Source organism: Streptomyces sp. NBC_00984 (genome assembly GCF_045162475.1).
Classification (GTDB): Bacteria; Actinomycetota; Actinomycetes; order Streptomycetales; family Streptomycetaceae; genus Streptomyces.
Map to the genome: position 1 here is coordinate 1,775,928 of NZ_CP108734.1, position 56,071 is coordinate 1,831,998.

54 protein-coding genes and 1 pseudogene (2 of these 55 only partly in view) are annotated in these 56,071 nt (G+C 71.5%); 21 read left to right on the plus strand and 34 right to left on the minus strand.

From position 1 onward, the window contains the following. The 4 genes from OG520_RS07665 to OG520_RS07680 form a co-directional block, all read right to left on the minus strand. On the minus strand, positions 1 to 810 hold the 5' portion of the coding sequence (locus tag OG520_RS07665; RefSeq protein ID WP_399333053.1) for an ABC transporter permease. The gene continues 243 nt to the left of window position 1, outside the view; only the first 810 of its 1,053 coding nucleotides appear in the window; the start codon lies at positions 808 to 810; the stop codon falls past the left edge of the window. After that, positions 807 to 1,790 (minus strand): sugar ABC transporter substrate-binding protein, encoded by a 984-nt coding sequence (locus OG520_RS07670; protein ID WP_399333055.1) that lies wholly within the window; start codon positions 1,788 to 1,790, stop codon positions 807 to 809. Before OG520_RS07670 ends, OG520_RS07665 begins: the two co-directional genes overlap by 4 nt. A 194-nt stretch (positions 1,791 to 1,984) precedes the next feature. Next, the gene (locus OG520_RS07675; RefSeq protein WP_406012661.1) at positions 1,985 to 2,989 is read right to left on the minus strand and encodes a sugar ABC transporter substrate-binding protein; all 1,005 of its coding nucleotides are present in this window, start codon (positions 2,987 to 2,989) and stop codon (positions 1,985 to 1,987) included. 93 nt (positions 2,990 to 3,082) lie between these two features. Beyond that, a complete protein-coding gene (locus tag OG520_RS07680; protein ID WP_406012662.1) occupies positions 3,083 to 3,841 on the minus strand; it encodes a GntR family transcriptional regulator in 759 nt (252 codons plus the stop codon). Positions 3,842 to 3,979: 138 nt separating this feature from the next. Between OG520_RS07680 and OG520_RS07685 the strand changes: the two genes are divergently transcribed. Then, positions 3,980 to 4,999 carry a Gfo/Idh/MocA family oxidoreductase gene (locus OG520_RS07685; protein ID WP_406012663.1) on the plus strand — a complete coding sequence of 340 codons (1,020 nt, stop codon included), beginning with the start codon at positions 3,980 to 3,982 and terminating at the stop codon, positions 4,997 to 4,999. A gap of 6 nt (positions 5,000 to 5,005) precedes the next feature. Here OG520_RS07685 and OG520_RS07690 read toward each other — a convergent pair whose 3' ends face one another. The 5 genes and pseudogenes from OG520_RS07690 to OG520_RS07710 form a co-directional block, all read right to left on the minus strand. Continuing rightward, positions 5,006 to 5,431: a PaaI family thioesterase gene (locus OG520_RS07690; protein ID WP_266428834.1), complete on the minus strand. Its 426-nt coding sequence runs from the start codon at positions 5,429 to 5,431 to the stop codon at positions 5,006 to 5,008. 16 nt (positions 5,432 to 5,447) lie between these two features. Next, complete coding sequence (locus tag OG520_RS07695; protein ID WP_406012664.1) at positions 5,448 to 6,644, minus strand: cytochrome P450; 1,197 nt, start codon at positions 6,642 to 6,644, stop codon at positions 5,448 to 5,450. Between the two features lie 63 nt (positions 6,645 to 6,707). Beyond that, the gene (locus OG520_RS07700) at positions 6,708 to 7,433 is read right to left on the minus strand and encodes a response regulator (protein ID WP_406012665.1); all 726 of its coding nucleotides are present in this window, start codon (positions 7,431 to 7,433) and stop codon (positions 6,708 to 6,710) included. 69 nt (positions 7,434 to 7,502) lie between these two features. Further along, positions 7,503 to 8,720: a sensor histidine kinase gene (locus OG520_RS07705; protein WP_406012666.1), complete on the minus strand. Its 1,218-nt coding sequence runs from the start codon at positions 8,718 to 8,720 to the stop codon at positions 7,503 to 7,505. A gap of 105 nt (positions 8,721 to 8,825) precedes the next feature. Continuing rightward, positions 8,826 to 9,262 (minus strand): annotated as a pseudogene (locus OG520_RS07710) (EamA family transporter); the annotation flags it as partial. Positions 9,263 to 9,490: 228 nt separating this feature from the next. Here OG520_RS07710 and OG520_RS07715 point away from each other — a divergent pair. Further along, on the plus strand, positions 9,491 to 10,243 hold the full coding sequence (locus tag OG520_RS07715) for an SDR family NAD(P)-dependent oxidoreductase (RefSeq protein ID WP_399336174.1): 753 nt from the start codon (positions 9,491 to 9,493) through the stop codon (positions 10,241 to 10,243). A gap of 33 nt (positions 10,244 to 10,276) precedes the next feature. Here the strand turns inward: OG520_RS07715 and OG520_RS07720 are convergent, their stop codons facing one another. From OG520_RS07720 to allB, 3 genes are all read right to left on the minus strand, one after another. Beyond that, on the minus strand, positions 10,277 to 10,606 hold the full coding sequence (locus tag OG520_RS07720) for a putative quinol monooxygenase (protein ID WP_072486142.1): 330 nt from the start codon (positions 10,604 to 10,606) through the stop codon (positions 10,277 to 10,279). Positions 10,607 to 10,698: 92 nt separating this feature from the next. Continuing rightward, positions 10,699 to 11,814, minus strand: coding sequence for an allantoicase (gene alc / locus OG520_RS07725; protein ID WP_406012667.1), 1,116 nt, complete (start codon positions 11,812 to 11,814; stop codon positions 10,699 to 10,701). 2 nt (positions 11,815 to 11,816) lie between these two features. Then, entirely contained in the window at positions 11,817 to 13,160 is a 1,344-nt protein-coding gene (gene allB, locus OG520_RS07730) for an allantoinase AllB (RefSeq protein WP_406012668.1), read from the minus strand. Positions 13,161 to 13,522: 362 nt separating this feature from the next. Here allB and OG520_RS07735 point away from each other — a divergent pair, with 362 nt between their 5' ends. Beyond that, on the plus strand, positions 13,523 to 14,323 hold the full coding sequence (locus OG520_RS07735) for an IclR family transcriptional regulator (RefSeq protein ID WP_266428814.1): 801 nt from the start codon (positions 13,523 to 13,525) through the stop codon (positions 14,321 to 14,323). A 53-nt stretch (positions 14,324 to 14,376) separates the two neighbouring features. Here OG520_RS07735 and OG520_RS07740 read toward each other — a convergent pair whose 3' ends face one another. Together OG520_RS07740 and OG520_RS07745 are read right to left on the minus strand one after the other, a co-directional pair. Next, positions 14,377 to 15,057, minus strand: a complete 681-nt coding sequence (locus OG520_RS07740; protein ID WP_399336165.1) for an ABC transporter ATP-binding protein — start codon at positions 15,055 to 15,057, stop codon at positions 14,377 to 14,379. After that, positions 15,054 to 16,148: an ABC transporter permease gene (locus OG520_RS07745; RefSeq protein ID WP_399336163.1), complete on the minus strand. Its 1,095-nt coding sequence runs from the start codon at positions 16,146 to 16,148 to the stop codon at positions 15,054 to 15,056. The genes OG520_RS07740 and OG520_RS07745 overlap by 4 nt, the downstream gene beginning before the upstream one ends. Before the next feature lie 110 nt (positions 16,149 to 16,258). Between OG520_RS07745 and OG520_RS07750 the strand changes: the two genes are divergently transcribed. Further along, positions 16,259 to 17,470, plus strand: coding sequence for a sensor histidine kinase (locus OG520_RS07750; RefSeq protein WP_406012669.1), 1,212 nt, complete (start codon positions 16,259 to 16,261; stop codon positions 17,468 to 17,470). Then, positions 17,467 to 18,111, plus strand: coding sequence for a response regulator (locus tag OG520_RS07755; protein WP_399336159.1), 645 nt, complete (start codon positions 17,467 to 17,469; stop codon positions 18,109 to 18,111). Before OG520_RS07750 ends, OG520_RS07755 begins: the two co-directional genes overlap by 4 nt. A gap of 77 nt (positions 18,112 to 18,188) precedes the next feature. On the opposite strand, the gene OG520_RS07760 is transcribed toward OG520_RS07755, so the two are convergent. Continuing rightward, entirely contained in the window at positions 18,189 to 18,491 is a 303-nt protein-coding gene (locus OG520_RS07760) for a DUF5955 family protein (RefSeq protein WP_266428800.1), read from the minus strand. Between the two features lie 257 nt (positions 18,492 to 18,748). Between OG520_RS07760 and OG520_RS07765 the strand changes: the two genes are divergently transcribed. Then, positions 18,749 to 19,354 (plus strand): NTP transferase domain-containing protein, encoded by a 606-nt coding sequence (locus OG520_RS07765; protein WP_399336157.1) that lies wholly within the window; start codon positions 18,749 to 18,751, stop codon positions 19,352 to 19,354. Positions 19,355 to 19,588: 234 nt separating this feature from the next. Then, complete coding sequence (gene aceB / locus OG520_RS07770; RefSeq protein ID WP_406012670.1) at positions 19,589 to 21,208, plus strand: malate synthase A; 1,620 nt, start codon at positions 19,589 to 19,591, stop codon at positions 21,206 to 21,208. Here aceB and OG520_RS07775 read toward each other — a convergent pair. The 3 genes from OG520_RS07775 to OG520_RS07785 form a co-directional block, all read right to left on the minus strand. Then, positions 21,163 to 21,330, minus strand: a complete 168-nt coding sequence (locus tag OG520_RS07775) for a hypothetical protein (RefSeq protein WP_406012671.1) — start codon at positions 21,328 to 21,330, stop codon at positions 21,163 to 21,165. The two genes, aceB and OG520_RS07775, sit on opposite strands and share 46 nt — an antisense overlap. A 194-nt stretch (positions 21,331 to 21,524) precedes the next feature. Then, positions 21,525 to 23,813 (minus strand): glycosyl hydrolase family 18 protein, encoded by a 2,289-nt coding sequence (locus OG520_RS07780; RefSeq protein WP_406012672.1) that lies wholly within the window; start codon positions 23,811 to 23,813, stop codon positions 21,525 to 21,527. Between the two features lie 194 nt (positions 23,814 to 24,007). Next, a complete protein-coding gene (locus OG520_RS07785) occupies positions 24,008 to 24,985 on the minus strand; it encodes a fibronectin type III domain-containing protein (protein WP_406012673.1) in 978 nt (325 codons plus the stop codon). Positions 24,986 to 25,170: 185 nt separating this feature from the next. Between OG520_RS07785 and OG520_RS07790 the strand changes: the two genes are divergently transcribed. Beyond that, positions 25,171 to 26,232 carry an amidohydrolase family protein gene (locus OG520_RS07790; RefSeq protein WP_399336149.1) on the plus strand — a complete coding sequence of 354 codons (1,062 nt, stop codon included), beginning with the start codon at positions 25,171 to 25,173 and terminating at the stop codon, positions 26,230 to 26,232. A gap of 36 nt (positions 26,233 to 26,268) precedes the next feature. Beyond that, positions 26,269 to 26,874 carry a TIGR03086 family metal-binding protein gene (locus tag OG520_RS07795; RefSeq protein WP_406012674.1) on the plus strand — a complete coding sequence of 202 codons (606 nt, stop codon included), beginning with the start codon at positions 26,269 to 26,271 and terminating at the stop codon, positions 26,872 to 26,874. A 55-nt stretch (positions 26,875 to 26,929) separates the two neighbouring features. Here the strand turns inward: OG520_RS07795 and OG520_RS07800 are convergent, their stop codons facing one another. Both OG520_RS07800 and OG520_RS07805 read right to left on the minus strand, forming a co-directional pair. Continuing rightward, the gene (locus OG520_RS07800) at positions 26,930 to 29,059 is read right to left on the minus strand and encodes a hypothetical protein (protein WP_406012675.1); all 2,130 of its coding nucleotides are present in this window, start codon (positions 29,057 to 29,059) and stop codon (positions 26,930 to 26,932) included. 146 nt (positions 29,060 to 29,205) lie between these two features. Next, the gene (locus tag OG520_RS07805; protein WP_406012676.1) at positions 29,206 to 29,889 is read right to left on the minus strand and encodes an alpha/beta fold hydrolase; all 684 of its coding nucleotides are present in this window, start codon (positions 29,887 to 29,889) and stop codon (positions 29,206 to 29,208) included. Positions 29,890 to 30,204: 315 nt separating this feature from the next. On the opposite strand from OG520_RS07805, the gene OG520_RS07810 reads away from it, so the two are divergent. Further along, positions 30,205 to 30,513: an SH3 domain-containing protein gene (locus tag OG520_RS07810; protein ID WP_266428771.1), complete on the plus strand. Its 309-nt coding sequence runs from the start codon at positions 30,205 to 30,207 to the stop codon at positions 30,511 to 30,513. A gap of 172 nt (positions 30,514 to 30,685) precedes the next feature. Continuing rightward, positions 30,686 to 31,564, plus strand: a complete 879-nt coding sequence (locus OG520_RS07815) for a chitosanase (RefSeq protein WP_406012677.1) — start codon at positions 30,686 to 30,688, stop codon at positions 31,562 to 31,564. Between the two features lie 97 nt (positions 31,565 to 31,661). Here OG520_RS07815 and OG520_RS07820 read toward each other — a convergent pair whose 3' ends face one another. The 9 genes from OG520_RS07820 to OG520_RS07860 all read right to left on the minus strand — a co-directional run bounded on the left by OG520_RS07820 (position 31,662) and on the right by OG520_RS07860 (position 40,249). Further along, positions 31,662 to 33,131: a nucleobase:cation symporter-2 family protein gene (locus OG520_RS07820; protein WP_406012678.1), complete on the minus strand. Its 1,470-nt coding sequence runs from the start codon at positions 33,129 to 33,131 to the stop codon at positions 31,662 to 31,664. A gap of 245 nt (positions 33,132 to 33,376) precedes the next feature. Next, complete coding sequence (locus OG520_RS07825; RefSeq protein ID WP_406012679.1) at positions 33,377 to 34,768, minus strand: 8-oxoguanine deaminase; 1,392 nt, start codon at positions 34,766 to 34,768, stop codon at positions 33,377 to 33,379. Between the two features lie 45 nt (positions 34,769 to 34,813). After that, positions 34,814 to 36,211 (minus strand): nucleobase:cation symporter-2 family protein, encoded by a 1,398-nt coding sequence (locus tag OG520_RS07830; protein ID WP_406012680.1) that lies wholly within the window; start codon positions 36,209 to 36,211, stop codon positions 34,814 to 34,816. 67 nt (positions 36,212 to 36,278) lie between these two features. Beyond that, the gene (gene pucL, locus OG520_RS07835) at positions 36,279 to 37,226 is read right to left on the minus strand and encodes a factor-independent urate hydroxylase (protein WP_406012681.1); all 948 of its coding nucleotides are present in this window, start codon (positions 37,224 to 37,226) and stop codon (positions 36,279 to 36,281) included. A 5-nt stretch (positions 37,227 to 37,231) separates the two neighbouring features. After that, on the minus strand, positions 37,232 to 37,624 hold the full coding sequence (gene uraH / locus OG520_RS07840) for a hydroxyisourate hydrolase (RefSeq protein WP_399336132.1): 393 nt from the start codon (positions 37,622 to 37,624) through the stop codon (positions 37,232 to 37,234). Between the two features lie 5 nt (positions 37,625 to 37,629). Beyond that, the gene (gene uraD, locus OG520_RS07845; protein ID WP_266428754.1) at positions 37,630 to 38,139 is read right to left on the minus strand and encodes a 2-oxo-4-hydroxy-4-carboxy-5-ureidoimidazoline decarboxylase; all 510 of its coding nucleotides are present in this window, start codon (positions 38,137 to 38,139) and stop codon (positions 37,630 to 37,632) included. Between the two features lie 191 nt (positions 38,140 to 38,330). Next, entirely contained in the window at positions 38,331 to 38,708 is a 378-nt protein-coding gene (locus tag OG520_RS07850) for a helix-turn-helix domain-containing protein (RefSeq protein WP_406012682.1), read from the minus strand. Then, entirely contained in the window at positions 38,705 to 38,956 is a 252-nt protein-coding gene (locus tag OG520_RS07855) for a thiamine-binding protein (RefSeq protein WP_406012683.1), read from the minus strand. The genes OG520_RS07850 and OG520_RS07855 overlap by 4 nt, the downstream gene beginning before the upstream one ends. Positions 38,957 to 39,055: 99 nt before the next feature. After that, positions 39,056 to 40,249 (minus strand): lactonase family protein, encoded by a 1,194-nt coding sequence (locus OG520_RS07860; RefSeq protein ID WP_406012684.1) that lies wholly within the window; start codon positions 40,247 to 40,249, stop codon positions 39,056 to 39,058. 224 nt (positions 40,250 to 40,473) lie between these two features. Here OG520_RS07860 and OG520_RS07865 point away from each other — a divergent pair, with 224 nt between their 5' ends. The 3 genes from OG520_RS07865 to OG520_RS07875 all read left to right on the plus strand — a co-directional run bounded on the left by OG520_RS07865 (position 40,474) and on the right by OG520_RS07875 (position 43,924). After that, positions 40,474 to 41,313, plus strand: coding sequence for a TIM barrel protein (locus tag OG520_RS07865; protein ID WP_406012685.1), 840 nt, complete (start codon positions 40,474 to 40,476; stop codon positions 41,311 to 41,313). Positions 41,314 to 41,360: 47 nt separating this feature from the next. Next, positions 41,361 to 42,260 (plus strand): 2-hydroxy-3-oxopropionate reductase, encoded by a 900-nt coding sequence (locus OG520_RS07870; RefSeq protein WP_406012686.1) that lies wholly within the window; start codon positions 41,361 to 41,363, stop codon positions 42,258 to 42,260. A 206-nt stretch (positions 42,261 to 42,466) separates the two neighbouring features. Beyond that, positions 42,467 to 43,924 carry a catalase gene (locus OG520_RS07875; protein ID WP_406012687.1) on the plus strand — a complete coding sequence of 486 codons (1,458 nt, stop codon included), beginning with the start codon at positions 42,467 to 42,469 and terminating at the stop codon, positions 43,922 to 43,924. A gap of 440 nt (positions 43,925 to 44,364) precedes the next feature. Here the strand turns inward: OG520_RS07875 and gcl are convergent, their stop codons facing one another. Continuing rightward, positions 44,365 to 46,140 (minus strand): glyoxylate carboligase, encoded by a 1,776-nt coding sequence (gene gcl, locus OG520_RS07880; protein ID WP_406012688.1) that lies wholly within the window; start codon positions 46,138 to 46,140, stop codon positions 44,365 to 44,367. Between the two features lie 257 nt (positions 46,141 to 46,397). Here gcl and OG520_RS07885 point away from each other — a divergent pair, with 257 nt between their 5' ends. The 3 genes from OG520_RS07885 (at position 46,398) to OG520_RS07895 (ending at position 48,173) form a co-directional block, all read left to right on the plus strand. Beyond that, on the plus strand, positions 46,398 to 47,126 hold the full coding sequence (locus OG520_RS07885; RefSeq protein ID WP_406016439.1) for a hypothetical protein: 729 nt from the start codon (positions 46,398 to 46,400) through the stop codon (positions 47,124 to 47,126). A gap of 193 nt (positions 47,127 to 47,319) precedes the next feature. Beyond that, a complete protein-coding gene (locus OG520_RS07890; protein ID WP_399329173.1) occupies positions 47,320 to 47,874 on the plus strand; it encodes a GNAT family N-acetyltransferase in 555 nt (184 codons plus the stop codon). Positions 47,875 to 47,951: 77 nt separating this feature from the next. Then, positions 47,952 to 48,173 (plus strand): hypothetical protein, encoded by a 222-nt coding sequence (locus tag OG520_RS07895; protein ID WP_266428732.1) that lies wholly within the window; start codon positions 47,952 to 47,954, stop codon positions 48,171 to 48,173. Between the two features lie 22 nt (positions 48,174 to 48,195). Here the strand turns inward: OG520_RS07895 and OG520_RS07900 are convergent, their stop codons facing one another. Continuing rightward, the gene (locus OG520_RS07900) at positions 48,196 to 49,803 is read right to left on the minus strand and encodes an AMP-binding protein (RefSeq protein WP_406012689.1); all 1,608 of its coding nucleotides are present in this window, start codon (positions 49,801 to 49,803) and stop codon (positions 48,196 to 48,198) included. Next, positions 49,800 to 51,476 carry an AMP-binding protein gene (locus OG520_RS07905; protein WP_399329170.1) on the minus strand — a complete coding sequence of 559 codons (1,677 nt, stop codon included), beginning with the start codon at positions 51,474 to 51,476 and terminating at the stop codon, positions 49,800 to 49,802. The genes OG520_RS07900 and OG520_RS07905 overlap by 4 nt, the downstream gene beginning before the upstream one ends. A 132-nt stretch (positions 51,477 to 51,608) precedes the next feature. Between OG520_RS07905 and OG520_RS07910 the strand changes: the two genes are divergently transcribed. Next, complete coding sequence (locus tag OG520_RS07910) at positions 51,609 to 52,451, plus strand: response regulator transcription factor (RefSeq protein ID WP_266428724.1); 843 nt, start codon at positions 51,609 to 51,611, stop codon at positions 52,449 to 52,451. A gap of 67 nt (positions 52,452 to 52,518) precedes the next feature. On the opposite strand, the gene OG520_RS07915 is transcribed toward OG520_RS07910, so the two are convergent. Further along, positions 52,519 to 53,673 (minus strand): winged helix DNA-binding domain-containing protein, encoded by a 1,155-nt coding sequence (locus tag OG520_RS07915; protein WP_406012690.1) that lies wholly within the window; start codon positions 53,671 to 53,673, stop codon positions 52,519 to 52,521. 130 nt (positions 53,674 to 53,803) lie between these two features. Here OG520_RS07915 and OG520_RS07920 point away from each other — a divergent pair, with 130 nt between their 5' ends. Together OG520_RS07920 and OG520_RS07925 are read left to right on the plus strand one after the other, a co-directional pair. After that, positions 53,804 to 54,679 (plus strand): DMT family transporter, encoded by an 876-nt coding sequence (locus OG520_RS07920; RefSeq protein WP_399329167.1) that lies wholly within the window; start codon positions 53,804 to 53,806, stop codon positions 54,677 to 54,679. A gap of 135 nt (positions 54,680 to 54,814) precedes the next feature. Next, entirely contained in the window at positions 54,815 to 55,240 is a 426-nt protein-coding gene (locus tag OG520_RS07925) for a cold shock domain-containing protein (protein ID WP_356481241.1), read from the plus strand. Positions 55,241 to 55,274: 34 nt separating this feature from the next. Here the strand turns inward: OG520_RS07925 and OG520_RS07930 are convergent, their stop codons facing one another. Then, positions 55,275 to 55,505 (minus strand): DUF6296 family protein, encoded by a 231-nt coding sequence (locus OG520_RS07930; RefSeq protein ID WP_266428713.1) that lies wholly within the window; start codon positions 55,503 to 55,505, stop codon positions 55,275 to 55,277. Positions 55,506 to 55,749: 244 nt separating this feature from the next. Here OG520_RS07930 and OG520_RS07935 point away from each other — a divergent pair, with 244 nt between their 5' ends. Beyond that, on the plus strand, positions 55,750 to 56,071 hold the 5' portion of the coding sequence (locus OG520_RS07935) for a DUF5709 domain-containing protein (protein WP_406012691.1). The gene runs 131 nt beyond the window's last position; 322 of the gene's 453 nt are visible here — the first part of the coding sequence; it begins with the start codon at positions 55,750 to 55,752; its stop codon lies off the right edge, out of view.

Sequence of the window (56,071 nt, forward strand, 5' to 3'; positions counted from 1 at the left end):
GCCGGACTGCACCACGTCGAACGAGAACAGCAGATGCTGGCCGGAGACCCAGGCGGCGAAGGCGACCCCGAGGTAGAGCCCGATCTTGGTACGGATCACCGGGACACCGACCGCGCGGGCCGCGTCGGCCTCGCCGCCGACCGCGAAGATCCAGTTGCCGAAGCGGGTGCGGAGCAGGATCCAGGTGGCGATCGCGACGAGTACGGCCCACCACAGGATGGTGACCTTGAACTCGACGCCGCCGATGGTCCACTGCGAGGCGAAGACCTTGCGGGCCGAGTCGAAGCCCTCCATGTCGCCGATGGCCTTGGTGGACACGGTGCCGCTGATCAGCTTGGTGAAGCCCAGATTGAGGCCGGTCAGCATCAGGAACGTACCGAGCGTGATGATGAAGCTCGGCAGTTTGGTCCGGGTCAGCATGAAGCCGTTGAACGCCCCGATGGCCAGGGTGACCAGCAGCGACACGAAGACGCCGACCCAGACGTTGGCCGTCATCTGATAGCTGAACATCGACGAGACCAGCGCGGAGCTGGTGACCAGCACACCGGCGGAGAGGTCGAACTCGCCGCCGATCATCAGCAGCGCCACCGGCGCGGCCATGATCCCGATCGTCGAGGCCGCGTACAGCACCGTGCCGAGGCTGGAGGCGCGCAGGAAGCTGTCGGCGACGATCGAGAAGAAGATGAAGACGGCCGCGGCGCCGACCACCGAGCCGAGCTCGGGGCGGCCGAGCAGTCTGCGCAGCGGCGAGGTGCGCATCAGCCGCTCGTCGGCCCCGGTGGGGGCGGACGGTCCGGCGACCGTGCTCATCGGGTCCCCCGCTTCGTGTACTGGGCGAGTTCGGCGGCGTCCTTCGAGGTGATGATCTGCGGTCCGGTGAGGACCGGGCGTCCGCCACCGAGCACATTGCCGTTGAAGCGGTAGAGCCAGAGCAGGTCGACCGCCTCGTACCCCTGGAGGTACGGCTGCTGGTCGACCGCGAAGCCGAGGGTCTTGTCCTGGAGGGCCGTGGCGACCTTGGCGTTCAGGTCGAAGGTGTCGATCTCGGCCTTGCTGCCCGCGGTCTTCTTCGCCTTGACGGCGGCGTCCGCGAACGGCGCGCCCAGGGTGACGACCGCGTCGATGTTCTTGTCGGCCTGGAGCTTCGCCTCGATGGACGCCTGGACGTCGGGCATGTTGGTGCCTTCGACGTACAGGTTCTGCATCTGCCCGTCGAACGTCTTCTTCGCTCCGGCGCAGCGCTGCTCGTGGCCGACGTTGCCCTGCTCGTGCAGGATGCACAGGGCCTTCTTGCGGCCCCGCGCGTTGAGCTCGTCGCCCACGGCCTCACCCGCGATCGACTCGTCCTGGCCGATATGCGTGAGCGCGCCGAACTGCTTGGACTCCGCGGAGCCCGAATTCACCGTGATCACCGGGATACCGGCCTTGGTGGCCTTGGCGACGACGTCCTTCATCGCGTCGGGCTTGGCGAGCGTGACGATCAGCCCGTCGACCTTCTGGTCGATGGCGGCCTGGACGAGCTGGGCCTGCTGCTGCGCCTCGTCGTTGTGCGAGTACAGGAACTTGATGTTGTCCTTGCCGGCCGCCTGCTCGGCGCCCCGCTGGACGATGTCCCAGAAGGTGTCGCCGTCGCCCGAGTGGGTGACCATGGCGAAGGTCCAGCGGGGCGTGTTCACCGCGGACCGGCCCTCGGCGGCGGCCTGGGCCGCGCGCTCCTCCGCCCGCTTGCCACCGGTGCTGCTGCATCCCACGAGGGAAGCCCCGAGCACCGCCGCAAGCACGGCGCCCATCGCACGTACCCCTGTCCGAACCCTTGCCACGACGCCGTGCCCTTCTTGTGCTGCTCGCTGTGCTGCCTGGAGGGGCCGGGGATGATGCACACCCGGCCCGGCTGGCCAAGTATCCCCGAGCGGTCGACGGCATCGCCCGGCAGGGGCGGGACGCGTGTGTCGGCACCGGGTGCGCGCGGCGGTGTGCGGGAGGTTCACCGGGTACCGCGCGCGGTGTACTTCTCCAGCTGCGGCACGTCGTCGGCGGTGACGATCGCCGGGCCGGTGAGCACCGGCTTCCCGCCGCCGACGACGTTGCCGTTGGTCCTGTTCAGCCAGAGCTCGTCGACGGCGAGGTAGCCCTGGAGGTAGGGCTGCTGGTCGACGGCGAAGCCGACCTCGTGCGCCTTCAGCCTCTTGACGACCTCGGCGTTCAGATCGAAGGTGTCGACCTCCGCCGTGCTGCCGGAGCCCTCCTTGGCCTTGACGGAAACGGCGGCGAAGGGGGCGCCGAGGGTGACGATCGCGTCGATGTCCTTGCCGGCCTGGAGCTTCGCCTCGATCGAGGAGGTGGAGGCCGGCATGTTGGTGCCCTCGACATTGAGGTTCTCGACCGTCCCGCCGAAGGTCTTCCGCACCCCGGCGCAGCGCTCCTCCAGCGACACATTGCCCTGCTCGTGGATGACGCAGACGGCCTTCTTGCGGCCCCGCGCGTTCAGCTCCTCGCCGACGGCCTCGCCCGCGACCTGCTCGTCCTGCCCGATGTGCCCGAGCGCGCCGATCTCCTTGGAGAACTGCGCGCCCGAGTTGATGGTCACCACGGGTATGCCGGACTTCACGGCCTTGGCGACGACGTCCTTGACCGCCTCCGGTTTCGCGAGGGTGACGACGATGCCGTCGACCTTCTGGTCGATGGCGGCCTGGACGAGCTGGGCCTGTTCCTTGCCCTCCTTGTTCGCCGAGTACAGGAACTCGACGTTGTCCTTGGCCGCCGCCTGTTTCGCGCCGCTCTGCACGATGTCCCAGAAGGTGTCGCCCTCCCCCGAGTGCGTGACCATCGCGATCTTCATCCGGGCAGTGGTGGCGGGCGCGCCCGCGCCGCCGCTTCCTCCCGCGGGCTTCTCCTCGGCGCTCCTGCCGCCGGAGCCGCTGCAGCCGGCGACGACGATACCGAGGGCCGCGACGGTGATCAGGGTTGCTGCCTTGCGAGAGGTACGCATGGTGGGTCCGCCTTCTCTCCCGGCCGCCCGAGTGCGGCTGGAGGAGTTCTAGCGGTGGGCGTACGAGACGTCAACGGGGCCGTGCGGCCGTCGTCACCGTACGAGCAGCTGGAAGTCGAAGGTGTAGCGCGAGGCCCGGTAGATGTGGGAGCCGAACTCGACGGCCCGTCCGGTGTCGTCGAAGGTGGTGCGCTCCATCGTCAGCAGGGCGGCCCCCTCCGGCTCGGCGAGCCCGGCCGCCTCGTCGGCAGTGGCGAGCCGGGCGCCGACGGTCTGGCGGGCGCTGTGCAGGGTGAGGCCCGCGCCGCGCATCATCCGGTACAGGCCGGTGGTCTCCAGCCGTCCGGTGTCCAGGTCGACGATCCCGGGCGGCAGGTGGTTGCGCAGGAGTGCCAGCGGCTCGCCGTGGGCGTACCGGAGCCGTTCGACGAGGTGTACGTCGGTGCCTTCGGCGACCGCCAGGGCGTCGGCCACCTCGGGGCCGGCGGGCTCGACGGTGTTGCGCAGGACGCGGGTCGTGGGGTGCCCGCCCGCGGCCTCCAGGTCGTCGTAGAGGCTGCTCAGTTCGAGCGGGCGCCGGACCCTGCTGTGCACGACCTGGGTGCCGACGCCGCGACGGCGGACCATCAGACCCTTGTCGACCAGCGACTGGATGGCCTGGCGGACCGTGGGCCGGGACAGGCCGAGCCGGGCCGCGAGCTCGATCTCGTTGCCGAGGAGGCTGCCGGGGGCGAGCCGGCCCTGCTCGATGGCCGCTTCCAGCTGCTGGGCCAGCTGGAAGTACAGGGGGATCGGGCTGGTGCGGTCCACGCCGAGTTCGAGTGCGTCGGGGTCGGTGGTGGGTTTGGGCACGCGTGGAGGGTATCCCTCACGTCAGAACCTCCGGTAGTCCGGTCGTCCTGTTGTCCGGACAGCATGACCAACGAACAAGCCGCACCTTGTCAGGACATATGGTTGACAGCGCAGCCGGCGGGCGGGCACGTTGGGTCCATGCGTATCGGACTCATCGGCACCGGCCGGATCGGTTCCTTCCACGCGGGCGTGCTGGCCCGCCATCCCGAGGTGGACGCCCTGGTGGTGACGGACACCGACGGGGCGCGGGCCACCGAGGTCGCGCGGCGCACCGGCGCGACGGCCGTCCCGGGCGCCGCCGAGGTGTTCGGCGCGGGTGTGGACGCCGTGGTGATCGCCTCGGCCACCTCGGCGCACGCGGAGCTGATCGGCCGGGCGGCACGGGTGGGGCTCCCGGCGTTCTGCGAGAAGCCGATCGCCCTGGACCTGCCGGGGACCCTGGGCGCGCTGCGCGAGGTCGACCGGGCCGGGAGCGTGCTCCAACTGGGCTTCATGCGCAGGTTCGACGCGGGCTTCCGGGCGGCCCGCACCGCCGTGCGGGCCGGTGCGCTGGGCAGGCTGCACACCGTGCGGGCGGTGACGATGGACCCCGCCCCGCCGCCCGCCGCGTATCTGCCGCTCTCCGGGGGGCTGTACCGGGACTGCCTGGTCCATGACTTCGACATGCTGCGGTGGGTGACGGGCCGTGAGGTGACGGAGGTGTACGCCGCCGGATCGGATGCCGGGCCCGGGATGTTCCGGGCGGCGGGCGATGTCGACACGGCGGCGGTCCTGCTGACCCTCGACGACGGCACCCTGGCCACGGCGGCGGCCACCCGCTGCAACGGCGCCGGTTACGACGTACGGATGGAGCTGGCGGGCGATCTGGACCAGATCACGGTCGGCCTGGACGGCCGGACACCGGTCACCTCGGCCGAACCCGAGGGCCCTTCGGCTCCCGCCAGCCCCTGGCCCGGTTTCCTGGAGCGGTTCGCTCCGGCGTACGAGGCCGAACTGGACGCGTTCGTACGGGTGGTGCGGGGCGAGCTGCCCAATCCGTGCGACGGCCGGGAGGCGTGGTTCGCGCTGCTGATCGCGGAGGCGTGCGAGGTGTCGCGCCGGGAGCGGCGCCCCGTGACGATCGCGGAGATCACCGACGGCGCGACACCGCGGTCCTAGGGCGGCTCAGGAGGACTGCGGGGCGGCCGACAGCACGGTCCCCTGCGCGACCGCGCAGAGCGTCCGCTCGCCGTCCTCCTCCGCGGCGAACAGCTCGCAGCGGACCACCGCCTGGCGGCGGCCGGTGTGCGCGACCTCTGCGTGGGCGACGAGAGTGCTCCCGGTGGCGGGCCGGACGTACTGGATGGAGAAACCACCGGTCAGTACGGCCGGGCCGAGCGTCGTACCGGCGGCGAAGGTGATCGCGTTGTCGGCGGCGTAGGCCAGCACCCCGCCGTGCAGAAAGCCGTTCTGCTGCTGGAGTTCCTGGCGGATGTCCACTTCGAGGGTGGCCGCGCCGTCCCCGAAAGCGGTGATCCGTGCCCCCACGAGTCCGCTGAACGGCTGGCTGTCGAGCACCTTCCGCGCCATCCGCAGGTCAAGTCCGGTCATGACAGAGCTCCTTGTCTCACCAGCGGACGGGCAGCCCGCGCACCCCGCGGATCAGCATCCCGGGAATCCAGTCCAGCTCCCCGCCCTCCGCGTCCGATGCGAGGGAGGGGCACCGCTCCAGCAGCGTACGGATCGCGATCCGGCCCTCCATGCGGGCCAGCGGCGCACCCACGCAGAAGTGGACGCCGTGCCCGAAGGCCAGGTGTCCCTGGGCGTCGCGGCGGATGTCGAAGGTGTCCGGTTCCGGGTAGCGGCCGCGGTCCCGGTCGGCGCCCGCCAGGGACACCAGGACCGGGGCGCCCGCCGGAACGACCCGCCGCCCGATCTCGACCTGCTCGCGGGGGTAGCGGAAGGTGGCGGTCTCCACCGGCCCGTCGTAGCGCAGCATCTCCTCGACCGCGCCGCCGATCAGCTCCGGGTCGTCCCTCAGGGCCGCCAGTTGGCGGGGGTGGTCGAGCAGTGCCCGTACCCCGTTGGCGATCAGATTGACCGTGGTCTCGTGGCCGGCCACCAGCAGCAGGAAGGCCATGCCCACGAGTTCGTCGGGCGACAGACCGTCGCCCTCCTCGTCGCGCGTCCTGACCAGGGCGCTCATCAGGTCGTCGCCGGGCGAGCACCGCTTGTCCTCGATGAGTTCGCGGAGGTACTCGTTCATGGCGCGCACCGCCTCGAACTCCTGCTCCGGCGAGGCGGGGGTGACGACGCCGTTCGACAGCCGGCGGAAGGCGTCGCGATCCAGGTCCGGCACACCGATCAGCTCGCAGATGACGGTCATCGGGAGCGGGAAGGCCAGCGCGTCGACGAGATCGGCGCGTCCGGCGGGCACCATCGCGTCGAGGAGCTCGTCGGCGATCTGCTGGACGCGCGGGCGCAGGGCCTCGACCCGGCGGGCGGTGAACTCCCGGGCGACGAGCTTGCGCAGCCGGGTGTGGTGGGGCGCGTCCAGCTCCAGCATGTTGAGGAAGATGGGGTCGCTCTCGGCGGGTGCGCCGGGCAGGCCCCGCCAGTCCTTGGCGAACCGCTGGTCGGCGAGGACCGCGCGGGCCTCCTCGTATCCCACCACCAGCCAGACGCGCTCGAACTCGTCGGTGCGGACGGTGTGCACCGGGCCCGCGGCCCGCAGCTTCTCGTAGTACGGATACGGGTTCGCGGTGAAGTCCGCGAACCCGCGCAGATCGACATCGACCTCGGCACGGCCACTGGCATCGGACATGGGATCGCCCCTCCCGGTCTGACGGCTCCTTCGGCCCGGTCGCTTCGGACCGGCCGGTTCACCCTACGTCGCCGGCTCCGCGCCGTCGTCGTCGAGCAGACCCGCGTCGTGCACCAACAGCGCGATCTGGACACGGTTGTTGAAGCCGAACTTGGCCAGGATCCGGGACACCTGCGTCTTCACGGTCGCCACACTGAGGTAGAGCGTCGCGGCGATCTCGGCGTTGGAACGGCCGCGCGCGACGGCGATCGCGACCTCGCGTTCCCGCTCGGCGAGTGCGGCGATCCGCTGCCGTGCCCGGTCGGCACGGTCCATCCGGTAGTCGCGGGGACCGGTTCCGGCGGCGCGGGCCATGAGCCGGCGCGTCACCGCGGGCGACAGCACCGGGTCCCCGGCCGCCACCCGTCGTACCGAGTCGACGATCTGTGCCGGCGGGGTGTCCTTCAGGACGAATCCGGCCGCCCCGGCACGGATGGCCCGCAGCACCTGTTCGTCGGCGTGGAACGTCGTCAGGACGACGACCTCCGGAGCGTCGGGGCGGGAGCGCAGGGACTCGGTCGCGGTCAGCCCGTCCATGCCGGGCATCCGGATGTCCATCAGCACCACGTCGGGGCGCAGCCGGTCGACGAGCTCCGCGACCTCGGTGCCGTCCGTCCCCTCCCCCACGATGTCGATGTCGTCGGCGCCGCCGAGCATGAGGGCGAGGCCGGCCCGTACGAGCGGGTCGTCGTCGACGATGAGCAGCCGGACGGGCCGTGCCGCGGGATCCATCGGGGCGGAGGTGGTCATGACGACAACCGTAGCCAGGCCCGGACACCGGACGCGCCGGGGACCGTCGGTCCGGGGCGGGTGCGACGGTCAGGCCGGCCACGGCAGCGAGGCCCGGACGCGGAAGCCGCCGTCCGGTTCCGGCCCGTGGTCGAGGCTGCCCCCGGCCAGGGTGGCGCGTTCCGTGAGGCCGATGAGCCCCTGGCCGGAACCGGGGACCTGCTCGAAGGGTTCGGTGGGCGCCGGATTGCGCACCTCGACGGTGAGCCCCTCGCCCGGGGCGCCGGTGACCATGACGGTGACCTCGGCGCCGGGCGCGTGCTTGCGGGCGTTGGTCAGGCCCTCCTGGGCGATGCGGTAGACGGTGCGGCCGGTGGCGGCGGGGGCCGCGGCGGGGTCGCCGACCCGGCTGTCGAGGGTGACCTTCATGCCGGCCAGCCGGGACTCGGCGATCAGCGAGTCCAGGGTGGCGAGGGTGGGCTGCGGCCGGTCGCCGTCGCTCTCGCCGGGGCTGCGCAGGACTCCGATGATCTCGCGGAGGTCCTGCAGCGCCTCGTGCGCGCTGTCCCGGATGACCCCGGCCGCGCGGGCCACCTCGGCCGTCGGTGCGTCGGGGCGGAATTCGAGGGCACCGGCGTGGACGCTGAGCAGCGTCAGCCGGTGGGCGAGGACGTCGTGCATCTCGCGGGCGATGGCCTCGCGGGCCAGCCGCTGCGCCTGTTCGGCCCGGAGTTCCGCCTCGGTCTCGGCCCGGTGGGCCCGCTCGCGCAGGGTGACGACGAGCTGGCGCCTGGACCGTACGACCATGCCCCAGCTGATCACCAGCAGGGGCAGCAGCACTCCGACGACCGTGGCCCCGGTGAACGAGGTATCCGGGTCGGGGCGCAGATACGACTGTACGGGGGCGAGGGCCAGGGCGAGCGCCCCGACGGCCGCGACGGGCCGGAACGGGCGGTGCACGGCCACGCCGAACAGCGCGACGAGCATGGCCCCCGCCGAGACCGGCTCGACCGTTGCGACCAGAACCAGGGCCACCGCGACACCGACCGGCCACCGCCGCCGCACCCACAGGGCACAGCAGGCCAGGGCACCGATCACGATGTCGGCGAACAGGACACCGTCAGGGGTGGTGGGGTCCGCTTCGATCGCCGCCGCCGCGAGCATGCCGACCACGGCCGCGCAGAGGAAGGCGGTCAGGTCGACGGCCCAGTCCCGCACGGTGCGTCGCGAGCGGCCGCGCCGGTCGTCGGGCAGCTCGGGGTCGGCCATTGCCGAGGGCAGCAGCCAGCGGTACTCCGTACGCGTCATGCCACAAAACTACCCAGGCCGGACGGATGCCCCCGGCCGCACGGACACGTCGAGCGACCAAAGTCGCGGAACACGAGACTTTCGGACGGCGGGCCGGCGGCCGGCTCAGGAGGCGGCCGGGGTCACTGCCCGGCGGCCCCAGACTGTGCCGGCCAGGACGAGCACCGCGCCCACCGCGCCGAGGACACCGAGCCGTTCACCGTCGATCGCGATGCCCGCGGCGGCGGCCCGGAGCGGCTCCGTGCCGAGCAGCAGGCCGACCCGGGACGGTGAGGTGCGGCGTACCGACCACATCTGCACGAAGAAGGCGAAGAGCGTGCGGAAGACGGAGAGGAAGAGCAGCCCGAGAGCGCCGCGGCGGCGAGGAAGGCCCTGGGCGGCCGGACGCGTGTCACGGCCGCCTCGGCGAGCGGCGTGAAGATCATGGTGAGGCTGATGACGAGGCCCGCGTTGGTCGCCGAGGTGTGCACGACGCCGTACGTCTCCACGAGGAAGATCGCGCTCAGGACGAGCCCCAGCAGGCCGGCCCCCCGCCACTGTGCCGGAGAGTCAGCTTCGCCATGGTCCTTCTCCTGGTCCGGTCGGTCGTCCTTCTCTTCCGACCCCGCCGCCACCCGGAACTCATCGGTCCGAGCGCGAACGGCGTCCCGCGCAGGCGTCCGATTCCCGCCGGTGACGGCCGGGCGGAAGGGCTTTCCTGGTCCATGTCGAAGCGCACGACGCGTGTCGAAGCGCCCGACGAAACACCGTCGACCTGCAAGGAAGCCATCATGACCAGCACCACCACCACCGGCACGACCCGGACCGCACTCGTCACCGGAGGCAGCCGGGGCATCGGCGCCGCGACCGCCCTGCGGCTCGCCCGGGACGGCGTCGATGTGGCACTGACGTACGTACAGGACGAGGCGGCCGCACTGGCGGTCGTCGAGAGGATCCGCTCGTACGGCCGGCGCGGCATCGCCCTGCGCGTGGACTCGGCCGACCCCGAGGCGGTACCGGCGGCCGTGACCGGCGCCGCGGACGCGCTCGGCCGGCTGGACATCCTGGTCAACAACGCGGGCATCGGCGTCCTCGGGCCCATCGGCACCCTCACCCCCGCCGATGTGGACCGGGTGCTGGCAATCAATGTGCGGGCGGTGTTCCTGGCCTGCCGCACGGCGGCGGAGCTGATGGAGCACGGCGGCCGCATCGTCTCCGTGGGCACGGCCCTGAGCCGGTACGCGGGCGGCCCCGGCTCCACCCTCTACGCGATGAGCAAGTCGGCGCTGGCCGGTCTCACCAGGCCGCTCGCCCGTGAACTCGGCCCGCGCGGCATCACGGTCAACCTGGTGCAGCCCGGCCCGGTCGACACGGATCTCAACCCGGCCGACGGCCCGTTCGCCGCCGGCCAGCGCTCGGCGACCGCCCTGGACCGGTTCGGCACGACGGATGAAGTGGCTTCCCTCATCGCCTACTTGGCCGGCGAGGAGGCGGCGTACATCACCGGCACGGAGGTGACGGTGGACGGCGGCCACGCCGCCTGACCGAGCCGCGCGCGGCTCCGGAGGTGTGCGGGGTCACCGCGAGCGCGGGGTGACCTCCGCCATCCGGGACCAACCCTCGCCCGGCACCTCGACGTTGATGATCTCCGGGGTCTCGGCGACGAGATCCGCCATCAGGTCCATGGCCGAGGCGAAGTGCTCGGACTTCACATGGGCCTCACCGGCCTCGGGGGAGGCGAAGGCCTCCAGCAGGACGAACTGGTCCGGGTTCTCGACGCTGTACGACCACTCGAAGAACACGTTGCCCGGCTCCTGCCGGGTGGCGAGGGTGAAGGGCTCGACGGCCGGGAGCCAGTTGTCGCGCTCTTCGCTGCGGACGGTGAACTTGACGGCGATGAAGATCATGCGTCCAGGGTCGCATATGCCCTGGACGGGGACTCATCGGGCACACCCGGATGGCGTCGGCCCCGGCCCCGGACTCCTCCGCCGGACAGGCCCTAACCGCCCAGCTCGCGATGGCGGGCCGCCAGCCGTGCGGCGCCTTCCTCGGTCGGCGAGCCGAACAGCCGCAGCCGGGAGATTCCGCCGTCCGGGAAGATGTCGATCCGGATGTGCGTGGCCCGGACCGGCTCCGGCAGGACGAAGCGGTGGTCGGTGTCGGGCTGCAGCCGGGTCCGGGGCAGCACCTCGGTCCAGTCGCCGCTCTCACCGTCGCGGGCGGAGAGGCTCGCCCAGCCCGCCGAGTTGCCCTTCAGATACGCGGTGTCGATCTCGACGGCGCGAATCAGCGCCTGCTCGACGAGCCGGTAGCGGATCCAGTCGTTGCCCCTGTCCCGCCGGCGCCGGGTCTCCCAGCCGTCGTCCATCTTGCGGGACCGGCCGGGCTGGATGGTGTTGGTGGCCGGGGAGTAGAAGCGGTCGGATGCGTCCTCCACCGCGCCGCCGTTCTCCAGGGCGACCAGATCGAAGGTGCCGAGGGCCGCCAGCCAGGCGGGGTCGGGGGCGACCTCGCCGTACACCCGGAGGCGGGCTATGCCGCCGTCGGGGTGCTGGTTGACCCGCAGATGGGTGACGCGCCGCTCGGCCGCGACCACGAAGCCGTTGGCCGCGTGGCCGCCAACGGCCGTACGGGGTATGAGTGTTGTCCACTCGACCTCGGGCGCGAGGAGTTCCTCGGGCGACGGGGAGCCGGGCACGCAGGCCGCCTCGACGGAGACCGCCTGCGGGTAGTTGCCGCGGAAGTGGGCGGTGTCGACGAGGATGCCGCGGACGATTCCGGGCGCGCCGAGCCGTACCAGCGCCCAGTCGTGGTCCCCGTCCGCGGGGTGCGGCAGATCCGCGCTCGCACCGCGACGGCGGCGGGTCTCCCAGCCGTCCATGATCTTGCCCTTGTGGCCGAAGCGCTCGGGGTCGAACTCGGCGGGCTCCGGCTTGAGCAGGTTCTCGCGCTCGGCGAAGAACTCGTCGTCGGCGGCGATCACACCCGCGCCGAGCCGCCGGTCGGCGAGGTCGACGAGGTCGGTGAAGGGGAAGTCGGCGGTGCGGTAGTCGGCGTACGGGTCGCCGCCGCCGTACGGGTTCGCGTCACCGGTGAAGCGCTCGGTCGCCGTCATGGTCACTGATTCCTTTCGAGGAGTCGGCCGGTGGGTCCGGCGACCGTGCCGCCGGCCGCGATCCGTTCGCCGCGCAGCCAGGTCGACTTCACGACGCCGTGCAGGGTCCGGCCGGCGTACGCGGTGACCTGGTTGCGGTGGAAGAGCTCGGCGGGGTCGACGGTGAACGTGTCGTCGGGGGCGAGCACCGCGAAGTCCGCGTCGCGGCCGGCCTCGATGGCACCCTTCCGGGTCAGCCCGGCCAGTTCGGCGGGGGCGGCCGACATCCAGCGGGCGACGTCGTCGAGCGAGTGGCCGCGCTTGCGGGCCTCGGTCCAGACGGCGGGCAGCCCGAGCTGGAGGGAGGAGATCCCGCCCCAGGCGGAGGCGAAGTCCGGCGTCTTCAGGTCGGTGGTGCACGGCGAGTGGTCGGAGACGATGCAGTCGATCGTCCCGTCGGCCAGCCCCTCCCACAGCGCGTCCTGGTTGGCGGCCTCGCGGATCGGCGGGCAGCACTTGAACTCCGTGGCGCCGTCCGGAACCTCCTCGGCGGTGAGGGTGAGGAAGTGCGGGCAGGACTCCACCGTGATCCGTACGCCTTCCCGCTTGGCGGCGGCGATCATCGGCAGTGCGTCGCCGGAGGAGAGATGCAGGACGTGGACGCGGGCGTTCAGCCGCCTGGCATGCGCGATCAGGCCCTCGATCGCGGTGTTCTCGGCGTCGCGCGGCCGGGAGGCGAGGAAGTCGGCGTAAGCGGGGCCGCTGCGCTGCGGGGCGGCGGCCAGGTGGCGCGGGTCCTCGGCGTGCACGATCAGCAGCCCGCCGAACCCGGCGATCTCCGCCATGGAGCGGGCCAGCTGCTCCTGGTCGAGCTCGGGGAACTCCTCGACGCCGGAGGGCGAGAGGAAGCACTTGAAGCCGAACACCCCGGCCTCGTACAGCGGCCGCAGGTCCTTGACGTTGGACGGGATCGCACCGCCCCAGAAGCCGGTGTCGATGTGTGCCTTGGGGGCGGCCACCTGCTGCTTGGTGCGCAGATGGCCGACGGTGGTGGTCGGCGGCAGGGAGTTGAGCGGCATGTCGAGCAGGGTGGTGATGCCGCCCGCCGCCGCCGCGCGGGTGGCGGTGAAGAAGCCTTCCCACTCCGTGCGGCCCGGGTCGTTCACATGGACATGCGTGTCGACGAGTCCGGGCAGCAGGACGTCGTCGCCGAAGTCCTCCGACCGGGCGCCGGCCGGCACCTCGGTGTCGTACGGCAGGACGGCGTCGATTCTCCCGTCGGCGACGGCGACCGCTGCGGGGCGCGTCCCGTCCGGGGTGACGACACGCGTCGAGCGCAGTACCAGCTTCACGTCCGCACCGGACACCCGTGCTCCTCACTTGGGACTTTCGAACGCTGACGAATTCAACGAACTGTTGAAGGAGTCTTCACTCGGGATTCGGGCCCGTCAAGACCCCACTCTCCTCGCCGGACGACCGGCGGGCCATCCCGCACCCACAACTGGAGATTTCCACAAAGTAAAAGACTCATTTCGGAGAGCGGAACGTAACATGGGACCAGTGCGGCCCCGCAGAACTGCCCCGCCGATTGCCGACACCGGGACAAACAGGCTCTGACCGGCCAGGACGCCGCACCCGGAGCAGTGGGCCGATCGGGAACCGCCCGGTAGGCTGCTGGGTGCCTCGCCGGGCGGGGCACCAGCTCTTCCGCCTCGAAAGGACCGTTGACGTGCCGCCGTCCCACGCCAGCACATCCGACTCCAAGCCCGCCGCGTCCAGCGGTGGTGTGCAGTCCCTTGAGCGTGCCTTCGATCTGCTGGAGCGGATGGCGGACGCGGGGGGTGAGGTCGGGCTGAGCGAACTCTCCGCGAGCAGCGGGCTCCCGCTGCCGACCATTCACCGCCTGATGCGCACGCTGGTGCTCTGCGGATACGTGCGCCAGCAGCCCAACCGGCGCTACGCCCTCGGCCCCCGGCTGATCCGGCTCGGTGAGTCCGCGTCCCGGCTCCTCGGCACCTGGGCCCGCCCGTATCTCGCCCGCCTGGTCGAGGAGACCGGCGAGACGGCAAACATGGCGCTGCTCGACGGCGACGAGATCGTGTACGTGGCGCAGGTGCCGTCCAAGCACTCGATGCGCATGTTCACCGAGGTGGGCCGCCGGGTGCTCCCCCACTCCACCGGGGTCGGCAAGGCGCTGCTGGCGCACACGCCGCCGGAGGAGGTGCGGGCCCTGCTCGCCCGTACCGGGATGCCCGCCGCCACCGAGAAGACGATCACCACCCCCGACGGCTTCCTCGACGCCCTGGAGCAGGTCCGCCGGGTCGGCTACGCGGTCGACGACAACGAGCAGGAGATCGGGGTCCGCTGCCTGGCGGTCTCCGTCCCGAACTCCCCCACTTCGGCCGCGATCTCGATCTCCGGTCCGGCGGGCCGGGTGACGGACGCGGCGACGGAGCGGATCGTGCCGATCCTCCAGCAGGCCGCGAAGGAGCTCTCCGACGCGCTGGCGAGCAGCGGCTCCGCCGGCTGAGACACCGGGGACGCGGAAGGAGGGGTGGCCGGGGCCACCCCTCCTTCCGCGTCTCAGACCGGTTCGGGCACCGTCAGGCGGCCGTCGTCCATCCGGACCGTGCGGTCCGCCCGGTCCAGATGGGTCCGGTCGTGCGTGACCAGCACCGTCGCCGTCGACCGTTCCCGGGTCAACGCGACCAGCAGGTCCAGCACCGCCGCGCCCCGCTCGTGATCGAGCGCGCTGGTCGGTTCGTCGACCAGCAGCACCGCCGGGTCGTTCATCAGGGCGCGCGCGATGTTGATCCGCTGCCGCTGTCCGCCCGACAGCTGGTGCGGCCGGCGCCCGGCCTGGTCCGCCAGGCCGACCGCGTCCAGCAGTTCCAGCGCCCGGCCGCGGGCTCCGCGTACGGCGCCGCCCGAGAGGTGGGTCATCACCTGGAGCTGTTCGGCCGCCGTGAGCGACGGCAGCAGATTGGGCTGCTGGAAGACGATGCCGATGTGCTCGCGGCGCAGCTCCGCCTGTTGCGCACGGCCCAGGCCCGCGGTGTCCGTACCGGCGACGACCACCCGGCCCTCGTCCGGGGTGACCAGGGTCGCGGCCACCGCGAGCAGGCTGGACTTGCCGGAGCCGGAGGGGCCCACGACCGCGGTGAGCGTACCCGCGGGCACGTCCAGCGAGATCCGGTCGAGGGCGGTGAGCCGGCCTTCGCCGTCCGGGTAGGTGAGGGTGACGTCGGCGAGGGTGAGGGTCATCGGGCACTCCCGAGTGCGGTGAGCGGGTCGACGGCGGTGATCCGCCGGATGGACAGGGCCGCCCCGAGGGCACCGAGGACGATCATGACGGCGGCCGGGACCAGGACGGTCGCGGCGTCGAGGACGAACGGCACGGCGCCGCCGCTGATCAGGGCGCCGAGTCCGGAGGCGAGCGCGGTGCCCACTCCCGTGCCGATGGCGAGCATCACGACGGCCTGCCCGAGCGCGTCGCGCAGCAGGTACGGGGTGGAGGCACCGAGCGCCTTGAGCACGGCGACGTCGCCGCTGCGCTGGATCGTCCAGACGGTGAAGAAGGCGCCGATGACCAGGGCGGAGATGGCGAAGAGGAAGCCGCGCATCAGCTGGAGCGAGCCGTTCTCGGCCTGGTAGGAGCCGATGGCGGTGAGCGAGTCGCCGAGGGAGAGCGTGCTGGTGCCGGCCGCCTTGTCGCCCGCGCCGAGATCGGCGCCGTCGGTGGTGGTCAGGGCGATCACCGTGGCATGCCTGGCCCGGCCGTCGCCGTCGCCCCCGAACCGCTGCCAGTCGTCGAGCGAGGTCCACACGACCGGCGTGTGGCTGTACGAGGCGTCCCCCGCGACGGCCGCGACGGTGACCTCGTGGCCGCCGAGCCGCAGCCGGTCACCGACCCCGGCCGCCAGGTCGTCGGCGGCCTGCCCGGACAGCACCACCCGCCCCGGACCGACCCGCGCACCGCCGGTGGGCGCCAGGCCCCCGTCCGGCTCGACCCCGAACGCCGACACCGCGGCCGTGCGTCCGTCCTGGACGGCGGCGGCGTTGAGCGTGCGGATGCCGAGCGGTTCCGCGCCGCTCACACCGGGCCGCTCCGCCCAGCTCCGCCAGGCACTCTCCTCGACGGTCGAGTCGGTGAAGGACACCGCCCGGCCGTCGGGCGGGGCGGCGAACGCCAGGTGGTCGGCGTTCAGCCCCGTGACGGCCGAGGTGTTCTCCCGGGCCAGACCCGCGGTGAGTCCGGACAGCAGACCCACGAGCAGCGTGATCAGCACCACGACCGTGCCCATGAGCGCGAACCGGCCTTTGGCGAACCGGAGATCTCTCCATGCAACGAACATGCCCCCAGCCTCGCCGTCCGGGCCGCCGGAAACATCGCTCGGCGGTGGGGCCCGACATCAACCTTTCGATTGACCGGCCCCCGCCGCCCCGCGTCTACGCTGGACGAATCATGGATTCCCGCGCCCACCCCCCGGTCACCGCCGCACTGCGGCTGTGTCTGCACGCGCTGCTGGTGGGGCTGCTCGCACTCGCTGCGGTACGGGCCGTCAGTGACGGCACCCCGCATGCCACCGCCGTCGTCGTGGTCGCCTGCGTGATGGCCGCCCTGTACGCGGCGGGTGCGCTCGCTCCTGCAGTACAGCCGCGCACCCGCGCCGCCGCACTGTGGCTGGCGGCGCTGGGCGCCGTGTGGCTGGCGCTGCTCGTCCTGTCACCGGACAGCCTGTGGGTGGCCTTCCCGCTCTACTTCCTGCAACTGCATCTGCTGCCGACGCGCTGGGCCCTGCCGGTCGTCGCCGCCACCGCCGTCGCCGCCATCGCGGGCTTCGTGCTGCACGGCCAGGCCGTCAACCCGGGCACCTTCATCGGGCCGCTGCTCGGGGCGGCGGTCGCGGTCGCGACGGTCCTCGGGTACGAGGCACTGTTCCGGGAGAGCGAACGGCGCCGGGAACTCATCGAGGAGCTGATGTCGACCCGGGCGGAGCTGGCCGAGGCGGAACGCACCGCGGGCACGCTCGCCGAACGCGAGCGGCTGGCCCGCGAGATCCACGACACGCTGGCGCAGGGGCTGTCCAGCATCCAGCTCCTGCTGCGCGCCGCCGAACGCACCCTGTCCGCCGACGCCCCCGCCACCGCGCACGTCCGCCGGGCCCGCGAGGCCGCCCAGGACAATCTCGCCGAGGCCCGCCGCTTCGTACGCGCCCTGTCGCCGCCGGACCTGGAGAACGGCTCCCTGGCGGCCGCCCTGGAACGCCTCTCGTCCCGCACGACCGGCCCCGGCCTCACGGTGCAGTTCGCGGTGAGCGGCACGCCGGTGGAGCTGCCCACGCCGTACGAGGTGGCGCTGCTGCGCACCGCCCAGTCGGCGCTGGCCAACACGGTGCGGCACGCCGGGGCCCGGCGTGCGGAGATCACCCTCAGCTTCATGGACACCTCGGTGTCGCTGGACGTCGTCGACGACGGCCGGGGGTTCGCCCCGGGGCTCGGCCCGGTCGTCGCGGACCAGGACACCGGCGGCTTCGGGCTGCCCGCGATGCGGGCGCGGGCCCGTTCGCTGGGCGGCACGCTCAGCGTCGAATCGGCCCCCGGTCAGGGCACCGCCGTCGCCCTCACCCTTCCGCTCCCGATCCCCGACGGCCGGCCAGGACAGGACGCCGCATGACCACTCCCGCCGCCACCCCCATCAGGCTGCTGCTCGCCGACGACCATCCGGTGGTACGGGCCGGGCTGCGGGCCGTGCTCGACGCCGAACCCGGCCTCCGGGTGGTCGCCGAGGCGGCCACCGCCGAGCAGGCCGTGGCGCTCGCCGCGACCGGTGAGTTCGATGTCGTCCTCATGGACCTCCAGTTCGGCGCGGGCATGCACGGGTCGCAGGCCACCGCGGCCATCACGGCACAGCCGGGCGCGCCCCGGGTCCTGATCCTCACCACGTACGACTCGGACGCCGACATCCTGGCCGCGGTCGAGGCGGGCGCCGCCGGCTATCTGCTGAAGGACGCCCCGCCGGAGGAGCTGGCGGCGGCGGTCCGCACGGCCGCGGCCGGCCGGTCGGCCCTCGCGCCGGCCGTCGCCCACCGTCTGATGGACCGCATGCGGACGCCCGCGGAGGCGCTGACCAAGCGCGAGCTGGAGGTCCTGCAGCTGGTCGGCGAGGGGCTGTCGAACCTGCAGATCAGCAAGCGGCTCTTCCTCAGCCAGGCGACGGTCAAATCCCATCTGGTGCACATCTACGCCAAGCTGGGCGTGGACTCCCGCACCTCGGCGGTCGCGGCGGCGACGGCCCGCAGGCTCATCCGCCGCTGACCCCGGCCGCGTCGTGCCGTCGAACTGCCGTCGTCGCGCGGCAGGCGGCAGTCCGGCAACACGACCTGGGCCGCCGGTCAGCCGCGCGGCGGCTCGCCGAAGAGGTCGACGGCGACCCGTACGTCCCTGAGCGCGGAGGCCAGGGCACTCACCGAGCCGATCGCCCCCGCGATCAGCAGCAGCGAACGGCGCAGCCGCGGAATCTCGGGCACACCGCCTGCCGCCATCGCGTCCAGCGCGGCCAGTTCGTCCTCGGCGATCCCCCGGTCCGGGAATTCCGCGGGATGCCCCGCCAGCTCACGGCGGAGCCGGGAGACGGCCGTACGCAGCTCCGTGACCCTCGGATCCTCACCACTGCCGGTCACCCGCGTCTGCCCCACGCTTCGCAACAAAGCACTCCCCCTCGCACATCCTTGTGCCAGTGTCCCGACCGGCCCCCACGGCATGGTCAAGTATCCGGGCGTGCGCGCAAGTTAACGCCATGAAAGGTGTCGTGCGCCACTCCGCGGACGGAATTCGGGGTGTCCCGTATGGGTGATGTGTTCGTCGCCCGGTGGACGCCGCTCCCGCTCGCGCCCTCTTCCGCTTGCTTGAGCGAAGGGTGCGCTTCCGGGGGCTGCTGGGGTATCCAGACCGCATGACTCCGACAACACCGACCCCCGAGGTCGCCGGACTGCTGCTCGCCGCGGGCGGCGGACGGCGGCTCGGCGGACGGCCCAAGGCGCTGCTCGAACACCATGGCCGACCACTGGTCGAGCACGCGGTGCGGGTCCTGCGGGACGGCGGCTGCGGTCCCGTCCATGTGGTCCTCGGCGCCGCCGCGGACGAGGTCCTGGCCCGCGCCGACCTGAGCGGCTGCACGGTGACCGTCAATCCCGGGTGGACCGAGGGCATGGGCTCGTCGCTGCGGGCGGGGCTCGGGGCGCTGGCCGGCACGGGGGCGGACGCGGCGCTCGTCCTCCTGGTCGATCAGCCGGGCATCGGCGCGGACGCGGTGGCACGGGTGCGTTCGGCGTACCGCTCCCGGACGGGTCTCGCCGCCGCCGCGTACGACGGGGAGCGCGGCCATCCGGTGCTGTTCGGGGCCGCGCTGTGGGCGGACATCGCGGCGGGGGCGGTGGGCGACCAGGGCGCCCGCGCCTATCTGCGGGCGCACCGCGATGCGATCACGCTCGTCGAGTGTTCCGATGTGGCTCAGGCGTACGACATCGACACGGTGGCGGACCTGAAGCACCTCGGGTGACCGGACTGGCACGCTGCGCCAGCACGGCGCCACTTCTGTCGACCCGGAGAATCTCGACATCAACAAACCATTGAACTTCCACCATGAGGAAACTACTATCCACTGGTCAGAAGCCCTCTGCACCCCGGACGGCGTCCACGCCCGTATCCCGGAGCCCTGGCACGCCGTGCCGTTCCAGGCGACCCGGCGGTCGTGAGAGGCCGCCCGCACCGCCCGCTGAAGGAGTGACAGCTCATGTCCGCACCAGCGCCGTCCCCGCTGGCCATCGTCGATGCCGAGCCCCTGCCCCGGCAGGACGAGGTCCTTGACCACGCGGCCCTCGAGTTCGTGGCCGAGCTGCACCGGCAGTTCACGCCCCGCCGTGACGAGCTGCTCGCCCGCCGCGGCGAGCGCCGCGCCGAGATCGCCCGTACGTCCACGTTGGACTTCCTGCCCGAGACGGCGGCGATCCGCGCGGACGACTCCTGGAAGGTCGCGCCGGCCCCGGCCGCGCTGAACGACCGCCGGGTGGAGATCACCGGTCCGACCGACCGCAAGATGACCATCAACGCCCTGAACTCGGGCGCGAAGGTCTGGCTCGCCGACTTCGAGGACGCGTCCGCCCCCACGTGGGAGAACGTGATCCTCGGCCAGGTCAATCTGATCGACGCGTACACCCGCAACATCGACTTCACGGACCCCCGGTCCGGCAAGTCGTACGCCCTGAAGTCCGCCGACGAGCTCGCCACGGTCGTCACCCGCCCCCGCGGCTGGCACCTGAACGAGCGTCACCTCCAGCTCGACGGCTCCCCGGTGCCCGGTGCCCTGGTCGACTTCGGCCTCTACTTCTTCCACAACGCCCAGCGCCTCATCGATCTCGGCAAGGGCCCGTACTTCTACCTCCCGAAGACGGAGTCGCACCTGGAGGCCCGCCTCTGGAACGACATCTTCGTCTTCGCCCAGGACTACGTCGGCATCCCGCAGGGCACGGTCCGCGCGACCGTCCTGATCGAGACGATCACCGCCGCGTACGAGATGGAGGAGATCCTGTACGAGCTCCGCGACCACGCCTCCGGGCTGAACGCGGGACGCTGGGACTACCTCTTCTCCATCGTCAAGAACTTCCGCGACGGCGGCTCCAAGTTCGTCCTGCCGGACCGCAACGCGGTGACGATGACCGCCCCGTTCATGCGCGCGTACACCGAACTGCTCGTCCGCACCTGTCACAAGCGCGGCGCGCACGCCATCGGCGGCATGGCCGCCTTCATCCCGTCCCGCCGCGACGCCGAGGTCAACCAGGTCGCCTTCGAGAAGGTCAAGGCCGACAAGGACCGCGAGGCCCACGACGGTTTCGACGGCTCCTGGGTCGCCCACCCGGACCTGGTCCCGATCGCCATGGCTTCCTTCGACGCGGTCCTCGGCGAGAAGCCGAACCAGAAGGAACGCCTGCGCGAGGACGTCTCGGTGGCCGCCGGCGACCTGATCGCCATCGACACCCTGGACGCCAGGCCCACCTACGAGGGCCTGCGCAACGCCGTCGCGGTCGGCATCCGCTACATCGAGGCCTGGCTGCGCGGCATGGGCGCGGTCGCCATCTTCAACCTGATGGAGGACGCGGCCACCGCGGAGATCTCGCGCTCGCAGATCTGGCAGTGGATCAACGCGGACGTGGTCTTCGAGAACGGCGAACACGCCACGGCGGAGCTGGCCCGCAAGGTCGCGGCCGAGGAACTCGCCGCGATCCGCGCCGAGATCGGCGACGAGGCCTTCGCCGCCGGCAAGTGGCAGCAGGCCCACGACCTCCTGCTCCAGGTCTCCCTGGACCAGGACTACGCGGACTTCCTGACGCTGCCGGCGTACGAGCAGCTGGGCTGAACCCCGTACGTCACGGGAAGCGCGGACTGGCTGCCGCCGTAGGTCAGGGCGGACTTTCCGCCGTAGAGGAACGAGAGGAAGGCGCCGCATTCCTTGCGGTGGCCGTTCCGCTCGAACGCCATCAGCCAGTCGCTCAGCCCCGGCGGTGTGACGGCTCCGCCGTCCTTCTTGGGGAACGGGGCGTGCGCGTAGGGGACTTTGGCCTGATCGGCCGCGCCCCCGAAGGCGCGTTGAGGGGCGCCTGATCCCGGATGCCGTACGACCGGTTCGCGGGCCCGTCGGGGCTCCGCGAACCGGCCGGTCGTCCCCGGGCCCGCTACTTCAGGCCGGTGTCCAGTGCGTTCATCAAGGTGCCCTGTGACGTGTCACCGGACATCTCCCAGACCATCACCCCCAGCAGCCCCTTGGACTTCACGTAGTCGGTCTTCTTGCCGATGGACCAGGTGTCGTCGAAGGACCACCACTGACTGCCGGTGTAGCCGTACGTCGACACCGACTGTTCGTCGTGATGGACCGTCATCGTCGGGTAGGCGCCGATGAGGTTGGAGTAGCCGCGGGTACCGGCCTCCTCCGCGAACTGGCCGGGAGCGGCGCCGCCCGCGCTCTGCCACTCGCCGGCGGCTCCGCCGTCGGCGACGTTCTGCCAGCCCCGGCCGTAGAACGGGATGCCGAGGGTCAGCTTGCGGGGCTCGACGCCCGCGTCGGTGTACGCCTTGATGGCGGTGTCGGCGCTGAAGTGGAAGTCGTAGGGGTCCTGGTCGTCCGTATAGAGGTTGGCCTGGTGGCCGGTGCGGTTCGGCTCCCAGGAGTTGTCGCTCCCGGAACCGTGGAAGTCGTAGCCCTGGACGTTCGCCACGTCGAGGGAGTCGAAGACCTTGCCCAGGTCCCAGCCGTCGCCGATCTTCTGCGGGTCGGCCGGAGTGAAGGCGGTGAGGAGGCGGTGGCCGCCGCCGAGGGCGTCCATCTGCTTGCGGAACTCGGCGAGCAGCAGGGTCAGATTGCCCTTGTCGTCGGGCGAGTAGTGGTTGCCGGGGTGCCCGGTGCCCGTGCCCGGCCATTCCCAGTCGACGTCGAAGCCGTCGAAGATCCCGGCGGCGGTGCCGGGGCCGCCCGCGCCGTTGTACTCGGGCAGGTTGCCCTTGATGTACATGTCGATGCAGGAGGAGACGAACTTCTTGCGGGAGGCGTCGGTGGCCGCCACGTCGGAGAAGTACTTGGAGTACGTCCAGCCGCCGAGCGAGACCACGATCTTCAGGTTCGGGTGGAGTTTCTTGAGCTTCTTCAACTGGTTGAAGTTTCCGCGCAGTGTGCCCCAGCCGTCGTCCGCGACGCCGTCGACGGACTGGGCGGCGCTGAACGGACGTCCGTAGTCGGCGTCGGCGTCACCGGCGCCGGTGCCCTGCTTGGGGTCCTCGGGGTCGGCGGTGGTGCCCTTGGTGACACCGTTCAGGCAGGTGAGGTTGTTGGGGTCGATGTTGGCGAAGGCGTAGTTGACGATGTCGAGCTTGTCGGCGGCACCCGAGTCATGGAGGTTCTTGACGAAGTACTGGCGGCCGTAGATGCCCCACTGGACGAAGTAGCCGACCTTCGCGTAGTTGCCCGCGCCGACGATGTCGTCGGTCTTGACCGTGAGCGCGTTGCCGGCCGGGGAGGCATTGTCCGCCGCGTCACGGGCCTTGACGGTGAAGGTGTACGAGGTCGACGGCGAGAGCCCGCCGATGGTGGCGGTGGTCGTGGCGCCCGGGACCGTGGTGGCCAGTGCCCCGTCCCGGTAGATGTCGTAGGCGGCGACGCGCTGGTTGTCCGTCGCGGCGGTCCAGGCCAGGGTGACGGACGAGGAGTCGGTGGCAGTGGCGTGCAGCGAGCCCGGCGCGGTCGGCGGGGAGGTGTCGGTGGCCGGGTCGACGGTGGTGACGGCCAGCGGCGCGCTCTCGGCGGAGGTGTTGCCCCGGGTGTCCTTGGCCCGGACCGTGAAGGAGTAGGCGGTGGCCGGGGTGAGACCGGTGACCGTGGCGGAGGTCGTCGCGGTGGCCGAGCCCACCACCTTGCCACCGGCCAGGATGTCGTAGGACGCCACGGGGAAGTCGCCGGCCGTCGCCGCCGTCCAGGACAGCGACGCGGTGCGGGCGGTGACGTCGGTCTGCTTCAGCCCGCCGGGCGCACCCGGGGGCGCGTCCGCGGAGTCGTCGCACTTGTCACCGTTGATCCGGCAGCCGGTCGGCGCGGCGATCGGCCCGGTCGCGACGAACCAGAAGCTGTACGGCTCGCTGGTGCCGTGCGCGGCGACCGTACCGTTGTAGTGGGCGTTGACCGCGGTGATGTGGCTGCCCTGGGTGGTGACGGTGCCGTTGTAGGAGATGTCGATCGCGACCCCGGCCGGCAGATCGAATTCGAGGTTCCAGCCGGTCACGGCGGTGTCGGTGTCGTTGTGCAGGACGTAAGTCCCTTTCCACCACGGCCCGTTGTCGGCCGAGGTGAAGGTGGCCGTCAGCTTGCCCGCCGCGTGCGCGGGCGCGGCCTGCAAGGACAGCAGCGCGAGGAGCAGCCCGAGAACGGCGACGAGGGCGGTCGCCGTTCTCCGTCTGAATGTCATGTGCTCGAACATGGTTTTCTCCCTTGCGGCAGGGACCGGTGAGGCGGTCCTGGGGGAGCCGGATTCCTTGGTGCCATGGAGCACAGGGGAAACTAAGAGGTCTGGACCAACTCGTCAATAGGTACAGACCAATCGCAGCAAAGTCCGCCTGCCCGGACCGGGACCGGCAGCAGCCGGATCCCGCGCGCCCCGGGCCCGCGCACCCGTCAGTCGCCGAGGACGACCGTGCGCTGGGCGGAGAAGTCGCCCCACTTCCCGTCGGGCAGCTTGGCGCGGATCTTCATCGAGTAGCGGGTGCCGCGCGGGTCGCCGACGGTGAGGCGGTAGCTCGCCCGGCCTGCGGGCGGGGTGGCGCCCCACACGATCGTGGTGGTCAGCCGGCCGCCGATGCAGAGCTGGTACGCGGGGATCTCGCCGCCCGTCTCCGGCTGCTTCCAGTCCAGGTCGATGGCGTACTCCTTGCCCTGGACGCGGTTGCTGATCCTCAGGTCGGTGGGGGCGGTGCTCGCCGGAGCGCCCGGGGTGGAGGCGGTGGTGAGATCGATGGCGTTGCTGTCCGGCGAGGAGGTGTCGGCGGCGTCGCGGGCGCGGACGGTGAAGGTGTAGACGGTGCCGGGGCGCAGTCCGGTCAGATGTGCCGTGGTCCGCGTGCCGGGCACGCTGTGGATCCGGGAGTCCTCCTGGTAGATGTCGTACGAGGTGACGCCGATGTCGTCCGTCGAGCCTCCCCAGGAGAGGTTCACCGCCCGGCTGCCGTCCACCGTGCCGCGCAGCCGCACCGGGCGGGTCGGCGCCTCGTGGTCGGCGGGGGTCGGGGCGGGTGTGGTGACGCTCGCGGCGGCGCTCGGCGCGGAGAGGTTCCCGGCGGCGTCGCGGGCGCGGACGGTGAAGGTGTAGTCGGTCGACGCGGTGAGCCCGCCGACGTCGATCATCACCTTGGCCGCCGGAACCGATTCGACCCGCTTCCCCTGGCGGTAGATCTCGTAGCCGGCGACCGCCCTGTCGTCGGAGGCCCGCTCCCACATGACGTGCACGGAGGTGGCGCTGCTCGCCTGCGCCGTCACATGGCCGGGCACCGCCGGTTTGTGGGTGTCGGCCTCGGGAGCGGAATCGCAGGCGGTGAGCGCGGCGAGGAGCAGGGCGGCGGAACAGGCCAACGCGGCGGTTGCGTGGGGGCGTTGCACGGTCGTGCCTTCCGTCCGGAAGCAATGGTCCAGACCTGTATCGCACGGTGCGGGGGTCTCCGACAAGGGGGTGGAGCGGAACCTTCCGCAATATGCCGATGTGTGCGTCGGCCGGCGGCGGGGTGGCGCGCCGGCGTGCGTCGGCCGGTCGTCGGCGGGTGTCTGAGATGCCGTACGGTCGGCTGGTGTTGTGCATACGAGGTGTGGTGCTGCCCGAGCGCGAGGAACGCACGTTCTGGATCGACGGGGAGGTGCTCCGCGCGGGCCCTCCGCCCGGCGGGCTCGCCGGCCGGGACGCCGAGACGGTCGTCGACGGCGGCTGGCTGCTGCCCGGCCTCGTCGACGTGCACACGCATCCGGGCGCGTCGGCGCCGGGCGAACCGTTCGACGAGGAGCTGCTGCGGCGGCAGTTGGGCGAGCACCGGGACGCCGGGGTGCTCGCGGTGCGCGCCCCCGGCACCTCGCAGCGGATGCCCGCATGGGTGGCGAAGGACCCGGAGCTGCCGCATGTGACGTCGGCGGGGCGGTGGCTGGCCACGCCCGGACGGTTCTTCCCCGGCTTCGGACGCGATGTGAGCGAGGCCGAGCTGGCGAGGGCGGCCGTGGAGGAGGCGGCCGCTTCGGGCGGGTGGTGCAAGGTCATCGCTGACTGGGCCGCCGACGAACCGGCCTTGCCGCTGCCGCTGTTGACGTCGGTGGTGTCGGCGGTGCACGCGGCGGGCGGCAAGGTGGCGGTGCACTGCCAGACCGCCGAGGGCACCCGCAATGCCGTACTGGCGGGCGCCGACAGCCTGGAGCACGGGATGCATCTCGACCCGGCCCTGCTGGACCGGATGGCCGCGCAGGGCACGGCGTTCGTGCCGACGTTGAGCGTCTTCGGTGCCAAGGCGGACGCGATGCGGGCGCGGGAGCCGGGCGTGCGCCGTGATCTGTGGCTGGCCGGCTGGGACACCATGCTCGACAATGTGCGCGCGGCCCACGAGGCGAAGGTGACGGTGCTGGCGGGGACGGACTCCTTCCCTTGCGGGACGGTCGCGGGCGAGATGGAATGGCTGGCACGGGCCGGTCTGTCGGCCCACGCGGCACTCGGCGCCGCGTCCTGGACGGCACGGGCCTGGCTCGGGCTGCCGGGGCTCGTGGACGGCGCGCCCGCCGACGTGGTCGCGTACGCCACCGACCCGACCCTGGACCCCGGCGCGCTGAATCACCCGAGCCGGATCGTGCTCCGTGGACGCATCGTGCGATGAGCGATGAGTTCGGGATGCGGGAGGAGTCAGCACTGTATGGACACGCACACGGAAACCACTCCCCCGATCGATCTCGAACCCGCGGCACGGCACATCGCCGCCCTGCTCGACGGCATCGACGAGCAGCAGCTGGACGATCCGACGCCCTGTCCCGACTACGCGGTACGCGAGCTGCTCGCCCATGTGGCCGGGCTGAGCGCGGCATTCTGCGACGCGGCGCGGAAGGACTTCGGCCCGATGACCGACACCGCTCCGGACGCGGGGCTTCCGGTCCTCGCCGACGACTGGCGCGAAACCCTGCCGCCGCTGCTGGAAGAGGTGGTGAAGGCCTGGCGCGATCCTGCCGCCCGGCAGGGAATGACCAGGGCGGGCGGCGTGGATCTGCCGGGTGAGGTGGCGCTGGTGATCGCGCTGGACGAGCTGGTGATCCACGGCTGGGACCTGGCTCGGGCGACCGGCCAGCGGTACGAGGCGGACGAGGCGGACCTTCGCGTCGCGCTGGACATGCTGACCCCCGGTGACGGCAAGCCCCGGGCGGACAGCATCTTCGGCCCGCCGGTTCCGGTCCCGGCCGACGCGCCCCTCGTCGACCGCGCCGTCGCGATGAGCGGTCGCCGCCCGGACTGGAAGCCGGGCGACTGAGCGATGCGATGCGCACCGGCGTGGTGAGCCCCTGTGCGCCTTTGAACGGGAACGGTCAGGTCAGCCTTCGCGCCGCCTCACGTGCCTGATCCCGCAGCCGTTCGTCGGCCGGGGCTATTCCGGGCTCCACGCCCGAGGCCCGCACCCGCAGGTCCCGTTCGGCCAGGGCGGTCAAGCGGCGGTGACGGTCCGCGGTGAGGGCAGCGGGGCCGAGTGCGACCAGGGCCTCCAGCGCGGTCACCGCGTCGTCGTCCTGCTCCGCGGCGTCCAGGAGCAGTTCGGCCGTGCGGGGGCCGTCGAGGGACTCGGGCGCTATCGCGCGGAGGGCGAGCACCGCCGACGGGATCTGCACCCGGTCGGCGAGCAGGCCCTCCAGCGCGGGGACCAGCGGCCGGGCCGCATCGCCGATGCGGCCCGCCGCCCGCGCGGCACGGCCGAGCGTCCAGCGCAGCCACGTCGGCTCCGCCTCCGCGAGCACACCGGCCAGCACCGGCACCGCTTCCTCCGGGTCACCGGTGATCCGCCACAGGGCCGAGGCGATCTCGACGTCGGCGTCCAGCTGCGGGGAATTGCGGCCGCCCTCGGGATCGCTGAGCGCGGACCGCAGAGCGGGCACCAGGCCGAGCGCCGCCGGGCCCAGCTCCGCGGCGAGACGCGCGGCCTCCTGCACCGCCGGAGCGCCGGGGGTGAGCCGGTCGGCGACGGCCACCAGCAGCGGGCCCGTGTCCCCCGTCAGCTCGCGCACCGCCGTCGCCGCAGCCAGCCGGCCGTCCACCGGACCGGTGCGTGCGGCGGCGGTCAGGAGCTCCGCGGTCGCCTCCCGGTGCTCCGGCGGGCAGATCGCGGCCAGCGCCTTCGGCACGACCCTCGGGGATCCGGGCAGCGCGGACCGCAGTTCGGGCAGGGCGGCCGATGCCCGGCTCCCCCACGCGCCGAGCAGGAGGGCGAGCCGGATGGTCTCATCGGCGCCGAGGTCCTTCGCACCCAGCCGGGTACGGATCGCGTCCAGCAACGCCGGGTCGTAGGGGAACGACGTCCCGGCCGTCCCTCCGACCAGGAAACCGCACGCCGCACCGAGTGCGCGTGGGCGCCGCCCCAGGTCACGGGCCAGGAGCGGCGCGGCCCGGTCGGGGGCCACGGCGACGAGTGCTTCCAGCGCGCGGTCCGCCGGATCGCCCTCGCCCGCGGCGAGCCGGGCCAGCACCGGGACAGCCGGCGCGGATCGGGCACCCAGCTTCGCGAGCAGCGCATACGCCTCGGGCACAGCGGTGGGGTCGGCGCTCAGCGCCGCCACGGCGACGGCCAGGCGCTCCGGCGCGCTGCGCGAGAGCAGGCAGGCCGCCTCGGCCGCCCACGTCGCCTCCGCCCGCGCCTCGGGGACCGCACTGCGCAGGGCGGCATCGAGCAGGGTGTACGCGGCGTCGCGGTCCGCGGCGGTGTCGCGGAGCAGCAGCGCCTCGACCACGTACTGCAGCGGTTCGTTGCGCTCCAGGTCCAGCCGGCCCTCGACGAGGACGTTCGCGGGCAGGAGGGACAGCATCGCCCCGTGGTGCGCGGGTCCCCAGGGCAGTCCGCCGTCCACGCAGGCCAGCAGCGCCGCGATCCGGACCTCGCCGGGCTCGTCCGCGCCGATGGCCCCGGTCGCCTCGGCGGCCGCACCCGGCGGGTCCAGATGCGCCGTCGCCCCCAGGAGTTCGGCCCGTACCAGAGGGTCCGTCTCGGTCCTCCCGCGCAGACGGAGCACCGGCAGCACCTGTTCCGCCGCGCCGGTCATCGCGGCGGCCCAGACCGCGGCCCGCCGGAGCCCCGGATCCTCGGCGTCGACCGTGGCGAGAATCAGTGGCAGCTGACCGACGACGGCTGCCCGGCAGGCGGCTTCGTCGCTGTCGCCGTCGTCCGCCCCGCCCTCCGCTATCCCGCCGAGCAGCACCAGCAGGTCCTCCGTGCGGTACCCCGCTCCGGCGAGCCGGGCGAGGTACGGAACGGCGCGGGCCGTGGCCCCGTAGACCGAGCCCTGGTGCAGGATGCTGCCGTACAGCTCGGAGATCGCCTCGGACGCGGCCTCCGCGCTCTCCCCGGCGAGCGCCCGAAGGAGGTCGGGGACGTCGGCCGCGCTCCCGTAGGCGTGCTGGAGATCCGCCCAGGGCTGGGCGTCGACTTCGGCGAAGAACCGTGTGAGATCCATGAAGCGGATCATGGCACCCGGCACTGACAGCGCCCCGGGCCGTCGGCTTTCAACCGGCCCCGGACCGGCTTCGACCGGCCCTCGGACGGCCCGAGCCGGTGCTCGGCAGGTCCACGGCAGGTCCACAGTTGGCCCTCAGCAGGTCCTCAGCTGGTGAAGAACTCCGTGATCTGCTGGGCGACCTGGTCGGGGTGGATCTCGTGCACCCGGTGGCCGCCCCCGATCGTGATCAGCCGGCAGTCCGGGATCAGCGAGGCCATGTCCTGCAGGCGCCCCTGGGGCATGGTGGACTCCGGGCCGCCCGAGATCATCAGCGTCGGCGCGACGATCTCGCCCAGGCCGGCCGCCCACTCGGGATCGGGGTCGGCCACCTCGGCCCGGATGGGAGCGACGACGGCCCAGTCGTAGTCCACCGGCCCCTCCGGCTCCGCGGCCGGCTTCGGCTCGCTCGGGAACGGCGGCGGGGTCTCCACCAGCACCAGTCGCTCCACCCGGTCCGCGTGCTCCTGGGCGAGCAGATGGGCGACGACACCGCCCATGGAGTGGCCGACCAGGCCGACCCGGTCGAGTTCGCACTCGTCCAGGAAACCGAGGACATCGTCCCGCATCAGCTCGAAGGAGTACTCGTCCGGCCAGTCGCTCTCGCCGTGACCGCGCAGGTCGAGGGCGTACACCCGCCACTCTTCGCCGAGCAGGCCGGCGACCGCCTCCCAGCTCGCGGCGGAGCCGCCGAGGCCGTGCAGCAGGACCACGGGCGAGCCGAAGGGGTCGCCCCAGGTCCGGTACGCCAGCCGTACGTCGCCGACATCCACTACAGACTGATCTTCCATACCCATGACGCTACAGGCGCACGGGCGAAGATCGTTCCGCCGCCTCCGCGGTGGCCGCCGTCCGGCTCGGGTGCGAGGCGTGTCCGACGTACGCCCGGCGGCGGTTACCGGATCCGGTTCTCCTCAAACCCATGATCGGCGGGCGCGGGAAGCGTCCGCCCGCTGCCTGCGCACGCCGGTGCGCACGTCATATGACCTGCGCTTTCACTCCTGCTCGAAGACCGGTCCGGACCCGTGACCGGCCGGTCGGCAGCTCCGTTGGGGCTGGCGGACGGCTCACGTCGATGGGGGCCGGATTACGGAGGAGAGATTCGCATGATCAAGAAGATGATGCTGGCCGCGATGGTGCTGACCGCCGGTCTCGGGCTGGCCATGAGCCCCGCCGCCCAGGCCGCGCAGAGTCCCGCCGCCGCGCAGGCCGCGAAGGCACCGGCAGCGGTCTGCACCGTCAACGACAACGGGGTGAACTTCCGCGGCGGGCCGGGCACCGAGTTCCCGGTCCTGGGCCAGGTGAACAAGGGTCAGAACCTGAACGCCCGCGGTCAGCAGGGAAACTGGATCATGGGTGACCTGTGGGGCGGCCCCACGGGCGTCTGGATCCACGTGGCCTACCTGAACTGCTGAGGCCGCAACGCCCGGGAAGCCCCGCATCGCGCGCTCCGCGCGGTGCGGGGCTTCCGCGTTCCGGGAGAACTTCTCAACTCCCCGGCGCCGGAGGGGTGTACGACACCCTCCCACTCTGATAGGAAAGCTTCCTAACAGACCGATGGAACGAAGAACTCCCCTTGGAGGACTGGTGCACGCTCCCCATAAGCGCGCCGCACGTCGCATGACCCGCCCCGTGCGCATCACGGTCATCGCGGTCGGATTGGCCCTCACGGCGATTCCCGTCGCCGCCTACGCCGGTAGCCCCACGCCCCAGGCGGCCCCTCAGTCGGCGGCAGCGGCTGCGAAGGCCGCCGCCGCGACCGGGCTGGACGATCCGGCGAAGAAGGAGATCGCCATGCAACTGGTCTCCAGCGCCGAGAACTCCTCCCTCAACTGGAAGTCCCAGTACAAGTACATCGAGGACATCGACGACGACCGCGGCTACACCGGCGGCATCATCGGTTTCTGTTCCGGCACGGGCGACATGCTCGACCTCGTCGAGCTGTACACCGAGCGCAAGCCGGACAACGTCCTCGCGAAGTACCTCCCCGCGCTGCGGAAGGTCAACGGCACCCCCTCGCACAGCGGTCTCGACCCGAACTTCACCAAGGACTGGGCGAAGGCCGGCTCCGACTCGGCGTTCAAGAAGGCGCAGGACGACGAGCGGGACCGGGTGTACTTCAACCCGGCCGTCAAGCAGGGCAAGGCCGACGGCATCGGCACGCTGGGCCAGTTCGCGTACTACGACGCCATCGTCATGCACGGTGACGGCGACGACAGCACCGGCTTCAGCGCCATCCGCAAGCGGGCCCTCTCGAAGGCGAAGCCGCCGTCCCAGGGCGGCAACGAGGTCACGTACCTCAACGCCTTCCTCGACGCCCGCGTCTGGGCGATGAAGCAGGAGGAGGCCCACGAGGACACCAGCCGGGTGGACACCGCCCAGCGGGTCTTCCTGAAGAAGGGCAACCTGAACCTGGACCCGCCGCTCGACTGGAAGGTGTACGGCGACAGCTACCACATCGGCTGACGCACCGGGACGACACGACTGCGGCGCGTACGGCGACCCTCGCGGGTGCTGCCGTACGCGCCGCGGTGCCGTACCGCCCGGTACCGGCCGGGTCGGGTCAGTGCGCGGCCACCGGGTCCGCGGCCGGGCTGTTCTCCCGCTCCGACGGTTCCGGATCCGGCTTCCTGCCGAGGTGGTTGAAGGCCAGGTTGAGCACGATCGCCACCACGCAGCCGGTCGAGATCCCGGAGTCGAGCACCACGAGCAGATCCTTCGGGAACGAGTGGTAGAACTCCGGCGCGGCGATCGGGATCAGGCCGATGCCCACGGCCGCGGCCACGATCAACGCGTTCTCGCCCTTCTCCAGCGCGGCGGTCGCCAGGGTCTGGATGCCGCTCGCGGCGACCGAACCGAAGAGCACGATGCCCGCGCCGCCGAGGACCGGCAGCGGGACGAGCGCGATGACGGACGCCGCGACGGGGACCAGCCCGAGCACGATCAGAATGCCGCCACCGGCGGCCACCACGAAGCGGCTGCGGACCTTCGTCATGGCGACCAGGCCGATGTTCTGGGCGAAGGCACTGCACATGAAGCCGTTGAAGAGCGGGCTGATGGCACTGCCCAGGGTGTCGGCGCGCAGACCGCCCTCGATGGTCCGTTCGTCCGCCGGCCGGCCGACGATCCGGCCGAGGGCGAGCATGTCCGCGGTGGACTCGGTCATGCAGACCAGCATCACGATGCTCATGGAGACGATCGCGGCGATCTCGAACTGCGGCGCCCCGAAGTGGAACGGCGTCGGGAAGCCGACCGGGTCGGCGTCCTTGATGGCGCCGAAGTCGGTGATGCCGACCGGAATCGCGATCAGTGTGCCGACGATCAGCCCGAGCAGGATGGCGATCTGCTGGAGGAACCCGCGCAGCGTTTTGCGCAGCGCGAGGACGATCACCAACGTGACCGCGGCCATGGTGATGTTGGTCGTGGAGCCGTAGTCGGCGGCCTTGGCGTTGCCGCCCTGGGACCAGTTGAAGGCGACCGGCAGCAGCGAGACACCGATCAGGGTGATCACGGTGCCGGTGACCACGGGCGGGAAGAAGCGGACCAGTTTACAGAAGTACGGGGCCAGCAGGAAGCCGAGCAGGCTGGCGACGATGATCGCGCCGAGGATGACGGCGATGCCGTCGTGCCCGCGGTCCTTGCCGATCGCCACCATCGGCGTGACACCGGCGAACGAGACGCCGTTGACGAACGGCAGCCGGGCGCCTATGCGCCAGAAGCCGAGGGTCTGGAGCAGGGTGGCTATGCCCGCGGTGAACAGGCTCGCCCCCATCAGGAAGGCGGTCTCCTTGGCGGTGAGGCCCACGGCGGGCCCCACGATCATCGGCGGGGCCACCACGCCCGCGTACATCGCGGCCACGTGCTGGAGGCCGCTGGTGAACATCTTCAGCGGGGGGAGTGTTTCGTCGACCGGGTGTTTCCGGTCGGCCGGGGCCGAGTCGGTGGCGGCGCCGGGAAGTCGGGCGGCGTCGGGATGCGGGTCGGCATCGGATGCTGCTTCTGCGTCGTTGCGAAACCTGGGCGTAGCTGCCACGGCGGTTCCTCCGGTCGGGTGCACGTCTGCGGTGACGTGGGTGTCAGGGAGGTGGTGCAAGTGGGGCGTTGGTGCAGGTGGGGCAGGTCGTGCAGCTGGTGCGGGCAGCTTCGGTCACCGGTGCGGGGGCGCATGCGTCCAGGCACGCGCTCCCGCACCGGTTGCCGTGGACCCCGCTCGGGTCCACGGCGGCCGGCCGAGGGCCGTCCCCCTCGGCCGGCCGGTATCGGGGGTACCGCGGAGCGTCAGGCCCCGGCGGCGATCTGTGCGAGGCGGCGGGCCTCGTCGCGGGTGGCGCGGGCGATGGCGTCCTCGTCCGCGGTGATCAGGTGGTTGTCCTCGACGACCGGCTCGCCGTTGACGAGGGAGAGGGTGACGGGGGCCGCCGCGCCGAAGACGAGTGCGGTCACCGGGTCGGCGATGGAGGAATGGGCGAGGGTGTCGAGCTTCCAGAGCACCAGGTCGGCGAGTTTGCCCGGTTCCAGGGAGCCGATCTGGTCGGCGCGGCCGAGGACCTGGGCGCCGCCGTACGTTCCCAGGCGCAGGGCCTGACGTGCGTTCAGGGCCTTCTCGCGGTGGGCGCCGAGGCGGTTGATGAGGAGGGCGTTGCGCAGCTCGGTGTGGAGTTCGCCGGACTCGTTGGAGGCGGTGCCGTCGACGCCCAGGCCGACCGGGACGCCGGCCGCGAGCATGTCGGGGACCCGGGCGATGCCCGCGGCGAGCCGGGCGTTGGAGGAGGGGCAGTGCGCGACGCCGGTTCCGGTGCGGGCGAAGGCGGCGATGTCGGAGTCGTTCATGTGGACGCAGTGCGCCATCCACACGTCGTCGCCGAGCCAGCCGGTGGACTCGAAGTAGTCGGTCGGTCCCATCCCGAACAGCTCGTGGCAGAACTTCTCCTCCTCCACGGTCTCCGAGCCGTGGGTGTGCATGCGCACTCCCTTGCGACGGGCCAACTCGGCTCCCTGTCGCAGTAGTTCGGTGGAGATGGAGAACGGGGAGCAGGGCGCGGCCGCAACCTGGGTCATCGCGTCGAACGACGCGTCGTGGTGTGCGTCGATGGTCGCCTCGGTGCCGGCGAGCGCCCCGTCGAGGGTCTCCACGGCGAAGTCCGGCGGCAGTCCGCCGTCCTTGACGCTGCGGTCCATGGACCCGCGGGCGAGGGTGAACCGTACGCCCATGTCACGGGCGGCCCCGATGATGGCGCCGGACAGGTCGCCGGAGCCCCGCGGGTAGACGTAGTGGTGGTCCATGGCGGTGGTGACGCCGCCGCGGGCCATCATGGCGAGGGAGCCCTGGGCGGCGGCGCGGACCATCGGCTCGTCGATGCGCGCCCAGGTCGGGTAGAGGGCGACCAGCCAGTCGAACAGGTTGTGGTCGGTGGCGAGGCCCCGGGTGATCCACTGGTAGAAGTGGTGGTGCGTGTTGATCAGGCCGGGGGTGGCCAGGTGCCCGGTGCCGTCGATGCGGCGTACGACGTTCTCCAGGCCCTCGGGGGCCCGGCCTGCGCCGATGGACTCGATCCTGTTGGCTGCGACGACGACGTGGCCCGAGGCGTACTCGGTGTCGTGGGCGTCGACCGTGGCGATGGCCACGTTCTCGATGACGATGCGGGATACGGGGTCTGCCGAAGGTGCCATGGTGCTTCCTTCCGGAGTGAGTGGCGATGCGGGCACGGCAGGACCCTAGGAGGATTTGAGTGCCGGGGCGGGTGCGCCGCCACGGGTGCCGAGATGGTGGAAGAACAGGTTCAGCGACACGGCGACCAGGGCGCCCGCGCTGATGCCGGAGCCGAGCACGGTCTGCGCCCAGGCCGGGAAGTCGACGTAGAAGGTGGGCGCGGCGAGCGGGATGATGCCCGCGCCGAGCGAGACGGCGACCACGATGATGTTGGAGCTGTCGTCGAGGCCGGCCTCCGAGAGCGTGCGGATGCCGCTGACCGCGATGGAGCCGAAGAGGACGATGCCCGCCCCGCCGAGTACCGGCCTCGGCACCGCGGAGACCACCGCCCCGAGCACCGGGAAGACGCCGAGGACCAGGAGTGCGCCTCCTGCGGCGGCGACGACGTAGCGGCTGCGGACCCTGGTCAGCGAGACGACGCCGACGTTCTGGGCGAAGGCGGAGGTGGGGAAGCCGCCGAAGACGGGACCGAGGAGGGTGGCGATGCCGTCGGTGCGCAGGCCCCGGGTGATGGTCCTGCCGTCGGTCTCGCGCTCGCAGATCTCGCCGATGGCGAGCATTCCGGCGCTGAACTCCGTCATCAGGACGAGCGTCACCAGGCAGAGCGAGATGATCGCGGCGGGCTGGAACTCGGGCGCCCCGAACGCGAAGGGCGTCGGCAGCGCGGCGACAGGGGCCGAGCCGAGCGCCCCGAAGTCCGCCATGCCGAACGGGATCGCGGCGAGTGTGCCGATCAACAGTCCCAGAAGCAGGGCGACTTGCTTGACGAAGCCGCGGCCGAAGCGCTGGATCAGCAGGATGACGACGAGCGTGAAGGCGGCGAGTGCCAGGTACTTCTTGTCCCCGAAGTCGGCGGCGGTCCTGTCGCCGCCCTGCGCCCAGGCGACCGGTACCGGCATCAGGGTCACCCCGATGAGGGTGATGACGACGCCTGTGACGAGCGGCGGGAAGAAGCGCAGGAGCTTGCCGAAGAACGGTCCGACGGCGAGACAGAAGACACCGGCGACCATCACCGCGCCGTAGATGGCCGGGAGCTGGTCGCCCGTGGCGTTGGTCCCGGCGATGGCGAGCATCGGCGCGATACCGGCCGAGGAGGCGGCGTTGACGAAGGGCAGCCGGTTGCCGACGAAGCCCTTGACCCCGAGGGTCTGCAGGAGGGTGGCCACACCGGCGATGAGCAGACTCGCGGCGATGAGCCGGGTCTGGCCCGCGGTGTCGAGGCGGACGGCCTGGCCGATGATGAGCGGGGGCGTGACCACACCCGCGTACATGGCGGCAATGTGCTGGAGCGCGGCGGGGACGAGCCGCGAGGGGTGGAGCTTCTGGTCGACCGGGTGGACCTCGGGGCCTTCCGGTGGGGTGGAACACGGGCCTTCTGCCGGCCCTTTTGCAGGCGTTGCCATGGCTGGCTGTTCCCTCCGGTGTGGCGCATCCCCGCCGACTGCGGGCGGCGGGGATGCGCGCCCCGCGTCAGAGGTTGGTCATGTCGACCGGGATGTGCGGCTCGCAGCCGTCGCGCAGGATGGTGGCCTCGATCAGGCCGTAGGGGCGGTCGGCGGCGTAGTACACGGCGCCGTCCTTGGCTTCGTTCTCCAGGCCGAAGGCGGAGAGGTCCTGCCGGAAGTGGTGCTTGTTGGGGGCGGAGAAGCGGATCTCGTCGATCTCGCTGCGGTTGTTGATGACCCGCGAACCCATCTGATACAGCGTCTGCTGGAGCGAGAGCGAGTACGTCTCCACGAACGCGTGCAGGATGTGCTTCCTGGACTGCTCGTAGGACTTCTCCCACTGCGGCATGCGCTGCTCGTCACAGGTCCAGTTGTGCCGCCACCACGTGGACAGGGACGTGGCGAGGATGCGGTCGTAGTCCTCCTGGAGCGTCGTGTACTTGTCCTTGATGTAGCCCCAGAACTCGGAGTTCGTGGAGTTCATCACGGTCAGGTCCTTGAGCCCGGACAGGACTTCGAACTTCGCCCCCCCGTCACCTCCGGCGCAGTACGTGATCTGCGCCAGGCGGGTCTCCTGGCCCTTGCGGACGAAGGAGTGCTTGACCTCGTCGGCGCCGATGAACCTGGAGTTGCCGTCGGAGCCGGCGATGCGCTCCCAGGCGTACTCCTCGATACGGATGCGCGCGCGGTGGATCGAGGGCTGGCTGTCCACGAAGTGCCGGGCGAGGTGGATGCCGTACTGCTCGGCCGACTCGATGCCGTATTCCTTGGCGAACGCGAAGCAGGTGTTCTTCGTCGTGTCCGTCGGAAGGCAGTTGGCGTTCGAGCCGTTGTAGTGGACGTCGTCCAGGTCGCCGGAGAGGGCGACGGAGACGTTCAGGTCCTTGATGTGGTGGGTGTCGCCGTCCCTCGTGATCCTGACGACGCGGTTCTCTGCTTTGCCGTACTGGTTCTGGCCGAGAATCGTGGGCATGTCTGCTAGCTCCCTCGGTAAACGGAGTAGCCGAACGGGTTGAGCAGCAGCGGTACGTGATAGTGCTCGCCCGGTACGACGGCGAAGGTGATCGCCACTTCCGGGAAGAACGCACCGCTGTCCCTTACGCGGGGGGCGTCCTGCTGCGCCTCGGCTTGCTTCTTGGCTGCGAAGTACGCCTCGGTCTCGAAGTCGAGACGTACATGGGTGGTGCCCTCCGGCAGTGCCGGCAGGTCCTTGCATCGCCCGTCGGCGTCGGTCGCGGATCCGCCGAGCGTCGCCCAGGGCGCGCCGCTGCCGCTGCGGGCGGCGAGCGTGATGGCGACGGCCGCGGCGGGGCGGCCGATGCTGGTGTCCAGGATGTGCGTGGACACCGATGCGGTGGTGTCGGTACTCAAGACCGTCACTCTCCTTCGGTTACGAGACGGGTCAGCCGGATGCGGTTGATCTTGCCCAGCTCGGTGCGCACGATCCCGCGCTCCTGCTCGGGCGAGTTCCCGATCCGGGACTTCACCGCGTCGCGCATCTGCTCACCGGTGGCTCCGGTGGCGCAGATCAGGAAGACATGTCCGAACCGCTCCTGGTAGGCCAGGTTCAGTTCGAGCATCTCGGCCTTGAGTTCCTCGGTGGCGCCGGCCATCCCCCGCTGTTCGCGGGAGGAGGTCGGGTCTCCGGGCTTCGGGCGGCCGATCGGCGGATGGCCGGCCATCGCTTCGGCCAGTTCCTCCGGGGTCAGCGCCGCCGTGGCGGCGTCACTGGCACGAAGGAGGGCTTCCGCGGTGGCGTACGGGCGTCGGGAGAGGATCGCTCTTCCCCATGCCGCGCCGGCACACACCTCGTGCAACGCGGTGGTGGCCTCGTCGTCCGCCAGGGTGTTGAACCGGGCGAGACCCGGCGTGGAGCTCGAAGTCACGGGAGCCTCCGTGGCTGTTTTCACTGTGCGTTTTTTCGCTTCGCGTCGGTCGGGCTGCGGATAGCTAACGCCCTCCACAACACCACGTCAACACTTTGTTGAAATTACGCGCATGTAAAAAGCCGTCGCCCGGTACTCCGGACGACGGCCCTCCGAGGACTTCCACGGCGTTCGCTCAGCTACGGCCTCAACTACTCGCCTTTGGCTGCATTTTCCCTGTTCAGGTAGTTGTAGACGGTGAAGCGGCTGACCCCCAGCGCGCCCGCCACCGTCTCCACGCCGTGGCGTACCGAGAAGGCACCACGTGCCTCCAGGGTCCGCACCACCGACTGCTTGGTCCGGCGGTCCAGCTCGGCGAGCGGCATGCCGTGCCGGCGCTCCATGGCGGCCAGGATGTGATCGAGCGACTCCGAGAGCTGGGGCAGCCGCACGGCTATGACGTCCTCGCCCTCCCAGGCCAGCACGACGTCGTCGGGCTGGGCCTGCTCCGGCCCGAGCAGCTCGGCGCCCATGGCGTCGACGAGCGGCTTGACCGCGGCGACGAGCGGGTGGTCCGCCGGTTCGGTCACTGGGAGTCCTTCCCGATCACATTGACCTGGAGGGACACCCGGGTGGCACCCGATGCCAGGGCCTGGCGCAGCAGCGAGTCCACCGCGGTGAGCACCTCGTCCGCGCCGCCCTCCGCCGTGTTGCCGAAGGGGCCGACGTCCACGGCGTCCAGGTCGGCCGCCTGGATGACCTCGCGGGCCACGACCGCGTGGGCGGGCGCCTCGTCGAGATCGAAGGGCTCGGTGGTGAACTCCACTCTCAAGCGCACTGTGCCTCCCTCATGCGTTCGCCACGCGGCTGTGAGACCCGCGGCTCGCGCCTGACCCTAACGGACGTGCGCCGGGGCCGTCGGGCGTCGCATCAGCCCTCAGTACCCGGCCGGGCGCGCGCCCGGGTGCGGCAGTACGCAGACGGCGACCGGGGCGGCGAGCGCCTGACCGATGCGGGTCAGTCCGCCGTCGCGGGCGTCGACCCGGAAGGCGGTCACCGTGCTCGACTTCTGGTTGGCCGCGAAGAGCAGTTTCCCGTCGGGCGAGAAGGCGATCTGCCGGGGGAAGTCGCCGCCGACGGGCACGGTGTCGAGCAGCCGCAGCACGGCCCCGTCGTCCTCGACGGCGTAGCGCGTCAGGCTGTTGTGCCCCCGGTTGGCGAGGTAGGCGAACCGGCCGTCGGCGGTGACCAGGAACTGCGCGGGGTAGCTGGTCCCCGCACCGGTCCCCGTGGACTGCGGGGTGCCCGGGGAGAGCGTGCCGGTGGCCGGGTCGTAGCCGCAGACGACCGCGGTGTTGTCGACCTCGCAGGCCAGGTAGGCGAACCGGCCGCCGGGATGGAAGGTGATGTGCCGCGGTCCGGCGCCGGGGCGCAGCGCCGCGTGGGAGACCCGGCCGAGCGTGCCGCGCTTCTCGTCCAGCCGGTACGTGTACACGGTGTCGTTGCCGAGGTCCACGGCGAGGACGTGGCCGCCGTCGGGGGTGGTGATGATCTGGTGGGCGTGCGGCCCGTCCTGGCCGGGGCCGGGCGGTGGCGTGGTGTGGGCGACCAGGTCCGTACGCTCCCCCAGCGATCCGTCGCCCCGGACGGGGTGCACCGCGACGCTGCCCGCGGCGTAGTTCGCGGTGAGCAGCCACCTTCCGGTGGGATGGACCGACAGATGGGTGGGCCCGGCCCCGCCCGTGTCGCGCGTTCCCAGCACCCGGTGGGTGCCGTCCGGCGACAGAGCCACCGCCGTCACACCGCCCGGGTCCTGCTCGTCGACCGCGTAGACGGTGGCGCCGGAAGGATGCGCGGCCAGGTACGAGGGGTTGGCCACGCCCGTGATCACGGGCCCGGCGGCCATCGTCCCGGTGGCGGGGTCGTAGGTCGCCGTCCCGATTCCCGTGCCACCGCCCTCGGCCGAGGTGTACGTGCCGAGCAGCAGCCGCGGGGTGGCACGCGGGCGCGGGCCGACCGTGGATGCCGGGTCCGGGGACCTCGAAGAGCCGGGCGGTGCGGGAGCCACCGACAGAGCGGCACCGGCGAGCAGCGCTCCGAGGACGGTGCGCCGGCTGGTGGCGTGGTTCATGCGAGGCACCTCGTACGGGGTCGACGGCATCGGACGCACCAGCAACCCTGACCCGCCCCGGACCCCCACGGCAACCGGCGCAATTGGGGGCCCACCTTGCACAACCCGCACGAAGACCCCGGGACCGAATTCCGGGCACCCCCTTGACAGCTTCCGCAGCTCCGGGCAATCTTCCGTTACGCAGAAACCAACTTCCGCAATACGGAAGGAGCGCCGAAACCCTCATGGGCTACCCGGACCAGCGCTTCGATGTGAACCTTTCGATCCTCTTCACGGAACTCCCGCTCCTGGAGCGTCCCGCGGCAGCCGCCGCGGCCGGCTTCACGGCGGTCGAGCTGTGGTGGCCCTGGATCGAGACCCCCACTCCGCCGCAGACCGAGCTCGACGCGCTCAAGAAGGCGCTCGACGAGGCGGGCACACAGTTGGTGGGACTGAACTTCTACGCCGGACAGCTGCCCGGCCCCGACCACGGCGCGCTCTCCGTGCCCGGCACGGAGTCGGACCGCTTCCGCGCCAATATCGACGTGGCGGCCGGCTTCGCCGCCTCGGTCGGCTGCAAGGCGCTCAACGCGCTGTACGGCAACCGCGTCGACGGCGCGGACCCGGCCGTGCAGGACGAACTCGCCCTGGAGAATCTGGTGCTCGCCGCCCGTGCGGCCGACCGGATCGGGGCGGTACTCCTGATCGAGACCCTCAACGAGCCGGAGTCGCCGCGCTACCCCCTGGTGAGCGCTCCGGCCGGGATCGGGATCGTCGACAAGGTCAACGCGGCGACCGGACTCGGGAACGCGAAGTTCCTGCTGGACCTGTACCACCTGTCGATGAACGGCGAGGACCTCGGCCAGGTCATCACGGCGTACGCCGACAGGACCGGCCACGTCCAGATCGCCGACAACCCGGGGCGCGGCGCGCCCGGCACCGGCTCGCTCCCGCTGGAGCAGCTCCTCGACGAGCTGACGAAGGCCGGTTACGACGGCTGGGTCGGCCTGGAGTACAAGCCGGGCGACCGGCCGAGCGCCGAGGCCTTCGAGTGGCTCCCGCACACCGCGCGGGCCGCCCGCTGAGGGCGGCGAACTCCCCCTCGTACACACGCTTATCGGAAGGCACCCTCATGAGCAACAACCTCCCCAAGGTTGCGTGGATCGGACTCGGCATCATGGGCTCCCCCATGTCCGAGAACCTGATCAAGGCCGGGTACGACGTCACCGGTCACACCCTGGAGCAGGTGAAGATCGACCGGCTGGTCGCGGCCGGCGGCACCGGCGCGGGCTCGATCGCCGAGGCGGTCCGGGACGCCGATGTCGTCATCACGATGGTGCCCGCCTCCCCGCAGGTCGAGGCCATCGCCTACGGCCCCGACGGCATCCTGGAGAACGCCAGGCCCGGCGCACTGCTGATCGACATGTCGTCGATCACTCCGCAGACCTCCGTGGACCTCGCGAAGAACGCGAAGGGCAAGGGCATCCGGGTGCTCGACGCCCCGGTCTCCGGCGGCGAGGCCGGTGCCGTCGAGGCGGTGCTGTCGATCATGGTCGGCGGCGAGCAGGCCGACTTCGACGCGGCCCAGCCGATCCTCCGGGCGCTCGGCAGGACCATCGTGCTGTGCGGTCCGCACGGCTCCGGCCAGACGGTGAAGGCCGCCAACCAGCTGATCGTCGCGGTCAACATCCAGGCGTGCGCCGAGGCCGTCGTCTTCCTGGAGAAGTCCGGCGTCGACCTGGCCGCCGCGCTGGACGTCCTCAACGGCGGACTGGCCGGCTCGACCGTCCTGACCCGCAAGAAGGACAACTTCCTCAAGCGGGACTTCGCGCCGGGCTTCCGGATCGACCTGCACCACAAGGACATGGGCATCGTCACGGACGCCGCCCGCAATGTCGGCGCCGCGCTGCCCGTCGGCGCCGTGGTCGCCCAGCTCGTCGCCTCGCTGCGCGCGCAGGGCGACGGCGGCCTGGACCACTCGGCACTGCTGCGCTCGGTCGAGCGCCTGTCGGGGCAGCCCGTCCAGGCCTGACCGGCCCGGCAACCCGGAGACTTCCGGACGGTGTCGGCGCTGACACCTGTCCTGTCGCGCCCAGGCGTCGGCGCCGTCCGGAACACCAGCCAACAAATTCAACAAACTGTTGACGTCGGGTTCGGGGCGTACTTACGCTCCTGGAGCCCCGAGCCGTCGCAGTTCAGCAGCTCAGCAGCTCCCGTACGGAAGGTCGCCCCGACACCATGACGCAGCGTGTGCTTACGACCGAGTCAGGCGCCCCGGTCGCCGACAACCAGAACTCCGCCACCGCCGGAGTCGGTGGCCCGATCCTCCTCCAGGACCAGCACCTGCTGGAGAAGCTGGCCCGTTTCAACCGGGAGCGCATTCCGGAGCGCGTGGTCCACGCCCGCGGCTCCGGCGCGTACGGCTACTTCGAAGTGACCGACGACATCACCGCCTTCACCCGGGCGGACTTCCTCTCCGAGGTCGGCAAGCGCACCGAGACCTTCATCCGCTTCTCGACCGTCGCCGACTCGCTGGGCGGCGCGGACGCGGTGCGCGACCCGCGCGGCTTCGCCCTCAAGTTCTATACGGACGAAGGCAATTACGATCTGGTCGGCAACAACACCCCGGTGTTCTTCATCAAGGACCCGATCAAGTTCCCCGACTTCATCCACTCGCAGAAGCGCGACCCCTTCACGGGCCGTCAGGAGCCGGACAACGTCTGGGACTTCTGGGCCCACGCCCCCGAGGCGACGCACCAGGTCACCTGGCTGATGGGTGACCGCGGCATCCCCGCCTCGTACCGTCACATGAACGGCTACGGCTCGCACACCTACCAGTGGACGAACGCCGAGGGCGAGGCCTTCTTCGTCAAGTACCACTTCAAGACGAACCAGGGTGTGCGGTCCCTCTCCAGCGAGCAGGCCGCCGAACTCGCGGGCCAGGACGGCAGCTCGCACCAGACGGACCTGCTCCAGGCGATCGAGCGCGGGGTGAACCCGTCCTGGACGCTGTACGTGCAGGTCATGCCGGCCGCCGAGGCCGCGGGCTACCGCTTCAACCCGTTCGACGTGACCAAGGTGTGGCCGCACAGCGACTACCCGCTCCAGCGGGTGGGCCGACTGGTCCTGGACCGCAACCCGGACAATGTCTTCGCCGAGGTCGAGCAGGCCGCGTTCTCCCCGAACAACTTCGTGCCGGGCATCGGTCCTTCGCCGGACAAGATGCTCCAGGGCCGGCTGTTCGCCTACGCGGACGCGCACCGCTACCGGCTGGGCGTCAACCACACCCAGCTCCCGGTGAACGCGCCGCGCACCGCGGTCGTCGACAACTACGGCCGCGACGGGCTGCACGCCACCCGCAACGGTTCGCGCCACGACAAGAACTACGAGCCCAACTCGTACGCGGGCCCCGCCCACACCGACGCGGCGCTCTCCGCACGGCTCGCCGTCCACGGCTGGACCGGCACCCACGCGGCGCCCGCCCACACCAAGGACGACGACTTCTTCCAGGCGGGCGAGCTGTACCGGCTCATGTCCGAGGAGGAGAAGGGGCGTCTGGTCGCCAACATCGCCGGTGGCCTTTCCCAGGTGACCCGCGACGACGTGATCGAGAAGAACCTCACCCATTTCCACGCCGCCGACGCCGACTACGGCAAGCGCGTGGAGGAGGCGGTCCGCGCCCTGCGCGAGGACTGAGTCTCCCACTGAGCCCTGCTCGCGCCGCGAATCCGGATGAGGGATGTCATGCGGCGCGGGCAGGACGAGGCCGCGGCGGTCGTGCGACGCCAGTGCGGTGGTGAGGGCCGGTATGCCTCCTCGTCCTCTGACCTGAATGAGGACGAGCCGTTCCGGCCCGATCGCCGCCGCCGCGGCCCCTGTTGTGTTGTTGTGTTGTGTCTCCCGCGCCAGGGCGCGGAGTACGGATACGGTCCCGTGCTCCGCGCCCTTCTTGTGTGCGCGTCCCCGGGCTTCGTGTGCGCGTCCCCGGGCTTCGTGTGCGCGTCCCCGGGCTTCGTGTGCGCGTCCCCGGGCCGGGCCCGACCCGGCACCGGGCCCTGTCCGAGGCGAGCCCCCGGACGACCGTGGCCCCCGCCCCCGGAGTCGGGGACAGGGGCCACGGGGCCGTCGGCGGTTCGTCAGGTCGTCGCGAGCGGGCGGATCGCGGTCGGCGCGTGGGCCGGCTCCGTCGCGATGTCCTCGAACTCGTTGACGGACGCGATGTCCGTACCGCTCATCGCGATGTTCGTCACCCGCTCCAGGATCGCCTCGACCACCACCGGCACCCGGAACTCCGCGGCCAGCTTCTTGGCCTCCTCGAAGGCGGGCAGCAGCTGGTCCGGCTCGGTGACGCGGATCGCCTTGCAGCCCAGCCCCTCGACGACCTTGACGTGGTCGACGCCGTACCCGCCGATCTCCGGCGAGTTGAGGTTCTCGAACTCCAGGTTGACCTGGAAGTCGATGTCGAAGTTGCGCTGCGCCTGGCGGATCAGCCCCAGGTAGGAGTTGTTCACCAGGACGTGGACGTACGGAATGCGGTGCTGCGCCCCGACGGCCAGCTCCTCCAGCATGAACTGGAAGTCGTAGTCGCCGGATAGCGCGACCACGGAGCCGTCCGGGTCGGCCGTGGCGACGCCCAGCGCGGCCGGGATGGTCCAGCCGAGCGGGCCCGCCTGGCCGCAGTTGATCCAGTGGCGCGGCCGGTACACGTGCAGCATCTGCGCGCCGGCGATCTGCGAGAGGCCGATCGTGGTGACGTACCGGGTCTCGGGGCCGAACGCCCGGTTCATCTCCTCGTACACCCGCTGCGGCTTCAGCGGCACGTTGTCGAAGTGGGTGCGGCGCTGGAGGGCCGCCCTGCGCTCCTGGGTGGACGCGGCCCACTGCGAGCGGTCCTTGAGCTTCCCGGCCGCCTTCAGATCGCGCGCCACCTCGACGAACAGCTCCAGCGCCGCCCTGGCATCGGAGGCGATGCCGAGGTCGGGGGCGAAGATCTTGCCGATCTGGGTGGGCTCGATGTCCACGTGGACGAACGTGCGGCCCCGGGTGTAGACGTCCAGCTTGCCGGTGTGGCGGTTGGCCCAGCGGTTGCCGATACCGAGGACGAAGTCGGACTCCAGGAAGTTCGCGTTGCCGTAGCGGTGCGAGGTCTGCAGGCCGACCATGCCCGCGTTCAGCTCGTGGTCGTCGGCGATGGCGCCCCAGCCCATCAGGGTCGGGACGACCGGGACGCCGGTCAACTCGGCGAACTCGACGAGGAGTTCGGACGCGTCGGCGTTGATGACGCCGCCGCCCGCGACGAGCAGCGGACGCTCGGAGGCGTTCAGCATCTCCAGCGCCCGCTCGATCTGCTTGCGGGTCGCGGCGGGCTTGTGCACCGGCAGCGGCTCGTACAGGTCGGGGTCGAACTCGATCTCGGTGAGCTGGACGTCGATGGGCAGGTCGATGAGGACCGGTCCGGGACGGCCGGTGCGCATCAGGTGGAAGGCCCGCTGGAGGACGCCGGGGACCTGGGCGGCTTCGAGGACGGTCGTCGCGGCCTTGGTGACGGGCGCCGCGATCGAGGCGATGTCGACCGCCTGGAAGTCCTCCTTGTGGAGCACGGCGGTCGGGGCCTGGCCGGTGATGCAGAGGATCGGAATGGAGTCGGCGATGGCGGAGTACAGGCCGGTGATCATGTCGGTGCCGGCCGGCCCCGACGTACCGATGCAGACACCGATGTTCCCCGGGCGCGCCCGGGTGTAGCCCTCCGCCATGTGGGAGGCGCCCTCGACGTGACGGGCGAGCGTGTGATGAACCCCGCCGGAGGCCTTGAGGGCCGCGTAGAAGGGATTGATCGCCGCGCCCGGCACACCGAACGCGTTGCTGACGCCTTCGCGCTTGAGGATCTCAACTGCCGCTCGGGCAGCGGTCATTCGAGGCATTGAGTGCTCCTGCTCGGACCTGGTGGATTCGGGCTCTGTCGCGCCACCTGAGAGCACCAATTCCGTATTACGGAAATTTGATTCTGTTATACGGAAGTCAATCTAAGGCGGGCCCCGGCGACCGTCAAGAGACGGCGCACGGAGCCGCCGAGTGCGCGCTCCGGTCCACGAAGTACGTCAAGTCCCTCCCCAGTGCCTCCCGCCTGGTGGACGATGGGGGTTTGGAGCGGAGCCGGAGGGCGATCATGGTGGAGTCGGTGCCGGTACGCTGCCCGGCCTGCGGCCGCGACCACGCGTACAGCCCGCCGGCCTACCCCTGCCCGTGCGGGGCACCGACCGCCCCGCCCCTGCTGCGCGGCGCCCCGGTCGTACCGATCACCCACCGCACCTGGAACGACGACTGGGTGACGGTGCGCTGCCCCGACTGCGGGCGCCTGGACCAGTGGCCGCAGCCGGAACTGTGCTGCCCGTGCGGGACGGTGCTGCGCGTCCCGGTCCGGCCGGCGGCGGCGCCCGGCGGAGATACAGCGCCCGAGGACGGTACCCGGCCCGCCGGGCCCTCGCACATCCCGCTGCCGCGTACGGCCCCGGCGCCCCGGCCCGCGTTCCGGGCCCTCGCGATCCACGGCGCGGGCGACGCGCTCGCGACCGCGGCCCGGTATCTGAGCTGGCTGGGCTACCGCGACGTGGTGCAGCGGTCGAAGCCCTCGCCCGCCCGGATCGATCTGCGGGCCGCCGGGCTGATGGTCCAGGTCGACACGGTCACCCGCCCGACCACCCTGCGCGACGTCGAGTGTCTCTGGCTGAACGCGCTCAGCGCATCGGTCACCGGCATCTTCTTCTCGCTCTCGGGGTACGCGCCGGACGCGGCGGCACGCGCGGACGGCCTGGGCATGCCGCTCTTCGTGCTGGACCCGGCGGGAACGCCGCAGCCAGTCAACAGCCCGGCCGACGAGCTGCTCAGCACCGGGGCCTGAGAGCCTGTCGGGTGACCTCGGATCGGAAAAGCGGACGCGGTCTGGTGCGTGCGATTCCAAGGCGGAGAAGGGAGTCAGCGCGGAGCGTTGGCGACCGACGACAACGCGGGAAGCGTGCGTGCCAGGGCGTGGCCGCCCGGTCGGAGGTCACCCGACAGGCTCTGAGCCGCGTCCGGGGCGACATACTGGCCGTATGCGCATCCGTACCGCCCGCCGCACCGACCTTCCGCTGCTCCAGGACATCGAGCGGGCCGCCGGCGAACCGTTCCGCACGCTCGACATGTCCACGATCGCGGACGACGAGCCGCCGCCGCTCGCCCTGCTGGACGAGTACCGCCGGGCCGGCCGCGCCTGGGTGGCCGCGGACCCCGACGACCACCCGGTCGGCTATCTGATCGCCGACCCGGTCGACGGGGCGGCCCACATCGAGCAGGTCTCCGTGCACCCGTCCGCCGCGCGGCGCGGCGTGGGCAGCACACTCATCGATCACCTCGCCGGATGGGCGGGTGAACGCGGTCTGGGCGCACTCACGCTCACGACCTTCTCCCACGTCCCCTGGAACGCGCCGTACTACGCCCGCCTCGGCTTCCGCACCCTCGACGATTCCGAACTCACCGACGGGCTGCGGAAGATCAGGGCACAGGAGGCGGAACACGGCCTCGACCACTGGCCGAGGGTCTGCATGCGCCGCGAGATCCCGCACACCGGGCACCTCCGGCAGCTCACCGGAGCCGACCGGCAACAGTGAGTGCAATCGGTCACGTTCAGGCCAGGGGGCCACAAATGTTCGGCCCGCTGTCAGTGGCGGGCCTTAAGGTAGTGCTCATGGCTTTAACTCCACGGCACACCCCACCTGACGACCGGCCGCGCACGTCCCGGCCGGCGCCCCCGTCCGCCGCCCAGGCGAACGAGGCGATACGCGCGTTCGTGGACGCGCAGGCCGGCCAGGACTGGTCCTCCGTGGAGTCCGCCGCCTACGAGGTGCTGCTGATCGAATGGGCGGCCGCGACCCGGGGCGTCACCGGCGACATCATCGAGGCCGCCTGACGACGCCCGGGGCGCTCCGGTCCTACTGCCCGTAGCCCTCCCGCAGTTCGATCTTCCGGACCTTCCCGCTGACCGTCATCGGGAAGGCCTCCAGGATCCGCAGCTGCCGCGGGATCTTGTAGTGCGCCAACTGCTCGCGGCAGTAGGCCGTCACCTCTTCCAGGCTCGGCGGGTCCGCCGGGTCCCTCGGGATCACACAGGCCAGGATCTCCTCGCCGTAGGTGTCGTCCGGCACACCCACCACCTGCACATCCGCGATGTTCGGGTGGCCGTAGAGGAATTCCTCGATCTCCCGGGGATACACGTTCTCGCCGCCGCGGATGATCATGTCCTTGATCCGGCCGACGACCTGTACGTAGCCGTCCTCCCGCATCACCGCGAGGTCACCGGTGTGCATCCAGCGGCCGGCGTCGATGGCTTCGGCGGTCCGCTCGGGCTGCTCCCAGTAGCCGAGCATCACGCTGTAGCCACGGGTGCGGAGTTCGCCCGGCACACCGCGCTCCAGCGTCACCCCGGTCACCGGGTCGACGACCTTGACCTCGATGTGCGGCATCACGCGGCCGACGGTACCGGTGCGGCGCTCCAGGTCGTCGTCGCGGCGGGTCTGGGTGGAGACCGGTGAGGTCTCCGTCATGCCGTAGCAGATGGACACCTCGTCCATGTGCATCTCGGCCACGACCCGCTTCATCACCTCTACCGGGCAGGGCGATCCGGCCATGATGCCGGTGCGCAGCGAGGAGAGGTCGTACGAGGCGAAGTCCGGGAGGTTCAGCTCCGCGATGAACATGGTGGGGACGCCGTAGAGCGAGGTGCAGCGCTCCTGCTGCACGGCGGTGAGCACGGCGGCGGCCTCGAAGGCGGGGGCCGGGATCACGATGCAGGCGCCGTGCGAGGTGGCGCCCAGGTTCCCCATGACCATGCCGAAGCAGTGGTAGAAGGGGACGGGCAGACAGATCCGGTCCTGTTCCGTGTAGGCGACCAGCTCCCCCACGAAGTATCCGTTGTTGAGGATGTTGTGGTGGGAGAGGGTGGCCCCCTTGGGGAAGCCGGTGGTGCCGGAGGTGTACTGGATGTTGATCGGGTCGTCGCAGGACAACTCTGCTTCCCGAGCGGCGAGTTGTTCCTCCGTCACGGATCCGGAGACGGCCAGCAGTTCGTCCCAGGACGGGTCGCCGATGTAGTGCACGGCGCGCAGCGCGGGGCAGTCGGCACGGACCTGGCCGACCAGGGCGCGGTAGTCGCTGGTGCGGTGCGAGCGCGAGGCGACCAGGAGCGATATCCCGGCCTGCTTCAGCACGTACTCCAGCTCGTGCGCGCGGTACGCCGGGTTGATGTTGACCATGATGGCGCCGATGCGGGCCGTGGCGTACTGCACGAGCACCCACTCCGGGCAGTTGACCGCCCAGATGCCGACCCGGTCCCCCTTGGCCACCCCCGACGCCATCAGCGCGCGGGCCAGTTCGTCGACCGCCGCGCCGAATTCGGCGTAGGTCCAGCGTCGCCCCGACGCGACGTCCACCAGCGCCTCGCGGTCGCCGAACGTCTCGATCGCGCGGTCCAGATTGCGGCCGATGGTGTCGCCGAGGAGCGCCGTGGTGCCGGTGCCGTGCGCGTAGGAGAGCCGGCTCATCGCAGATCACCCTCGTCGTACTCGGTGCCGGTGCCCCGGGCCGTGCGCTCGCGCAGTTCGATGCGGCGGATCTTGCCGGAGACGGTCTTGGGCAGCTCGGCGAACTCCAGCCTGCGGACCCGCTTGTACGGGGCGAGGACCGACCGCGAGTGCTCGAACAGCACCTTCGCCGTGTCCGGGCCGGGCTCCCAGCCCTCCGCGAGCACGATGTACGCCTTGGGGACGGAGAGCCGGACCGGGTCGGGAGCGGGGACGACGGCGGCCTCGGCGACCGCCTCGTGCTCCAGCAGGGCACTTTCCAGCTCGAAGGGACTGATCTTGTAGTCGCTCGCCTTGAAGACGTCGTCCGCGCGCCCGACGTAGGTGATGTAGCCGTCCGCGTCGCGCGAGCCGATGTCGCCGGTGCGGTAGTAGCCGCCCGCCATGGCCTCGGCCGTGCGGTCCGGGTCGCCGTGGTAGCCGGTCATCAGGCCCACCGGGCGGCCGGACAGATCGAGGGAGATCTCGCCCTCGGCCGCGCCGGGCTCACCGGTGACCGGGTCCAGGAGCTCGACCTTGAAACCGGGGCTGGGCCGTCCCATCGAACCGGCCTTCAGCAGCTGGCCCGGGGTGTTGGCGACCTGGACGGCGGTCTCGGTCTGGCCGAAGCCGTCCCGGATGGTGACGCCCCAGGTGCGCCGCACCGTCTCGATGACCTCCGGGTTCAGCGGCTCACCGGCCGCGACGACCTCGCGCGGCGGGGTCTTCAGCTGGGCGAGATCGGCCTGGATCAGCATCCGCCAGACAGTGGGCGGGGCGCAGAAGCTGGTGACGCCGGAGCGGTCCATCTCGGCCATCAGCCGGCCCGCGTCGAAGCGGGTGTAGTTGAAGATGAAGACGGTCGCCTCGGCGCTCCAGGGCGCGAAGAGATTCGACCAGGCGTGCTTGGCCCAGCCGGGCGAGGAGATGTTGAGGTGCACGTCCCCGGGCTTGAGGCCGATCCAGTACATCGTCGACAAGTGGCCCACGGGGTACGAGACATGGGTGTGCTCGACGAGCTTGGGGCTGGCGGTGGTGCCGGAGGTGAAGTAGAGCATCAGCGGCTCGTCGGCGTCGGTCTCCCGGTCCGCCTCGAAGATCTCCGGCTGCTCGTCGGCTCCGGCGTACGACAGCCAGCCGGGCACGTCCGCGCCGACGGCGAACCGGGTGTAGCCGCCGGGCACCTCGTCGAACTTCGCGGTGTCGGTGTCCCGCACCAGGACGTGCCGGACCCGGCCGCGCTCCACCCGGTCGCGCAGGTCGACCGGGCCGAGAAGCGGGGTGGCGGGGATGACCACGGCGCGCAGCTTCATCGCGGCGAGGGCGGTCTCCCAGAGCTCGACCTGGTTGCCGAGCATGACGAGGATCCGGTCCCCGGCGCGCACGCCCTGGGCGCGCAGCCAGTTCGCGGCCTGGTTGGACCGGGCGGACATCCGGGCGAAGGACACCTCGGTGCGGCCGCCGTCCTCCTCCACGATGTGCAGGGCGGTGCGGTCGTTGTTCTCGGCGATGACGTCGAACCAGTCGAGCGCCCAGTTGAAATGGTCGGTCCTGGGCCAGCTGAAGCCCTCGTAGGCCGCGTGGTAGTCCTCACGGTGCTTCAGCAGAAAGTCCCGGGCGGCCCGGAACGTTTCCGTCGCGCTGGTTGCCGACATGTGCCCTCCTCATTGCGGACCGGACCGGTCACTTAACATCATGTAAACAGTGACCCAGGTCTCACCACCCCCGAACGGGGGTGCAGCGAGGGGGTGGCCGAGCCCCCTGGAGCCGGGCAGGGAGGCGTCAGCGTGCCGGAATCCGTCGATGCGGTCGAGATGCAGACGGCGCTGCTGCGGCTGCGCCGGACCAGTGGGCTGCCGGTGGCCTTCGGCGGGCTGCTCGCCGATGCCCGTCATGCCCGGATCGCCGAGCTGAACGGGGCACAGACCGCCGCCCTGCGCGGTCTCGTCATCTCGGCGGGCAGCGGGCTCGGCGGCAAGGCGATCGCGCTGTCCCGGCCGTGCGCGGTGACCGACTACCACTCCTCGCGCCACATCAGCCACGAGTACGACCTGGCGGTCGCGGCGGAGGGCCTGCGCTCGGTGGTCGCGGTCCCCGTCGTGGTGCGGCGCAAGGTGCGCGGTGTGCTGTACGGGGCGCTGCGCGAGCCGATCACGCTCGGGGACCGTACGTTCGACGCGGCGGTGGCCGCCGCCCGCGATGTGGAGCAGGCCCTGGTGGTACGGGACGAGGTGCAGCAGCTGCTGGCGGTGACCCGGGAGCAGATCACGGACCCGAGGGCGGCCCCGGAGGCGTGGGAGGACGTCCGCGAGGCCCACCGCGAGCTGCGGGCCCTGGTCCCGAAGGTCGTCGACCCGGCGCTGCGCGACGAACTGCTCGCGGTGTGCGGGCGGCTCGCCTCGGCGGCCGGGGCCCGCACGCCGAAGCCCTGCGAGGTGCAGCTGGCGCCGCGCGAGCTGGACGTGCTGGCCTGCGTGGCGGCGGGGGCCACGAACGCGGTGGCGGCGGAGCGGCTGGGGCTGCGGCCGGAGACGGTGAAGGGCTATCTGCGTTCGGCGATGCGCAAGCTGGGGGCGCACACCCGTCTGGAGGCGGTGGTGGCCGCCCGGCGCGCGGGGCTGTTGCCGTAGGTGACGCCGCTCCGTGCCCCGGGCATGTCCGCTCACGGTCCGAAGCCACCCGCTGTCCGGGGCCGGCTCACTCCCCGAAGTCGACGAACGTAGCGAACCGGATGTCGTGGCCGTCGGTACCGCCCGGCGCCGTCGTCATGACGGAGAGCATCCGTAGGGCCTCTTCCGTGACCGCGTCGCGCTCCGCCCGGCCGAGCCTGCCGAGTGGCTGCACGGTGAGCGGCGCCGCCCCGGAACCCGGGCGTCCGGTACCGTCGCCCAGCCGCCAGACCGCCGCGAGGAACCCGTCGACGAGCACCGTGCCGTACGCCTGATTGCCGTTCCCGTTGCGCCCGTGGAACTGCGGCGGGATCACCCGGGTGCGGTCCGCGTGGCCGAGCAGCACATTGTCGAACTCGGGCAGGAAGCGTGGCGGGGCCGGGGTGTCCTCGTCCGGGCGCGGCGCGTCCGGCAGGTCGAAGAGTTCGGCACCGTGCTCGTCCCGGAAGGTGACGAGCTCCGGCCGCAGCCGCTCGAACACCTCCCGCAGCCGGGTCAGTCCGGCCCACATCTGCATGTCCTTCACCGAGGCCGGCCCGAAGGCGGCGAGGTAGCGCAGCACCGCGGCATCGGGCGCGGGGGCCGGCTCGGACGGGGCACCGAGCCAGTGCTCGGCGGTGGTCAGCGCGACCTGGCCGCTCCTCCCCCACACCCCGCGCGGGGTCACCTGGACCAGCGGCAGCAGGCAGCGGGCGGCCACGCCCAGGGCCTGCGGGTCGGCGTCCGGCCACGCGACGAGCAACTCCTCGCGGATCTCCTTGGGCGTACGGGGCCGCTCCTCGACGAATTCCCTGCTCACCGCCCTGAGCCGGTCGAGGTCCACCCCGACGAGCCCCTTGCGGAAGATGTTGAGCTCCCGGTCGCGCGCCGCCTGGACGAGCGGGCGCAGGGTGAGCGCGTCGGCGGCGGTGTGCATATGGATGGTGGAACGCATGGTGACGATACGGACCACCTCGCGGGACTCCATCAGCGCGGCGAGCTCGGCGGGGTCGAAGCCGTCGAGGCGGGCGCAGAGCTGGTAGTAGGGCGGTTTGGTGTTCTGTGCCTGAAGACCGACCAGATGCTCCACGGCGTCCTTCGCGGACATCGCGGTCCGGCGCAGCAGCGACTGGCGCTCCAGCGTGGCGCGGCTCAGCGCGCGGGGGGAAAGCACAGCGGGTGCGGCGGGGTTCCTGGTGGCCATGGAGGCACGCTACGCGCCCTTGCGGACAGCTTCGGTCCTCGTCGTCGATCGTGCTGCGATCCGTGCGCCCCGCCGTGCCGCCGCGGCGCAGGACCCGGGATCGCGGGGCGCCCACCCGCATCATGGGTCGGTGATCAGTGTCCTGTTCGCCATCCTCACCGCGCTCAGCAACGGCACCGCCTCCGTGCTTCAGCGCCGTGCCGCCCGCACCGTCCCCGACAGCGAGGCGATGCACCTCTCACTGATCGGGCATCTGCTGCGCCAGCGGCTGTGGCTCGCCGGGATCGGTCTGGTGATCGTCGCGGCCGTCTGCCAGGCCGTGGCACTGGCCACCGGACCGATCGCCGTGGTCCAGCCGATCTTTGTGATCGAGCTGCCCGCCACACTGCTGATGGCCGCGTTCGTCATGCGCGTCCGGCTGCCCCGGCGGGTCTGGTACGGGGTGGCGGCCGTGACGCTCGGGCTGGCCCTGGGCATGGCCTCCGCGGCGCCCGGCGGCGGCAGCACGTCCGTGCACGGTGCGGCCTGGATCCCCGCGCTGATCCTGACCGGGCTCTTCGAGGCCGCACTGATCGGCGCGGCCCTGAGCAGCCGCGGCAACACCCGGGGCGCGCTGCTCGGCCTCGCCGCCGCGTGCGGGTACGCCCTGACGGCCGCGCTCATGAAGGACGCCATGGCACGGCTCGAAGGGGGCGGCGGAGCGGTGGCGCTCCTGACGTCCTGGCAGCTGTACGCCACCGCGGCGGCCGGGGTGGGCGCCCTGTTCCTCCTGCAGAACGCCCTCCAGGCGGGCACGCTGGTCGCCGTCCAGCCGATGCTGACCCTCGGAGACGCCCTGATCAGCGTGGTGTACGGGGTGACGCTGTTCGGCGAGGAGCTGCGCACCGGATGGTGGGTGCTGCCCGAGCTGGTCGCGCTCACCCTGATCACGGCGGGCTGCGTGGAGCTGGCCCGCTCCCCGCTGGCGGCCGGAAATCCGGCCCCGCCCGCCCGCAGGGTCAGGTGAGCCGTCCGCCGCCCGGCCCGGGAAGGGGTGATTGCTCTCGATCGGGTCGCGCCGCCCGACCGCTCGGGGCTATTCTCCGGTCGAGCCATGTGTGGCGTACGGGCAAGGGGCCCGGTTTCTTTTCTGGGGGTCGGTGTGGTTTCTGGTCGCGTTGTGCGGTTCGACGGAGCTCGGGGATACGGCTTCATCGCGCCCGATCACGGGGGTGAGGACGTCTTCCTCCATGTGAACGACATGCTGATCCCCGAGTCCTACGTACACACGGGTACGGCGGTCGAGTTCGAGATCGAGGACGGAGACCGCGGGCTGAAGGCATCGTCCGTCCGGCTGGCCGAGGGGCCCGACGGGAAGCCCCTGACTCCACCGAGACCCGTGACCGTCACCGCTTCCGGAGCGGCCGACGACGACACCCTGTGCGACGTGCTCAGCGCGGCCGAGTACACCAGGGACGTGACCGACGTCCTGCTGGAGTCCGCGCCTTCGCTGACGGGCGCTCAGATCCTGCAGATCCGGCGCGGGTTGCTGCAGTTCGCCAAGAACCACGGCTGGACCGAGGGCTGACGGCCGTCACCCCGGTACCGGGCCGTCCGCCCGCTCAGCCGCTCGGCTCCCGCACCACCAGCGGGGTGCCGAGCACCTGGTGTCCGCCGCTGGCGAGCATGCGCACCTCGCCCCGGTCGCTGATCTCCGCGCGCACGATTCCGGTCTCGTCCTCGTAGATCGGGTAGCCGCCCGCCCCGGACTGCGCCGTGCGCCGGACGGTCACCGTGTCGTCCTCCACGGCGGACGCCTGAAATACCAACTGGTAGCTCTCCGGGTAATCCATGTCCGTTCTCCGATGCGGATGGGGCAGGGCATGTTCCGCCCACCTCTTCCATCGTCCCTCCGACCGGCCCGCACCGCCCGAGCAGCGGCCCACGGCTGCGGGCTCATGCCCGAGCCACTTATCCTGAACGCATACGGGTGGTTCGACGGTACTCGGGCGCATATCGCATGAATAGCCCCCTTTCTCCCGAATCGTGTGCACGGCATGCACGCCCGGGATCCCCGAAACCGGGAAGGGACACACCATGATGGATGCCGACAGGGGAGACGATGTCTACCAGCCCCAGCAGCCGGAGGCCTCGGACCTCGCCGAGCAGCTCGACGTCGAGGACACCCTGGACAACCGGGGGCTGACCGACGCACTCGACGAGGGCTACTCCCCGCCCGAGCGGCCGTGGGCGGTGGAGGACCGGGGCACCACCGCCGCCGAACAGCACGACGGCGAGACACTGGACGGCCGCCTGGCCCGCGAACTCCCCGAGGCCCCCGGTGCCGACGGCGACGGCATGGGGGATCTGCCCGACGGCGATGGCGAGCTCTGGGACGCGGAGGTCGGTACGGTACGCG

Coding starts and splice junctions, on each gene's coding strand:
- OG520_RS07670 (WP_399333055.1), bottom strand. CDS start 1,790: ATGGGCGCCGTGCTTGCGGCGGTGCTCGGGGCTTCCCTCGTGGGATGC.
- OG520_RS07675 (WP_406012661.1), bottom strand. CDS start 2,989: ATGCGTACCTCTCGCAAGGCAGCAACCCTGATCACCGTCGCGGCCCTC.
- OG520_RS07685 (WP_406012663.1), top strand. CDS start 3,980: ATGCGTATCGGACTCATCGGCACCGGCCGGATCGGTTCCTTCCACGCG.
- OG520_RS07690 (WP_266428834.1), bottom strand. CDS start 5,431: ATGACCGGACTTGACCTGCGGATGGCGCGGAAGGTGCTCGACAGCCAG.
- OG520_RS07695 (WP_406012664.1), bottom strand. CDS start 6,644: ATGTCCGATGCCAGTGGCCGTGCCGAGGTCGATGTCGATCTGCGCGGG.
- OG520_RS07700 (WP_406012665.1), bottom strand. CDS start 7,433: ATGACCACCTCCGCCCCGATGGATCCCGCGGCACGGCCCGTCCGGCTG.
- OG520_RS07705 (WP_406012666.1), bottom strand. CDS start 8,720: ATGACGCGTACGGAGTACCGCTGGCTGCTGCCCTCGGCAATGGCCGAC.
- OG520_RS07715 (WP_399336174.1), top strand. CDS start 9,491: ATGACCAGCACCACCACCACCGGCACGACCCGGACCGCACTCGTCACC.
- OG520_RS07720 (WP_072486142.1), bottom strand. CDS start 10,606: ATGATCTTCATCGCCGTCAAGTTCACCGTCCGCAGCGAAGAGCGCGAC.
- alc (WP_406012667.1), bottom strand. CDS start 11,814: ATGACGGCGACCGAGCGCTTCACCGGTGACGCGAACCCGTACGGCGGC.
- OG520_RS07740 (WP_399336165.1), bottom strand. CDS start 15,057: ATGACCCTCACCCTCGCCGACGTCACCCTCACCTACCCGGACGGCGAA.
- OG520_RS07745 (WP_399336163.1), bottom strand. CDS start 16,148: ATGTTCGTTGCATGGAGAGATCTCCGGTTCGCCAAAGGCCGGTTCGCG.
- OG520_RS07750 (WP_406012669.1), top strand. CDS start 16,259: ATGGATTCCCGCGCCCACCCCCCGGTCACCGCCGCACTGCGGCTGTGT.
- OG520_RS07755 (WP_399336159.1), top strand. CDS start 17,467: ATGACCACTCCCGCCGCCACCCCCATCAGGCTGCTGCTCGCCGACGAC.
- OG520_RS07765 (WP_399336157.1), top strand. CDS start 18,749: ATGACTCCGACAACACCGACCCCCGAGGTCGCCGGACTGCTGCTCGCC.
- aceB (WP_406012670.1), top strand. CDS start 19,589: ATGTCCGCACCAGCGCCGTCCCCGCTGGCCATCGTCGATGCCGAGCCC.
- OG520_RS07775 (WP_406012671.1), bottom strand. CDS start 21,330: ATGGCGTTCGAGCGGAACGGCCACCGCAAGGAATGCGGCGCCTTCCTC.
- OG520_RS07780 (WP_406012672.1), bottom strand. CDS start 23,813: ATGTTCGAGCACATGACATTCAGACGGAGAACGGCGACCGCCCTCGTC.
- OG520_RS07795 (WP_406012674.1), top strand. CDS start 26,269: ATGGACACGCACACGGAAACCACTCCCCCGATCGATCTCGAACCCGCG.
- OG520_RS07800 (WP_406012675.1), bottom strand. CDS start 29,059: ATGGATCTCACACGGTTCTTCGCCGAAGTCGACGCCCAGCCCTGGGCG.
- OG520_RS07805 (WP_406012676.1), bottom strand. CDS start 29,889: ATGGAAGATCAGTCTGTAGTGGATGTCGGCGACGTACGGCTGGCGTAC.
- OG520_RS07810 (WP_266428771.1), top strand. CDS start 30,205: ATGATCAAGAAGATGATGCTGGCCGCGATGGTGCTGACCGCCGGTCTC.
- OG520_RS07825 (WP_406012679.1), bottom strand. CDS start 34,768: ATGGCACCTTCGGCAGACCCCGTATCCCGCATCGTCATCGAGAACGTG.
- OG520_RS07830 (WP_406012680.1), bottom strand. CDS start 36,211: ATGGCAACGCCTGCAAAAGGGCCGGCAGAAGGCCCGTGTTCCACCCCA.
- pucL (WP_406012681.1), bottom strand. CDS start 37,226: ATGCCCACGATTCTCGGCCAGAACCAGTACGGCAAAGCAGAGAACCGC.
- OG520_RS07860 (WP_406012684.1), bottom strand. CDS start 40,249: ATGAACCACGCCACCAGCCGGCGCACCGTCCTCGGAGCGCTGCTCGCC.
- OG520_RS07865 (WP_406012685.1), top strand. CDS start 40,474: ATGGGCTACCCGGACCAGCGCTTCGATGTGAACCTTTCGATCCTCTTC.
- OG520_RS07870 (WP_406012686.1), top strand. CDS start 41,361: ATGAGCAACAACCTCCCCAAGGTTGCGTGGATCGGACTCGGCATCATG.
- OG520_RS07875 (WP_406012687.1), top strand. CDS start 42,467: ATGACGCAGCGTGTGCTTACGACCGAGTCAGGCGCCCCGGTCGCCGAC.
- gcl (WP_406012688.1), bottom strand. CDS start 46,140: ATGACCGCTGCCCGAGCGGCAGTTGAGATCCTCAAGCGCGAAGGCGTC.
- OG520_RS07890 (WP_399329173.1), top strand. CDS start 47,320: ATGCGCATCCGTACCGCCCGCCGCACCGACCTTCCGCTGCTCCAGGAC.
- OG520_RS07895 (WP_266428732.1), top strand. CDS start 47,952: ATGGCTTTAACTCCACGGCACACCCCACCTGACGACCGGCCGCGCACG.
- OG520_RS07900 (WP_406012689.1), bottom strand. CDS start 49,803: ATGAGCCGGCTCTCCTACGCGCACGGCACCGGCACCACGGCGCTCCTC.
- OG520_RS07905 (WP_399329170.1), bottom strand. CDS start 51,476: ATGTCGGCAACCAGCGCGACGGAAACGTTCCGGGCCGCCCGGGACTTT.
- OG520_RS07915 (WP_406012690.1), bottom strand. CDS start 53,673: ATGGCCACCAGGAACCCCGCCGCACCCGCTGTGCTTTCCCCCCGCGCG.
- OG520_RS07930 (WP_266428713.1), bottom strand. CDS start 55,505: ATGGATTACCCGGAGAGCTACCAGTTGGTATTTCAGGCGTCCGCCGTG.